48 protein-coding genes and 2 tRNA genes (1 of these 50 running past the window's edge) are annotated in these 57671 nt (G+C 38.9%); 24 read left to right on the top strand and 26 right to left on the bottom strand.

The window, feature by feature from the left end:
* A protein-coding gene (locus ACW6NC_RS14075; protein WP_457866950.1) for a TonB-dependent receptor domain-containing protein crosses the window boundary here: on the bottom strand, positions 1–794 show its 5' portion. 2038 nt of this gene lie to the left of the window's left edge; 794 of the gene's 2832 nt are visible here — the first part of the coding sequence; its start codon is at positions 792–794; its stop codon lies beyond the left edge, outside the window.
* 93 nt (positions 795–887) lie between these two features.
* On the bottom strand, positions 888–2210 hold the full coding sequence (locus tag ACW6NC_RS14070; protein ID WP_457866948.1) for a hypothetical protein: 1323 nt from the start codon (positions 2208–2210) through the stop codon (positions 888–890).
* A 323-nt stretch (positions 2211–2533) separates the two neighbouring features.
* Between ACW6NC_RS14070 and ACW6NC_RS14065 the strand changes: the two genes are divergently transcribed.
* Both ACW6NC_RS14065 and ACW6NC_RS14060 read left to right on the top strand, forming a co-directional pair.
* A complete protein-coding gene (locus ACW6NC_RS14065; RefSeq protein ID WP_457866947.1) occupies positions 2534–3217 on the top strand; it encodes a response regulator transcription factor in 684 nt (227 codons plus the stop codon).
* Positions 3217–4314: a sensor histidine kinase gene (locus tag ACW6NC_RS14060; protein WP_457866946.1), complete on the top strand. Its 1098-nt coding sequence runs from the start codon at positions 3217–3219 to the stop codon at positions 4312–4314. The genes ACW6NC_RS14065 and ACW6NC_RS14060 overlap by 1 nt, the downstream gene beginning before the upstream one ends.
* On the opposite strand, the gene ACW6NC_RS14055 is transcribed toward ACW6NC_RS14060, so the two are convergent.
* Positions 4234–5298 carry a glycosyltransferase gene (locus ACW6NC_RS14055; protein WP_457866945.1) on the bottom strand — a complete coding sequence of 355 codons (1065 nt, stop codon included), beginning with the start codon at positions 5296–5298 and terminating at the stop codon, positions 4234–4236. The two genes, ACW6NC_RS14060 and ACW6NC_RS14055, sit on opposite strands and share 81 nt — an antisense overlap.
* Positions 5299–5364: 66 nt before the next feature.
* On the opposite strand from ACW6NC_RS14055, the gene trmB reads away from it, so the two are divergent.
* From trmB to ACW6NC_RS14020, 7 genes are all read left to right on the top strand, one after another.
* Positions 5365–6039 carry a tRNA (guanosine(46)-N7)-methyltransferase TrmB gene (gene trmB, locus ACW6NC_RS14050; RefSeq protein WP_457866943.1) on the top strand — a complete coding sequence of 225 codons (675 nt, stop codon included), beginning with the start codon at positions 5365–5367 and terminating at the stop codon, positions 6037–6039.
* A 6-nt stretch (positions 6040–6045) separates the two neighbouring features.
* On the top strand, positions 6046–6669 hold the full coding sequence (locus tag ACW6NC_RS14045) for a LysE family translocator (RefSeq protein ID WP_457866942.1): 624 nt from the start codon (positions 6046–6048) through the stop codon (positions 6667–6669).
* On the top strand, positions 6666–7004 hold the full coding sequence (locus ACW6NC_RS14040) for an MGMT family protein (RefSeq protein WP_457866940.1): 339 nt from the start codon (positions 6666–6668) through the stop codon (positions 7002–7004). The genes ACW6NC_RS14045 and ACW6NC_RS14040 overlap by 4 nt, the downstream gene beginning before the upstream one ends.
* A 199-nt stretch (positions 7005–7203) precedes the next feature.
* Positions 7204–8337, top strand: a complete 1134-nt coding sequence (locus ACW6NC_RS14035) for an Mrp/NBP35 family ATP-binding protein (protein ID WP_457866939.1) — start codon at positions 7204–7206, stop codon at positions 8335–8337.
* A complete protein-coding gene (locus ACW6NC_RS14030; protein WP_457866937.1) occupies positions 8338–8580 on the top strand; it encodes a NifU family protein in 243 nt (80 codons plus the stop codon).
* Positions 8581–8612: 32 nt separating this feature from the next.
* Positions 8613–9674, top strand: coding sequence for an NAD(P)/FAD-dependent oxidoreductase (locus ACW6NC_RS14025; RefSeq protein WP_457866936.1), 1062 nt, complete (start codon positions 8613–8615; stop codon positions 9672–9674).
* A 3-nt stretch (positions 9675–9677) separates the two neighbouring features.
* Positions 9678–10013 (top strand): 2Fe-2S iron-sulfur cluster-binding protein, encoded by a 336-nt coding sequence (locus ACW6NC_RS14020; RefSeq protein ID WP_457866934.1) that lies wholly within the window; start codon positions 9678–9680, stop codon positions 10011–10013.
* A 46-nt stretch (positions 10014–10059) separates the two neighbouring features.
* Here ACW6NC_RS14020 and ACW6NC_RS14015 read toward each other — a convergent pair whose 3' ends face one another.
* The 7 genes from ACW6NC_RS14015 to rplM all read right to left on the bottom strand — a co-directional run bounded on the left by ACW6NC_RS14015 (position 10060) and on the right by rplM (position 16004).
* Positions 10060–10815, bottom strand: coding sequence for a DUF3050 domain-containing protein (locus tag ACW6NC_RS14015; RefSeq protein WP_457866932.1), 756 nt, complete (start codon positions 10813–10815; stop codon positions 10060–10062).
* A 303-nt stretch (positions 10816–11118) separates the two neighbouring features.
* Positions 11119–12294 carry an acyl-CoA dehydrogenase family protein gene (locus ACW6NC_RS14010; RefSeq protein WP_457866931.1) on the bottom strand — a complete coding sequence of 392 codons (1176 nt, stop codon included), beginning with the start codon at positions 12292–12294 and terminating at the stop codon, positions 11119–11121.
* Positions 12295–12351: 57 nt separating this feature from the next.
* Positions 12352–13092 (bottom strand): tRNA1(Val) (adenine(37)-N6)-methyltransferase, encoded by a 741-nt coding sequence (locus ACW6NC_RS14005; RefSeq protein ID WP_457866930.1) that lies wholly within the window; start codon positions 13090–13092, stop codon positions 12352–12354.
* Positions 13093–13174: 82 nt separating this feature from the next.
* Positions 13175–14002, bottom strand: a complete 828-nt coding sequence (gene tsf / locus ACW6NC_RS14000; RefSeq protein WP_457866928.1) for a translation elongation factor Ts — start codon at positions 14000–14002, stop codon at positions 13175–13177.
* Between the two features lie 87 nt (positions 14003–14089).
* Positions 14090–14992: a 30S ribosomal protein S2 gene (gene rpsB / locus ACW6NC_RS13995; RefSeq protein ID WP_457866927.1), complete on the bottom strand. Its 903-nt coding sequence runs from the start codon at positions 14990–14992 to the stop codon at positions 14090–14092.
* Between the two features lie 170 nt (positions 14993–15162).
* Positions 15163–15549 (bottom strand): 30S ribosomal protein S9, encoded by a 387-nt coding sequence (gene rpsI / locus ACW6NC_RS13990; RefSeq protein ID WP_457866925.1) that lies wholly within the window; start codon positions 15547–15549, stop codon positions 15163–15165.
* Entirely contained in the window at positions 15549–16004 is a 456-nt protein-coding gene (gene rplM / locus ACW6NC_RS13985) for a 50S ribosomal protein L13 (RefSeq protein ID WP_093409013.1), read from the bottom strand. Before rplM ends, rpsI begins: the two co-directional genes overlap by 1 nt.
* 377 nt (positions 16005–16381) lie before the next feature.
* Here rplM and ACW6NC_RS13980 point away from each other — a divergent pair, with 377 nt between their 5' ends.
* Positions 16382–16957, top strand: a complete 576-nt coding sequence (locus ACW6NC_RS13980; RefSeq protein ID WP_457866922.1) for a DUF5004 domain-containing protein — start codon at positions 16382–16384, stop codon at positions 16955–16957.
* A gap of 138 nt (positions 16958–17095) precedes the next feature.
* On the opposite strand, the gene polA is transcribed toward ACW6NC_RS13980, so the two are convergent.
* Entirely contained in the window at positions 17096–19924 is a 2829-nt protein-coding gene (gene polA, locus ACW6NC_RS13975; protein WP_457866921.1) for a DNA polymerase I, read from the bottom strand.
* A 218-nt stretch (positions 19925–20142) separates the two neighbouring features.
* Here polA and ACW6NC_RS13970 point away from each other — a divergent pair, with 218 nt between their 5' ends.
* Together ACW6NC_RS13970 and ACW6NC_RS13965 are read left to right on the top strand one after the other, a co-directional pair.
* Complete coding sequence (locus tag ACW6NC_RS13970; protein ID WP_457866919.1) at positions 20143–21366, top strand: metallophosphoesterase; 1224 nt, start codon at positions 20143–20145, stop codon at positions 21364–21366.
* Between the two features lie 58 nt (positions 21367–21424).
* Positions 21425–21721, top strand: coding sequence for a thioredoxin family protein (locus ACW6NC_RS13965; RefSeq protein ID WP_457866917.1), 297 nt, complete (start codon positions 21425–21427; stop codon positions 21719–21721).
* Here the strand turns inward: ACW6NC_RS13965 and ACW6NC_RS13960 are convergent.
* Together ACW6NC_RS13960 and ACW6NC_RS13955 are read right to left on the bottom strand one after the other, a co-directional pair.
* Positions 21718–22356, bottom strand: coding sequence for a polysaccharide deacetylase family protein (locus ACW6NC_RS13960; RefSeq protein WP_457866915.1), 639 nt, complete (start codon positions 22354–22356; stop codon positions 21718–21720). The genes ACW6NC_RS13965 and ACW6NC_RS13960 overlap by 4 nt on opposite strands.
* Positions 22357–22444: 88 nt before the next feature.
* The gene (locus tag ACW6NC_RS13955; RefSeq protein ID WP_457866913.1) at positions 22445–25744 is read right to left on the bottom strand and encodes a protein O-mannosyl-transferase family; all 3300 of its coding nucleotides are present in this window, start codon (positions 25742–25744) and stop codon (positions 22445–22447) included.
* A 225-nt stretch (positions 25745–25969) separates the two neighbouring features.
* Here ACW6NC_RS13955 and ACW6NC_RS13950 point away from each other — a divergent pair.
* The 4 genes from ACW6NC_RS13950 (at position 25970) to ACW6NC_RS13935 (ending at position 29541) form a co-directional block, all read left to right on the top strand.
* Positions 25970–26042, top strand: a tRNA-Gln gene (locus ACW6NC_RS13950).
* Between the two features lie 323 nt (positions 26043–26365).
* Positions 26366–27598, top strand: coding sequence for a PAS domain-containing sensor histidine kinase (locus ACW6NC_RS13945; RefSeq protein WP_457866911.1), 1233 nt, complete (start codon positions 26366–26368; stop codon positions 27596–27598).
* A 51-nt stretch (positions 27599–27649) separates the two neighbouring features.
* Positions 27650–28690 carry a response regulator gene (locus tag ACW6NC_RS13940; protein WP_457866910.1) on the top strand — a complete coding sequence of 347 codons (1041 nt, stop codon included), beginning with the start codon at positions 27650–27652 and terminating at the stop codon, positions 28688–28690.
* A gap of 86 nt (positions 28691–28776) precedes the next feature.
* Positions 28777–29541: a universal stress protein gene (locus ACW6NC_RS13935; protein WP_457866909.1), complete on the top strand. Its 765-nt coding sequence runs from the start codon at positions 28777–28779 to the stop codon at positions 29539–29541.
* Positions 29542–29635: 94 nt separating this feature from the next.
* On the opposite strand, the gene ACW6NC_RS13930 is transcribed toward ACW6NC_RS13935, so the two are convergent.
* From ACW6NC_RS13930 to ACW6NC_RS13900, 7 genes are all read right to left on the bottom strand, one after another.
* Positions 29636–30019, bottom strand: a complete 384-nt coding sequence (locus tag ACW6NC_RS13930; RefSeq protein ID WP_457866908.1) for a group III truncated hemoglobin — start codon at positions 30017–30019, stop codon at positions 29636–29638.
* Positions 30020–30023: 4 nt separating this feature from the next.
* The gene (locus ACW6NC_RS13925) at positions 30024–30305 is read right to left on the bottom strand and encodes a hypothetical protein (RefSeq protein ID WP_457866906.1); all 282 of its coding nucleotides are present in this window, start codon (positions 30303–30305) and stop codon (positions 30024–30026) included.
* A 131-nt stretch (positions 30306–30436) separates the two neighbouring features.
* Positions 30437–31714: an acetyl-CoA hydrolase/transferase family protein gene (locus ACW6NC_RS13920; protein WP_457866904.1), complete on the bottom strand. Its 1278-nt coding sequence runs from the start codon at positions 31712–31714 to the stop codon at positions 30437–30439.
* 11 nt (positions 31715–31725) lie between these two features.
* The gene (locus ACW6NC_RS13915; protein ID WP_457866902.1) at positions 31726–32304 is read right to left on the bottom strand and encodes a YceI family protein; all 579 of its coding nucleotides are present in this window, start codon (positions 32302–32304) and stop codon (positions 31726–31728) included.
* A gap of 123 nt (positions 32305–32427) precedes the next feature.
* Positions 32428–33651 carry a hypothetical protein gene (locus ACW6NC_RS13910; protein WP_457866901.1) on the bottom strand — a complete coding sequence of 408 codons (1224 nt, stop codon included), beginning with the start codon at positions 33649–33651 and terminating at the stop codon, positions 32428–32430.
* 73 nt (positions 33652–33724) lie between these two features.
* Entirely contained in the window at positions 33725–34297 is a 573-nt protein-coding gene (locus ACW6NC_RS13905; RefSeq protein ID WP_457866899.1) for a YceI family protein, read from the bottom strand.
* 284 nt (positions 34298–34581) lie between these two features.
* Positions 34582–35460 (bottom strand): cell division protein FtsX, encoded by an 879-nt coding sequence (locus ACW6NC_RS13900; RefSeq protein WP_457866897.1) that lies wholly within the window; start codon positions 35458–35460, stop codon positions 34582–34584.
* A gap of 172 nt (positions 35461–35632) precedes the next feature.
* Here ACW6NC_RS13900 and ACW6NC_RS13895 point away from each other — a divergent pair, with 172 nt between their 5' ends.
* A complete protein-coding gene (locus tag ACW6NC_RS13895) occupies positions 35633–36559 on the top strand; it encodes a ketopantoate reductase family protein (protein WP_457866896.1) in 927 nt (308 codons plus the stop codon).
* Here the strand turns inward: ACW6NC_RS13895 and ACW6NC_RS13890 are convergent, their stop codons facing one another.
* The 4 genes from ACW6NC_RS13890 to ACW6NC_RS13875 all read right to left on the bottom strand — a co-directional run bounded on the left by ACW6NC_RS13890 (position 36560) and on the right by ACW6NC_RS13875 (position 43673).
* The gene (locus ACW6NC_RS13890; RefSeq protein ID WP_457866894.1) at positions 36560–38971 is read right to left on the bottom strand and encodes a glycoside hydrolase family 31 protein; all 2412 of its coding nucleotides are present in this window, start codon (positions 38969–38971) and stop codon (positions 36560–36562) included.
* Between the two features lie 110 nt (positions 38972–39081).
* Entirely contained in the window at positions 39082–40992 is a 1911-nt protein-coding gene (gene glgB, locus ACW6NC_RS13885) for a 1,4-alpha-glucan branching protein GlgB (protein ID WP_457866892.1), read from the bottom strand.
* Position 40993: 1 nt separating this feature from the next.
* On the bottom strand, positions 40994–42262 hold the full coding sequence (locus tag ACW6NC_RS13880) for a glucose-1-phosphate adenylyltransferase (protein ID WP_457866890.1): 1269 nt from the start codon (positions 42260–42262) through the stop codon (positions 40994–40996).
* A 1-nt stretch (position 42263) separates the two neighbouring features.
* The gene (locus ACW6NC_RS13875; protein ID WP_457866888.1) at positions 42264–43673 is read right to left on the bottom strand and encodes a glycogen synthase; all 1410 of its coding nucleotides are present in this window, start codon (positions 43671–43673) and stop codon (positions 42264–42266) included.
* Positions 43674–43983: 310 nt separating this feature from the next.
* On the opposite strand from ACW6NC_RS13875, the gene leuS reads away from it, so the two are divergent.
* Positions 43984–46842, top strand: a complete 2859-nt coding sequence (leuS, locus tag ACW6NC_RS13870) for a leucine--tRNA ligase (protein ID WP_457866887.1) — start codon at positions 43984–43986, stop codon at positions 46840–46842.
* Between the two features lie 145 nt (positions 46843–46987).
* The gene (locus tag ACW6NC_RS13865) at positions 46988–49063 is read left to right on the top strand and encodes an alpha/beta fold hydrolase (RefSeq protein WP_457866886.1); all 2076 of its coding nucleotides are present in this window, start codon (positions 46988–46990) and stop codon (positions 49061–49063) included.
* Between the two features lie 95 nt (positions 49064–49158).
* Here ACW6NC_RS13865 and rimM read toward each other — a convergent pair whose 3' ends face one another.
* Together rimM and ACW6NC_RS13855 are read right to left on the bottom strand one after the other, a co-directional pair.
* Positions 49159–49686 (bottom strand): ribosome maturation factor RimM, encoded by a 528-nt coding sequence (gene rimM, locus ACW6NC_RS13860; RefSeq protein WP_457867016.1) that lies wholly within the window; start codon positions 49684–49686, stop codon positions 49159–49161.
* 13 nt (positions 49687–49699) lie between these two features.
* On the bottom strand, positions 49700–50272 hold the full coding sequence (locus tag ACW6NC_RS13855; RefSeq protein WP_457866885.1) for a 30S ribosomal protein S16: 573 nt from the start codon (positions 50270–50272) through the stop codon (positions 49700–49702).
* Positions 50273–50523: 251 nt separating this feature from the next.
* On the opposite strand from ACW6NC_RS13855, the gene ACW6NC_RS13850 reads away from it, so the two are divergent.
* From ACW6NC_RS13850 to ACW6NC_RS13830, 5 genes are all read left to right on the top strand, one after another.
* Positions 50524–50970, top strand: a complete 447-nt coding sequence (locus tag ACW6NC_RS13850) for a ferritin-like domain-containing protein (protein ID WP_457866883.1) — start codon at positions 50524–50526, stop codon at positions 50968–50970.
* Between the two features lie 374 nt (positions 50971–51344).
* On the top strand, positions 51345–55736 hold the full coding sequence (dnaE, locus tag ACW6NC_RS13845) for a DNA polymerase III subunit alpha (protein WP_457866882.1): 4392 nt from the start codon (positions 51345–51347) through the stop codon (positions 55734–55736).
* A gap of 120 nt (positions 55737–55856) precedes the next feature.
* The gene (gene trxA, locus ACW6NC_RS13840) at positions 55857–56189 is read left to right on the top strand and encodes a thioredoxin (RefSeq protein ID WP_262507179.1); all 333 of its coding nucleotides are present in this window, start codon (positions 55857–55859) and stop codon (positions 56187–56189) included.
* Between the two features lie 77 nt (positions 56190–56266).
* The gene (locus ACW6NC_RS13835; RefSeq protein ID WP_457866880.1) at positions 56267–57196 is read left to right on the top strand and encodes a DUF58 domain-containing protein; all 930 of its coding nucleotides are present in this window, start codon (positions 56267–56269) and stop codon (positions 57194–57196) included.
* Between the two features lie 86 nt (positions 57197–57282).
* A tRNA-Asp gene (locus tag ACW6NC_RS13830) sits at positions 57283–57356 on the top strand.
* The last annotated feature ends 315 nt before the right edge of the window (positions 57357–57671 follow it).

The raw sequence follows: 57671 nt of genomic DNA, 5'->3' as shown, positions 1-57671 counted from the left end.
TCATATTTTAAGAAATCTGAGTTGAAGTGCATAGATGGATTATAGGTAGCACCAAACGAAACACTGTATTCCTCTCGGCTAGGGAAATCCTTGGTAATAATATTTACCATTCCCCCGGTAAAATCGGCAGGATTATCTGCAGTTAATGATTTTATCACGATTACATTATCCAAAATATTCGTGGGGAATATGTCCATCTGTAAAGTATTGCGGTCTGGGTCCAGGCCTGGAACGTCCATCCCGTTTAGGATAGATTTGGTGTACCGGTCTCCCAAACCTCTTACGTAAACATATTTTCCGCCTTGCACAGAAACACCGGGTATTGTTTTTACAGCTGAAGAAACTTCTCCTGCTCCAATTTTGTCAAAAGTTTGAGAAGATAGGCCATCGGTAAGGTTAACTGCATTTCTTTGCATGTTTAATACCGAAGCCTCAGTATCCCTGGCCGTAGTTGTGGTAATTACAACCTCATCTAAAGCCCCTGCAGAAGATTTCATTTCGACATTAAGGGTGGTCACTTCTCCTTTCTCTACAACAACGTCAGTTACTTCTAAGGTTTCGTAGCCAACAAAAGAAAAGACAACGATATAAGTTCCCGGTGCGGTATTTAAACTAAAATCTCCTTCAAAATCTGAGGTGGTACCGGTATTGGTGCCTTTAAGGGTTACATTGGCGAAAGGCATCACATCGTTTGCTTCAACATCAAAAATAGATCCTGAGATCGTTCCGCTTTGTGCCTGTGCCAGACTGATAAATAAACAAAAGAATAAAACTACTGAAAATTGAGTTTTCATATAAACTTAGATTAACAATCTTAATATTAATTGCCCGCCCTGTAAAAAGGCGAGCAATTTGAAAAGCTTTATTTAAATTTTGGCTTTAAATTTTTAGAATGCACCACGGAAGCTTGAATAGGTCCAGCCAAAAACCGAAAGGTCTGCACCTACCGTTTCCTGGTCTTGTTCTACTGCTGTAGCAAAAGTGGCTGCATCGCTAGAGAAATCTGTATTTTCTGTGGTGTCTTCAAAAATTGATGAAACACTGTCTACGCCGTCTGATAAAACAATTTCCCAGGCAGAAAAGCTTAAGCTTCCATCGGTATAGTTTGCAGCAGATCCGGCATCGTCAATTTCTACATTCTGGGTGTCGTTAAAACCTCTTAGGTAGACGTTGTTGAAGGCTCCCATTGCACCATCTCTTAGATCTGCTATTGCACCAGATGGAGCGTTGGCATCTCCAAGAATGGTTAGATCCTGGATGATAAAGGCTCCTTCAAGAGTGCCTTCAGGCCCGTCAATTTCTAAAGCGTGATCAGACTCGGCACCTTGTATTGCTAAGGCGTTTGTAATAGTTCCAGAGTAAGCCATGTCAATATCAAGCCCATCATCTCCACCAGCGAACACCACAACGTTGCTCGTGTTTACGGTGCCACCAAACCATTCAATTCCATCGTCTACATTCCCCACTACTTCAACGTGATCTATTACAGTTCCTGCGCCAACACCGCCAAGGGTTAGGCCATTAATTTCGTTTCCGGAACCGATTAATGCACCTCCGTGACGAATAGATACATATTTAAATACACCTGAATCATCATTTGGATCGTTGCCACCAAATCTGCCAAAGTCATCATCGGCTGGAATTCCTTCAATTTGAGATTCTTCAGAGTCACCTTCAAAAGAACTCGGAGCATTTCCTAGAATCAGTACACCGCCCCAAAGGCCACGATCATTTTCGTCAAGGTTTGACCCTTGTTTTTCTCCAAGATTGATATTATCATTTATAGAGGTGAAGATAATCGGCTCCTGCGCAGTGCCTTCAGCCATAATTTTTCCACCTCGGGCTACTATCAAGGCAGAAGCCAGAGAACCAGTGCCTTCTTGTCCTTTTATAATTGTTCCTGGTTCAATGGTAAGTGTAGCTCCCTCACCTACCACGAATTTTCCATTAAGCTCCCAAATTATATCATTGGTTAAGGTAAAGTCATTCATCAATAAACCCGAAAGGTCTTCATCTATCGGAGTTCCTCCATCCACTTCATCTCCCTCACATGGAGCACATGGACCGCCGCAGTCTATGCCAGTTTCGTTACCATTTTGGGTTCCATCGGTGCAAGTAGCAAGTTGTTCAATTGGCATATCATCATCTTGGCTACAGCTGGTTAAGCCTAATAGAGCAATCGCTATCCCTGCAATAATCAGTTTTTTCATAAGTCAAAAATTTAGTTTTGTTTCTGTATTTAATTCAGGGCAAATAAACAAGCTAAGTTTAAGTACGGTCTTAGCTAAAGTTTAAGCTTATGTTATTCCAATTCCTTGAATGTTATGATTGGGTTTATTTCCTGGACTTTGTATGGATAAACAAGCCGAAGTTTAAAATGAATTTGCTATAAAAACTCTTGGAAAGGTCTGATAATAAAAGCCTTCGAATAAATTTCCTTATATTACCTTAAAGTTAAGACTTCAATGGAAAGAATAATTGGTAGGAATTTATACTTACTTTTACTTCGAAATATGAATCCAATTATTTACTGATGAAAAAGAGTGACATTAAAATTCTTTTGGTAGACGATGAGCCTGATATTCTTGAAATTGTAGGCTATAATCTTAAGACCGAAGGTTACCAGGTTATTACAGCAGAAAATGGGGCCGATGGAGTGAAACTAGCAAAAAAACATAAACCACAGCTTATCATTCTTGACGTAATGATGCCTGAGATGGATGGTATCGAAGCCTGTGAGCAAATAAGAAAAATTGCCGGGCTGGAAGAAACGATTATCACCTTTCTGACGGCAAGAGGGGAAGATTACTCTCAAATGGCAGGTTTTGATGCGGGTGCTGATGATTATATAACTAAACCCATTAAACCAAAAGTTTTAGTAAGTAAAGTAAAAGCACTTTTACGACGCTTTAGAGATGACGATAGTTCGACCAATATTCTTAAAATAGGAGAATTAACTATAGATCGGGATCAGTATAAAGTAGTTAAGGAAGGACAGGAGTTAATTCTGCCTCGAAAAGAATTTGAATTGCTATCTCTGCTTACCTCAAAACCAGGGAAGGTCTTTAAAAGAGAAGATATTCTTGATAAGGTTTGGGGGAATGAGGTTATAGTCGGTGGGCGAACTATTGACGTCCATATCCGAAAATTACGTGAAAAAATTGGAGATGATTCTTTTAAGACCGTAAAAGGTGTTGGTTATAAGTTCGTGATTTAATGGCTAAAAAATTCAAACGATCATATAAATTTGCAGTTAAAACCTCGTTGTATATCACCGTTTTCCTTTCGGTGGCAGTTACACTTTTTGCTATTTTTACTACCGGATTTGAATGGTTGCCAATTGTGATTTTGGCCCTGATCACCTATCTTTTCTCTTTTTTTATTATCCAATACCGGGTGGAACATTTCATTTATAAAAGAATAAAAAAAATCTACGACAATGTTTCCCTTTTGGACTCCACAACATTAAGTCCCAGTCAGGTCACTACAGATATGGCTTCCCTTACCAGGGAGGTGGAAAGATTTGCAGAGTATAATAAACTGGAAATCGAAACACTGAAAGTTCGAGAAGCTTACCGGAAAGAGTTTATGGGGAACGTATCCCATGAATTGAAAACACCTCTTTTTACTGTTCAAGGGTACATCCTTACCTTGCTAGATGGAGCGATTAAAGACAAAGCCGTGCGAAAAAAATATTTGCAGCGTGCCAATAAAGGGGTGGAACGGCTGATTTATATCGTGAAAGATCTGGATATGATCACCAAACTTGAGGCTGGCGAGCTCCACCTTAATTTTGAAGACTTCAATATTATAGATTTGGTACAGAACTCATTTGACCTGCTTGAAATGAAGGCGGCAAAAAAGAATATAACCCTGACCTTTGATATGGCATATAGTGCTCCTGTAATGGTACGGGCAGATCGTGACCGAATTCAACAGGTGGTTTCCAATCTTATCGTGAATTCAATTAAATATGGGAAGAAAGGCGGAACAACCGAAGTTAGTATAGAGAACCTGATAAAAAATAAAGTGATTGTTCGAATTACTGATAATGGAGAAGGTATTGAGCAAGAGAATATCCCCCGATTATTTGAAAGATTTTACCGGGTCGATAAAAGTGGAAGCCGAAAAGAAGGTGGATCTGGTTTGGGGCTTTCAATCGTTAAACATATCATTGAAGCACACAATGAGAAAATTTACGTTGAGAGTGTCTTTGGGGTGGGGAGTGAATTTTCATTTACCCTCGAAAAGAGCAAAGAGGTTCCTAAAGTCAGTGACAAATCCAAAGTCTTTAAAACCGCTAAAACTCTTTAGTCTTTTTAATTCTGAAATTTTAAAATCAGCCTGATGACAGTAAGGTGCTATGCCAAGTTTGTCTATGCGCTCGGCCAAATATTCCTGTTCAAATTGTCCAGGTGTAGGAATTAAAAATGCTTTTTTTTCAAGTTTGGAAAGATCCATAAGCGAAGTATACCCAGACCTGCAGACAATAGTCTCACTGGAATTAATTGCATCTTCCAACTCCTGTCCGAAAAGGTAATTTCGTATGATTAAATTAGGATTGTCACATTCTAATTTAGGTTCACTTTCTATTAATACACCCCTTACATACAGGATCTCCTCGGAAGTTTTTTTCAATTCTTTTAGGAGAATTTTTTCCAGGAAGGATCGTTGAGGTTCAGGTCCTGAAAGGATGACCATTATCTTGAACTTTTGCGTCAGTTTTTTTTTACCGAACCTGCTTAATGGGCCAATATATTTAACTTGTTCAGGATTTTTTTTCATATGGCCTAAAATGCCACTTAAGTTTTTTGGACCGGGTAGATCTGGTACCCAGCATTGATCAAATTTCCTGATATATTTCTGGTGAAGTCTACTGCTTAACCAGCTAGTGTTTCCTGAAAGAACATTGAGCTGGTGGGTGATAAAAACGCTTTTAAGATATTTATAGCGTACCCCAAGACGGTTATCCGAAATGATACCATTTAGATTATGCTTTTCTACCAGCCGCCTTGTACACTCTTTTTCAGTTTTTATTACCTTCATGATTCTGGGGCTCTCTAGAAAAAGTTTCCACTTTAATAGATTCGGTGACCTGCTGTACTCAATATTGTAAGATGGAAGTGTTTCTGTTATAAGATCAGGAAATTCTTTTTTTAATAAGGTGAGAGCGGCTCCATCCGAAGCTAAAATTGGCTCATACCTATTGGCGATTAATTCGTGGATAAGCGGTATACACCGGGTTGCATGACCTAGCCCCCAGTTAAGTACAGCAACTAAAATTCGCTTCCTCTTCATATATGTTTCTAATATGCCCCACCTGTATGCTAAATTCCTTAATTTTGTCAAAATTTCAAACAAACAGTGGGTAGTAAAAATAAGTTAAAACGATTTAGGGAAAACGAAAGTTTTGAAAATGTTATTCAACCTTCTCGAACATTACTGGAAAGGGATGAATTTAAATTGAAAGGAAAATGGAGAAAGGAGTTTTTCAGAAATAATAACCCGATTGTATTAGAACTTGGATGTGGGAAAGGTGAGTATAGTATAGGGCTTGCACAATATTATCCCAACCGGAACTTTATAGGAATTGATATTAAGGGCGCCCGTTTTTGGCGAGGAGCAAAGACTGCCCTAGAAGATAATTTGGAAAATGTAGCCTTTGTCCGAACCCAGATAGAACTTATCGATAAGATTTTTGCCAAAAATGAAGTGGATGAGATATGGATAACCTTCCCTGACCCACAAATCAAATATAAACGTACCAAGCATCGTCTAACAAATGCAGGTTTTTTAGAGAAATATAAATATATTATGAAGGAAAACGGCCTTGTGAACCTTAAGACCGATAGTGAATTCATGCATGGGTATACCTTAGGTCTCTTACATGGACAGGGTCAGGAAATTATATATGCACATCACGATATTTATAGAAATGAATACTCACCTAAAGAAGTGAGGGAAATCCAGACTTTCTATGAAAAGCAGTATCTTGAACAAGGAAAACCTATTACCTATATTCAATTTAGGATAAAATAGCTTCTTTTGGAGGAAACGAAACTCTTTCTTATCACCTATTTTGCAGCCCTTGTCGGGGTAATTCCTCCAGGTCTGGTTAATATGACTGTTGCCAAGACATGTGTTGAAGAAGGGAAACGAAATGGCTTATACGTCGCTTTTGGAGCTTCCTGCATTGTCTTTTTACAAGCGCTTATCGCGGTTCTTTTAGCAAAATACATATTTGATAATGCCTTTGTGCAAAGCATTCTTTTGCGTGCCGGCCTGGTAATTTTTATATTGCTGGGGATATACTTTTTGCTGATGGCCAAAAGACGGGGCGGAATAGAACATACTTCCCGGAAGGCTAATGCCAACAGTATCTTTAAAGGCATGCTGATTTCAGTTCTTAATTTATTTCCTATCCCTTATTTTGTAGCCATAGCTGGTGCATTAAATGTGGGAGTGGGGGTCACTTATGATTGGTCCCTGATTATGGCTTTTGTCCTGGCTGCCTCTCTTGGTAGTTTCACCACCCTTTATTTCTACGTATTGTCCTTTATGAAAATCGAGAAGTATGCTGATAGGTTCGCTGAATATTCCAATTATTTTATGGCAGGTCTAATGCTCATCTTAATAATTATAACGGTTGTTAGAATTTACAACTTATGATTGCTGAAGAGAAGAATTTTTTTGATAAAGTGTATGAGATCGTGCGGAGGATCCCTACGGGTCAAGTTACCTCCTATGGCGCCATAGCCAGGGCTATAGGTTCACCGCAAAGTGCCAGGATGGTGGGCTGGGCAATGAATGCCTCTCATAAAATGGAAGGGATACCAGCCCACCGGGTGGTAAACCGGAAAGGTCTTCTTAGCGGTAAACATCATTTTGGAGACACCAATGCTATGCGGAATTTACTCGAGGAGGAAGGCATACCTGTTAAGGATAATAAGGTTGTAGATTTTGAAAAATATTTCTGGGATCCTTCGGCCAGTAATCAAGTTTAATTTTGTTTATAAAATCCTTTTATAACTCCATTAATCAATTATAGGTAATTACTTCGTTTTCTTAGCTTTTCCGCCTATATTTGCATTTAGAATCAGTCTATATAAGACTGATTTTTAAAACTTTGATTACAGAATTTATTGTAAGGACTGGGACTTTTCTGCGGCAAATCACAGGCCTTATGCCCAAAATATTATTAAGATGAAATTAGATAGAAAAGATATCCTTAAAGCCCTAGAGACTATTTCAGTTGCCGGTGATGGTAAAAATATGGTTGAAAGTGGAGCAGTTCAGAATATCATGACCTTCGGTGATGAAGTGGTTGTAGACCTTGTTTTAAACACACCTGCGCTTCACATTAAAAAACGTGCTGAGGTGGATGTATTGAAGGCTATTCACGAACATGTTTATCAAAAAGCAAAAGTAAAAGTAAATATAAAAGTAAATACCCCCGAAAAGAAACCGGAAATTAAGGGGAAACAGATTCCGGGAATCAGTAATATTATTGCTGTGGCCTCAGGTAAAGGTGGTGTTGGAAAGTCTACAGTTACGGCAAATATGGCGGTATCACTTTCAAAAATGGGCTTTAAAGTTGGGCTGTTAGACGCTGATATTTATGGACCTTCAGCGCCTATTATGTTTGATGTTGAAGCCGAAAAACCGCTTTCGGTAAATATAGACGGAAAATCAAAGATGAAACCTGTCGAAAATTATGGGGTCAAAATCCTTTCTATTGGATTTTTTACCCAACCAAATCAGGCTGTAGTATGGAGGGGCCCAATGGCTGCTAAGGCACTTAATCAAATGATTTTTGATGCGGCTTGGGGTGAGCTAGATTTTCTTCTAATCGATCTGCCACCAGGAACCGGTGATATCCATCTTTCGATAATGCAATCCTTGCCTATTACAGGTGCTGTAGTGGTAAGTACCCCTCAAAATGTGGCTTTAGCCGATGCAAAGAAAGGAGTGGCAATGTTTCGTCAGGAAAGCATAAACGTTCCCGTTTTGGGATTAATAGAGAATATGGCTTATTTTACCCCGGAAGAGTTACCTGATAATAAATATTATATTTTCGGTATGCACGGAGCTAGAAATCTTGCTCAGGACTTAGACACTCCATTTTTAGGTGAAATTCCGTTAGTGCAAAGTTTGCGCGAATCGGGGGATATAGGGCGGCCTGCTGCTCTGCAGAATGGAACTCCTACCGAAGCTGCCTTTGAGGAGATTACCAGAAATATGGTGCAGCAAACGGTAAATCGTAACCAAAGCCTACCGCCTACCGAAGCAATTAAGATCACCACTATGGCCGGTTGTAGTGCCGTTAATAAAAAATAGATGACAAGCGAAGAATTAAAACTTAATGTGGAGAAGGCCCTGGCTGAAATTCGTCCTTTTCTAGAAAGTGATGGAGGCAATATTTCCCTGGTTTCAATCGAAGATGACCGGTTGGTAAAGGTTCAGCTGGAAGGAGCCTGTGTGGGTTGTTCTGTAAACCAGATGACTCTTAAATCTGGGGTGGAAATGACCATTAAGAAATACGCTCCACAAATAGAGCAGGTTGTTAATATTGAAAAGTAGTCGGGCGGGATTGCCTTAAATGAAAAAGAAGAATGATTAAAACCGATATACTTATCATTGGTGCTGGACCAACAGGGCTATTTGCCGTTTTTGAAGCCGGATTGCTAAAGCTTAAATGTCATTTGATCGATGCTTTAGCTCAACCAGGAGGCCAATGTTCAGAAATTTATCCTAAGAAACCTATTTATGATATTCCTGGTTTTCCGGAGGTGCTTGCCGGAGACCTAGTGGATAATCTCATGGAACAGATTAAACCATTCGAACCTGGTTTTACCTTGGGAGAACGGGCAGAGACCATAGATAAATTGGAAGATGGAAGTTTTATCGTAACCACAAATAAAGGAACAAAACATCACGCTCCCGTTGTGGTAATTGCTGGAGGACTCGGAAGCTTTGAGCCAAGAAAGCCCCCAATTGCTAATATACAGCAGTATGAAGAAAACGGGGTAGCTTATATTATTCGCGATCCAGAGATCTACCGTAACAAGAGGGTAGTTATTGCCGGTGGAGGTGACTCTGCTTTAGACTGGGCTATTTATTTAGCTGAAATTGCTTCGGAGGTTTCCCTTATTCACCGTAGAAAAGATTTTCGTGGTGCCCTGGATTCAGTAGAAAAAGTAGAGAAGCTCTCTAAAGAAGGCAAAGTTAAGCTGATTACAGAAGCGGAGGTTACCGATTTGAAGGGGGAATCAAAACTTGAGAGTGTTGTAATCTCCCATCGTGACCGGGCTTCAGAAAAAGATGTGAAGGAGACTGATTATTTTATTCCATTATTCGGACTTTCCCCAAAGCTAGGTCCCATTGCAGATTGGGGATTGGAAATCGAGAAAAATGCGATAAAGGTTGATAATACTTATGATTATCAAACCAATATTCCAGGAATCTATGCCATTGGGGATGTGAATACTTATCCAGGAAAGTTAAAGCTTATCCTATGTGGTTTTCACGAGGCCGCGATCATGTGTCAGAGTGCCTACCAACGTATCTTTCCAGACAAAAAGTATGTAATGAAATACACTACGGTTAGTGGGATTAATGGCTTTGATGGAAGTAAAAAAGAAGCAAAAAGAGAAATTGTAAAAAGTATAAACTAGAGGATGTCTGATATTAAGATCACAATTATAGACAGGGAAGGTGAAGCTCACCGGGTAGATGCTCCTACCGATATGAATATGAACCTTATGGAAATTATCCGCTCATATGAGTTGGCTCCAGAGGGTACCATTGGGATTTGTGGAGGAATGGCAATGTGTGCTTCTTGCCAATGTTATATGCTTAATTATGAGCACCTATTACCGGAAAAAAGTTATGAAGAAGAGGATATGTTGGATCAGGCGTTTTTTGTGGAAGACAACAGCCGGTTAAGTTGCCAGATCCCTATTACGGAAGAACTAGAAGGTCTGGAAGTCAAGATAGCTCCTGTAACTCCTTAATTTGAAAAAGAGAATTTAAACGGCAAGTTTTTAACCTGATGGTTCTTTAAAAGCTACCAGTTAGCTCAGTTTTAACCCCTTCCATTAAGTTTCGTTGATTCTGGGCAATTACCTCAGCTATTAATTTTGTATCATCCCATTTCCGAGGACTTTTTCTGCAGAGCATTTCCACTATCCTAAAAGCAGGGACAAAGTCGTTTTGGGTTTGCATGCCTAGGAAATGCTTTAGTAATTTAAGGTCTGTCTTTGCATCCATCTCGATTTTTGGAATTTCGTTAAGTAAATTAAAATTACTCATAACTACTGAACTGTAAGCAAAGGCTGCAGCTATCTTATGAGGTTCCCCTTCAGAAATAATTTCAAATATAGTTTTAATATATTTTTTTATACAAAGCGGAAGTTTAGAAGCGGCAATAATCAGAAAGATGTCTGTACCATGACTCACGTGCCTAAGAAAATTCGTGATATTTTCTGTCTTGGCACCAGTGGCGGCCATTGCATCAAGGTACATCTCAAATTTGCTTTGATGTTCCCCGAAGTAATTCATTGCGGTTTCCTCCTCAAGGTTCACTTTATTAATTAGAAATCGGAGTTCAGGATCACCCACAGGGAGCCATGGATTTGTGGTTTTTGTAAACTCTTCTTTTAAAGAATTAAGCAATGACATGCTGGCCCAAACCTCAAAAATCTCATGCTCCATATAAACCTTTAACTGCTCTTTAGTATTGATATGTTGATGAATGGTGGAGTTCGTTAAATTTTTTAATCCTAAATTAAAATTTTGGTTTATTTCTTGTATCATTTTTTCTATCTCCATAGGGTCTCAAAAGTAAAAGCTATAGAGGGGAAATAAAAATCTTAAGGATAGAATCTCCTTAATATCCAACAAATTAGGATATATTAAAATTATGAGGATACAGGCAAGCTATTCATTTCATATTCTGGTGTTTTATTCCAATAAATCGAAGGATTATTTACAACTGGAAGGGGTGGTTTCTAAAAAACCGAAACCACTGAAAACCGAGTGCTGTGAGAAATACAAAAAGGGCAAACGTTGTAAGCGTTGCCCTTGTTTTGATCTTTTGGATAATTCTTGATTATCTAATTAAAATGCTGGTATCCCGGTAATGTCCATTCCGGTAATTAATAGATGAATATCATGGGTCCCTTCGTAAGTGATCACACTCTCAAGGTTCATCATATGACGCATTATACTATATTCACCAGTAATCCCCATTCCTCCTAAAATCTGCCTGGCATCGCGGGCAATATTGATAGCCATTTCAACATTATTTCTCTTGGCCATTGAGATCTGAGCAGATGTAGCTTTGCCTTCATTTCTTAATACGCCAAGTCTCCATGCCATTAATTGGGCTTTTGTGATTTCTGTAATCATTTCCGCCAGTTTTTTCTGCTGAAGTTGTTTCCCGCCAATGGGCTTATCAAACTGAACTCTTTCCTTAGCATACCTTAATGCCGTATCATAACAATCCATTGCTGCCCCAATAGCTCCCCAGGCAATACCAAACCTTGCAGAGTCCAGGCAGCCAAGGGGCGCACCAAGTCCACTTTTATTCGGCATTAGATTTTCTTTTGGAATTTTGACATTATCGAAAATTAGTTCTCCAGTAGCGCTGGCGCGCAGGGACCATTTATTATGGGTCTCAGGGGTAGAAAAACCTTCCATTCCGCGTTCTACAATCAGACCGTGAATACGGCCTTCTTCGTTTTTTGCCCATACAATGGCAATATCAGCAAAGGGTGCATTGGAGATCCACATCTTGGCTCCGTTGAGTAAGTAATGATCTCCTTTATCTTTAAAATTGGTGACCATCCCACCGGGGTTGGAACCGTAATCAGGTTCAGTAAGGCCAAAACATCCCATGATCTCACCACTGGCAAGTTTTGGTAGGTACTTTTCCTTTTGCTGTTCTGTTCCATACTTAAAAATGGGATACATTACCAGGGAAGATTGTACTGAAGCTGTAGAACGCACTCCACTGTCCCCTCTTTCTATTTCCTGCATAATGAGTCCGTAAGAGATTTGATCGAGTCCTGATCCACCATATTCTTCAGGTATGTATGGACCAAAAGCACCAATTTCAGCGAGCCCAGCTATGATAGATTTAGGAAATTCAGCCTTTTGGGCAGCATCTTCAATTATTGGAGATATTTCGCGTTTCACCCATTCCCGGGCAGCGTCACGAACCATTTTATGTTCATCGGTTAAAAGCTCATCAAGATTATAATAATCAGGCGCTTGAAATAGATCTGGTCTCATCTTGTGTAGTGTTTTACACAAATGTAGCCAAGCTTTTAATAGCAAACAATTTTAAAATTATAATTTAAGATAGAACTCCTTCACCATATTTTTGTAGGCTTCCGTATACTTATGGCGGGAAATTTCAATAGTAAGTTCATTTTCTTCCGGGTTGATGTTTTTAAAACTAAAACACAACAAGCTTCTTTTAATGTCCGATTTATCTGTTCCGCGAACTCTGGTAACTTTCTTTGGAAAGAGAGCAAATTCTCTGGCTAACGCTATAAAATTAGCTTCTTCCTTGTTGGGGATAATAATGTTGAATTCTCCTTCAGGATGAAGTAGTTTTGAAATTCCTTCTACTAATCCTGGAAATGGCAAAGCATTATAAAACCTGGCATTTCGTCTAGCCATGGTGATGGAGTTCTCCTTGCTGCTATGCCTTAAAGGGGGCTCATAAAATGGGGGATTGGTTACTATTAAATCATATTTTTCCTCCTCCTGCATTTCTTCTACGAACTCGTCAAAGCCAGCATGATAACAGAAGAGCCGATCATTCCATTGACTGTTCTCAAAATTTTCTACAGCTTGTTCAAAAGCCTCCTTATCGAGTTCCAGAGCGTCTATAAGTTCAGCAGAACAACGTTGGGCGAGCATTAAAGCAATTAGACCTGTCCCTGTGCCTATATCCAAGATGCTATTGGGCTGGTGTTTTATCGGTGTCCATGCACCAAGAAGAACCCCGTCTGTTCCAATTTTCATGGCACACCGATCTTGTTCTATTTTGAATTCTTTAAACTGAAAAGCCTTGTTGGACATTGTGTAAAAATAAAAAACCGCTTCTGTTTAAGGAAGCGGTTTGCGATTTATGTAAGTTTTTAACCTGCGTGAAAACATTTAATTATTCTCCTAGAGCAACTCTTTTGAAACCTACAACTTCAAGATCAGTGTTTACAGATTTCACGTAATCCGAAACGCTTTGCTTACTGTCCTTGATATATGCCTGGTTAACCAGCGTATTGTCCTTGAAGAATCTTTTGATCTTACCTTTTGCGATATTGTCTAGCATTTCTTCAGGTTTGCCTTCCTGGCGAAGTTGGTCTTTTGCAATTTCAACTTCTTTCTCGATTGTGCTTTGGTCGACACCTTCTTCATTAAGGGCAACTGGATTCATCGCAGCAGCTTGCATAGAAACATTTTTAGCTGCTTCTTCTACACCATCAACATTTTTGGAAAGCCCTGTGATTACAGCGATTTTATTACCCGCGTGGATGTAAGAACCAACGAATGGAGCTTCAAGGGTTTTAAAGGCACCAATTTCAATTTTCTCACCAATAACTCCGGTTTGCTCAGTTAATTTATCTTCAACACTCATTCCCTGGTAATCTGCTTTAAGGAACTCTTCTTTTGAATTATAATTTAGAGCGAGTTCAGCGAAATCATTAGCCAGTTTCACGAAATCATCATTTTTGGCAACAAAATCGGTCTCACAGTTTAGAGATATAATAATTCCCTTTGTATTTTCCTCGTTTGTTTTTGCTATTGCAGCACCTTCTGAAGAGTCTCTGTCAGCTCTTTTTGCAGCAACTTTCTGACCCTTTTTACGAAGTACCTCAATGGCTTTATCGAAATCACCATCGGTTTCTACCAATGCTTTTTTACAATCCATCATTCCCGCACCGGTAGCTTTTCTCAATTTATTTACTTCTGCAGCAGTTATTTTAGCCATAATATTGTATGTTATTAAAAAGTCGTTTAGAAACTAACTCAGAAAGAAAGGACTAAACGACTTTTAGATTTTATAAAAAATATTGGTTTATTCTTCTTCGTTAGATGATTTTGCCTTATCAAGAGTTTCTTGCTTATCTTCAAGTTTTACTTCTTGTTGGGCTTCCTTCATTGCTTTTTTGTCTTCAGCATCTTTAGAAGGGACCTCTGCATCTTCTGTTTTAGCTACTTTAGCTTTAGGAGCTTTAGGAGCTTTTTCCTCTTTCTCTTCTTTTTCAGCTTTCTTAGTCTCTTTGTTAGCTTTTCTTTCAGAAAGGCCTTCTACGATAGCGTCAGCTGCGTAAGAAACCACCTTGTTGATAGATTTTGAAGCGTCATCGTTGGAAGGAATAACATATTCAACCTCACGAGGATCTGAGTTGGTATCTACCATTGCGAAAATTGGAATGTTTAATTTCTGAGCCTCTTTAATGGCGATGTGTTCGCGGGTGATATCAACTACAAATAAAGCTCCTGGTAGCCTGCTCATTTCTGAAATGGAACCAAGGTTTTTCTCTAATTTTGCCCTAAGACGGTCTACCTGTAGGCGTTCTTTTTTAGAAAGAGTGTTGAAAGTACCATCTTTTTTCATTCGATCTATAGACGCCATTTTCTTCACAGCCTTACGGATGGTAACGAAGTTGGTAAGCATTCCACCGGGCCAACGCTCGGTGATGTAAGGCATATTTGCTTTTTCAGCTTGCTCGGCTACAATTTCTTTAGCCTGCTTTTTAGTCGCTACAAAAAGGATTTTTCTGCCGCTAGCTGCTATTTTTGCAAGTGCCTCACCGGCTTCCTGCATTTTTGCAGCACTTTTATATAGATTGATTATATGAATCCCATTGCGTTCCATATAAATATATGGGGCCATATTTGGGTTCCATCTTCTTGTAAGGTGTCCAAAGTGCACACCTGCATCAAGTAATTCTTTTACTTCTACTTTGTTTGCCATTTTTGTAATAGTTTACGTTCTGTTGAGATAGCAACAAGTAAGTGGCTATTTTAATTTAAATACGGCCTTACCTGTTTAGATGCTAAACTAACTCCCGATAGCAACCGGGATAACAACAAAATTCTTTTTAATATTTAATGAACTTCTTTGGGGTCTGAACCCAATAATAATTAACGTTTAGAGAACTGGAATTTCTTACGGGCTTTCTTCTGTCCGAATTTCTTACGCTCTACCATTCTTGGATCTCTGGTCATTAAGCCTTCTGGTTTTAATACCGATCTGTTTTCAGCATCCAATTCTACCATTGCTCTTGACAAAGCAAGACGAATAGCTTCAGCCTGACCGGTAATTCCTCCTCCGTAAACATTCGCTTTGATGTCGAAGTTACCATCATTACCAGTAAGATTTAAGGCCTGATTTACTTTGTACTGGAGTGTACCTGTGGTGAAGTAATCCTTGAGATCTTTTTTGTTAATTGTAAAGTTTCCGCTTCCTTCAGAAACATATACTCTCGCAACCGCTGTTTTTCTACGGCCAATTTTGTGAATAACCTCCATTACTTAAATTCGTTTAAGTTAATAGTTTTAGGTTTTTGCGCGTTGTGATCATGTTCTGATCCAACATAAACCTTTAAATTTCTGAATAGGTCAGCTCCAAGTTTGTTCTTTGGTAACATCCCTTTTACTGCTTTTTCAACAAGGCGTTCTGGGGCTTTGTCGAATAATTCGGCTGCTGTTAAACTTCTTTGTCCCCCTGGGTAACCGGTATGGCGAATATATTCTTTCGCATCCCATTTCTTTCCGGTTAAGTTGATCTTTTCTGCATTGATAACAATTACGTTATCTCCGCAATCAACGTGTGGGGTAAAATCAGGTTTATGCTTACCTCTTAGTAGCTTGGCTACTTTTGAAGATAGGCGACCTAAAGTCTGTCCTTCAGCATCTACAAGAACCCATTCTTTTGAAACGGTAGCCTTGTTTGCCGATACTGTTTTGTAGCTTAATGTGTCCACACTAATTAAATTTACTTATTATTAAACATTCCATTCCCATTCCCCACATGATTCATGGTGGGAAAACGGGGTGCAAATGTACAATTATAAATTCATATAGCAAATAAGTGACTTATTAATTTATTTCTTTGGAAATCCCTGTCTCTCAAGCCATTTTGATAATGTTTGCTTTTTCAAGGATGATATTGATTCCAAGCTATCCTTCACCTAATCATTGGCTGCGATCATTATAATATTTGTCTTTCCATATATGGGGTGAAAACCGATAAAAGGTTTATTAACAACGATTAACGGCATTTTTAATGTTAAAAAAGTCATAAAATTATTTAAATGTTTTTAACTTTGCACCCGAAAAAGAATTAAACCCCCCAATTGCTATGAAGAATATTTTTAATTTAGAAATGAAATTTCTTGTCGCTGTTTTAGTGATATTTTTAGGAAGTTGTGAGCCAAGTAGTGAAGATGTTATGGCTGTGGATATTTCGCAAACCAATCTTACTGTTATAGACCGTGATTCTATGGTAGGTGAGTGGAGATTGACTACCATGCAGGCCGATACCCTTGTAGACCTTGATGATGATGGAATAGGTCACGAGAACATTCTTGAAGAAACCACTTGTTTTGACACCATGGGTGTTACATTTTTTGCTGACGGAACCTTTACCACTGTAAATTCCAAACTCGATTTTAATTATGGGGTAAATGGTGATGAATTCAAATGCCTCTCAGGACGAACCGACCACGGTACCTGGGATGTTGAGAACGATGAGCTTATTCTGAATTTAGAAATTAATGGAGAGGTATATTCCGACAGGAAAATCATCAACAAAGAAGCTGATAGATTTGGTTTTGATGTTTCCAAATTTGAATCCTCTCAATATGTCGATGATCCAGGAGATTCTCATGCCTCACATATACTTGTTCTAGCTGTAGAGTATACCAGGGTCAATTAATATTTAATTAGCGTTAAACTAAAAAAGGAAGCCTCTCATGCGATGGGGCTTCCTTTTTTGCAATACAAAGGTAATAAGTCTGTGTGACAATATATTAGATGCCTAGTATTGATTAAATTTTTGAGTTTTACTTGATATTTAATGTGCTTCCAGCCAATTGTCTCCGGTACCAATCTCAACTTCAAGTGGGACTTCAAGTCGGTAGGCATTTTCCATTTCCTCCTTAATCAGTTTTCTTACTTCATCCAATTCATCTTTATATGCATCAAAAACTAATTCATCGTGCACCTGCAAGAGCATTCTGGTTTTGTAATTAGCTTCATTGAGCTTTCTGTGGATATTGATCATTGCTAGCTTAATAATGTCAGCTGCGCTTCCCTGAATTGGAGCATTAACGGCATTTCTTTCTGCGGCACCGCGAATTACAGCATTCTGGGAATTAATATCTTTTAAATATCGTCGTCGTCCTAATATAGTCTGAACATAGCCGTGCTCCCGGGCAAAGGCAACTTGGTCCCCGATGTAATTGGTAAGTTTTGGATAGGTTTTATAGTAAGTGTCGATAAGTTGTTTGGCTTCACTTCGTGATAAATTGGTCTGATTACTCAAGCCGAAAGCAGAAACTCCATAAACAATTCCGAAGTTCACCGTTTTTGCATTGCTACGTTGCTCCCTGGTGACTTCTTTTAAAGGTATATTAAAGACCTGAGCAGCCGTAGAAGCATGAATATCCTCCCCGTTTTTAAAGGCCCTAATCATATTTTCTTCCTTGCTAAGCGCAGCGATAATCCTTAGTTCTATCTGGGAATAATCGGCAGCAAGTAGAGTGTAATCTTCATTCCTGGGGACAAAAGCCTTTCTTACTTCTCGTCCTCTTTCAGTTCTTATCGGTATATTCTGAAGGTTAGGGTTGTTGGAGCTCAACCTTCCTGTTGCAGCTATGGTTTGTACATAATCCGTATGTACTCTTCCGGTTGACTTTTCGATTTGATTCGGAAGAGCTCTCACATAGGTGTTAAGTAATTTCACCAGTGCTCTATAATCAAGGACATACTGTATGATCTTGTTGTCTTTGGACAGTGTAGATAGTACGTCCTCACTGGTAGAATATTGGCCGGTCTTGGTCTTTTTCGGTTTTTTAACAAGCTCCATTTTTTCAAAAAGGATCAATCCCAGCTGCTTTGGAGAACTTATTTTAAATTCCTCTCCAGCTTCCGCAAAGATCTTTTTTTCTAATTCAGCAATATCATTGAGGAGTGCTTCGGTGAGAGAATTGAGAAATTGTTGATCGAGTTTTATTCCTTCAAGTTCCATATCGGCAAGCACGCTTACCAACGGGATTTCGATTTCATCAAATAATTTTCGAATATTGGCTTCTTTTAATTCCTCCTCAAAGAATTTTTTAAGTTGAAGCGTGATATCGGCATCTTCTACACCATATTCGGTTTGTTGGTCTAAGGGGACTTCCCGCATGGATTTCTGATTTTTCCCTTTTTTGCCGATGAGTTCTGAAATAGGTTGCGGACTGTAATTCAAATATGTTTCCGCAAGGATATCCATATTGTGACGCATATCCGGATTGATAAGATAATGGGCAATCATGGTGTCGAAGAGTTGACCCTTTATCTTGATGCCATACTTTGCCAGAACTTTAATATCGTATTTTAAATTCTGTCCAGTTTTTTCGATGGTTTCATCTTCAAAAAACGGCCTTAACTCCTCAACTAGCGCCTGTGCTTCTTCTCTTTGCTCAGGAAAGGGTAAATAATAACCTTTTCCCGGTTCCCAAGAAAACCCTATTCCAACCAATTCTGCCTCGAGAGGGTTTATGCTCGTTGTTTCAGTATCGAAACATACATTTTTTTGTTTCATCAGGTTTTTAAAAAACAATGCTCTTGCCAATTCCGTTTTCAGACTTTGATAGACGTGAGGAGTGTCTTTTAACGTTTTTCTTCCTGAGGTAGATTCGATTTTATCAGCGGATTCCGCACCAAAAAGGGAGAATTGGCCTTCACCTGCAGTTTTTGCATTCTTTCTTGCGGATGGGGAATTAGTAATCTGGGTTTGGGTGTGTTGTTCTTCTCCACTAAAAAGTTTAATGAATTGATCTTTAAGTCTTCTGAATTCAAGTTCATCAAATATTTCCTGGACCTTTTCTGCATCTGGCATGGAAAGTTCATAATCCTCAGCATGGAATTTGACATCGCAATCGGTTAAAATTGCTGCGAGTCTTTTGGACATTAATCCCTGCTCTTTATGTGCCTCCACCTTTTCCCGCATTTTCCCTTTTAACTTATCGGTATTGGCCAGAAGATTTTCCATACTCCCAAATTCTTTGATAAATTTCTTAGCGGTTTTCTCACCTACTCCTGGTAGTCCGGGGATATTATCAACAGAATCGCCCATCATTCCTAGAAAATCTATAACCTGATTAGGTGTCTCTACCTCAAATTTCTTTTTTACCTCAGGTATTCCCCATATTTCGATGCCGTTTCCCATTCTTGCAGGACGATACATAAAGATATTTTCGGTAACTAGCTGAGCAAAGTCCTTATCCGGAGTTACCATGTAGACATGATAATTTTCTTTTTCGGCCTGTTGGGCTAGAGTTCCTATAATGTCATCTGCCTCGCAACCTGGCAGTACCACTACTGGAATATGCATAGCCTTAAGAATGTCCTGGATTATCGGAATTGCCTCCTTTATGGGCTCAGGAGTGGCATCGCGGTTTGCTTTGTATTCAGCAAACATTTCAGTGCGCACTTCGCTACCCTCCTTATCAAAACAAACGGCCAGATGATCTGGTTTTTCACGTCTTATTACATCAAAAAGAGAATTCATAAAACCCATGATTGCTGAGGTATCAAAACCTTTTGAATTTATCCTTGGGTTTTTAATAAAAGCATAATAACCGCGAAAAATCAGGGCATAAGCATCAACTAGAAAAAGCCGTTTTTTGTTGGACATATAATGGGAATTTATATTTCTTAGAATGTATCAAAACTACAAAGATAAAATCATACCGCTATCGGAGCCAAAGGAAAAATTAAGAACAAGGGCAGGCTTTTTGTAACGGAAAATAGTACAGTAATGTTTTTATGACTTAAACATTAATTAAATCTTCTGTTAACGAATCTTTTAAAGAGAGTGGTTAAGAGTATATTTGCAAAAAATCTGAATATTCAATGCGTTGGCTAATTTTTATTGTTTTCTATCTTATTATTGATGTGTATGCTTTCCAGGTTTTACGGGGTTTCACTCGTAGCAATTGGGTGCTTGGAATTTATATTTTTATTTCAATTGCGGTAGTAGGTAATTTTATCTATCAATGGCTGCAGCCCACGGAAGGTGCTGTGCTTTCTCTCGGGCGGGGTTATGCTTTTGGATTCCTGCTTGCAGTAATGCTAGCTAAATTATTAATGAGCCTTTTCATGTTCGGTGAAGATATTTATAGGCTCGGAGCAGGTACCTTGAATAGGTTTTCATCTGAAGAGGGATTTAACATGCCCTCGAGACGGAAATTTATAGGACAACTGGCCCTTGGGATTGCTGCAATACCATTGGCCTCAGTTTTGTATGGGATGTACCAGGGGCGATATAACTTTAGGGTATTGCGGTATACCCTCTACTTTGAAGACCTTCCGGATGCCTTTGATGGTTATAAACTCAGCCAGATAAGTGATATTCATAGCGGAAGTTTCGATAATAAAAATAAGATTAAATACGGCATAGATCTTTTAAATAAGCAGCAGAGTGATGTGGTGTTGTTTACCGGTGACCTGGTTAATAATGTTGCTGCCGAAATGGATCCCTGGAAAGAAATGTTTTCCTCCATAAAGGCAAAAGATGGTGTTTATTCTGTCCTGGGTAATCACGATTATGGCGATTATAAACAATGGTCTTCAACAGAAGAAAAAGAAGAAAACCTAAATAAATTAAAGAAAACTCATCAGGAAATGGGGTGGAATCTTCTCCTGAATGAGCATCGTTTTATCGAAAAGAATGGAGGCCGGATAGCATTGGTCGGTGTAGAAAACTGGGGAATTGGGGGTTTCAAAAAAGCAGGGGATCTAGATGCTGCTGCGGACGGACTTTCATCGAAGGATTTTAAAGTACTGCTTAGTCATGATCCTTCACATTGGCAGGAAATAGTGAAGATGGATCAGAAGAACTATCATTTAACATTAAGCGGTCATACTCATGGAATGCAGTTTGGAATTGAAATTCCAGGTTGGTTTCGTTGGAGCCCAGTGCAATATCGTTATAAAAACTGGGCGGGGATCTATGAAGAATTTGGCAGGTATATTAATGTGAATCGAGGTTTTGGTTACCTTGCCTTTCCCGGGCGTGTGGGTATATGGCCAGAAATCAGTGTTATTGAGCTTAAAAAGGGTCCTAAACCTGTATAATTACCAGAAATTGCTATATTTGATTAAGCCGATGCTGTACTAACGAAAAATTATACTGATGTCTAAGTTTGGTGAATTAGTAGATCTAAAAATTCCTGTTTTACTGGATTTTTATACTGAAGGTAATCATGCGTCGGAGGCTATGCATCCTGTTTTAAGGGATGTTGCCGGAGCGCTAGGAGATAAGGCGAAAGTAATTAAGATAGATATTGATAAGAACTCCCGGTTAGCAGAAGCATTACGGGTAAAAGCACTTCCTACTTTAATGATCTATAAGGAAGGAGAAATGAAATGGCGTCAAAGTGGAGAACAGGATGCGCCAACGCTAATTGGTTTGCTAAAAGAATATGTTTAAAGGCTTTTGAACTCATAGCCTTTTTTAGAATAATAATCCAAGAGTTTTGGTAAAGTGTATTTTAAGTTTTTCGAAGCTTTATTGCTATCGTGAAAAACAATAATACTTCCTTCTGTGGCATATTTAATCACATTCTCATAGACTGATTCTTTCCTGGTGTTTCGGTTAAAATCCCAGCTGATGACATCCCACATCACAATCTTAAAACCGAGTTTAGAGAGTTTTCTGGCTTGAGAATTCTTTAATTTTCCGAAGGGGGGCCTGAACAATTTTGGCCGTGGATTTTGTGGGTGTTTTTTTTCAAGAAGGGCTTCAGTTAATAATACATTTTGTAAATATTTTGATGTTGGGGTTTTCCAACCATTCAAATGATTAAAACTGTGATTTCCAATTTGATGACCTTTATTGAGCATTTTCTGAAAAAGCTCAGGATTCTTCCTGATGTTCTCACCGATACAGAAAAATGTAGCTTTTGCCTGAAATGCTTCCAACTGATTCAATACCCAAGGTGTAACTTCGGGAATAGGACCATCATCAAAAGTGAAAAAAATACTTTTTTCGGTATTTAACCGTGAAAGCCTTTTTGGATAACACCATCGAAGAATGGAAGGATATTTAACAAGCAACCTCCGCATATTAAAATTAGAAATGTGTACCTAAAATTTTTGAACCTCATAGCTCGGCAAGAAGAGATAAGGTGTCATCGATCTTCAGGTGGTTTAATTATTCAGTAGAATCTAACTTTACCTCTTGGGTCTGCTGGTCTAGTTGCTGCATTGCATCTTGCCTAAGGGCTTCTTCTATCGGAACCTCTTCAGGCTCAATTGTCTCTTCTTCGCCATAGAAATGTCTGAACATTCTGAGATGTTCATTGAATTCATCGGCTTTTTCCTGAATAATCTCTTCATCTTGATTTCTTACCAGTATATCAACCAGGCTTCTATAGCGCTCCATATCAGAGATAATTTCATCTGCATAACGATATTGCCTGTCCACGCCCCAGGTGCTGTACCATTTCAGGTTTTCCTGGTATTTTTTGGCAACCTTCTCCCATATTTCACGGGCTCTTTCTGGCTCACCCACTTTATAATAAGCATCTATATAAGGCTCTACTAAGCTGTAATACCCATAAAATTCAACCGGAGTATGTTCCATAGCCAGGTCTAATATTTCTTTAGCTCGGGCAGTGTCCCCTTCATTAAGAAGATTCTCCACCAGGCGAGCCAGGTTGCTCCTATAAGTAATAGAATTTTTACGGGTTTCTGGATCGTGATAAATATCATCACTGCCCATATTTCCCCAATCCCAGCTCTTCACGATTTCATACATTTTTTCGGTATTCACTCTGCCCATATCATATGGGTTTCTGGGGTCAATAGGTGTTTTTATCGGTACAAGTTTGTAGGCTATTCCCTCGAGTTGAAGATGGTCTTTCATCCAAAGGTAATCATCATCGCCATAGCTTCCACCAGTGAAATATATTGGGCGCTCCCAATTGTTATTTGCGATGATATCCAACATCATCAACCTGTTTTTATATAGGATTTGACTGTCTATTTGCAGATCGATATGATCCACAATTTGATCGGCAAATTTCTCCTGAACAATTCCATTTTTAAGGACTGTTTGTTTGTCTACAGGAATGCGGACATTTTTGGAAGGAAAGGTATTTACAAACTGTCCGCTTTGTAATTCAGCTTTCGTCCTAGGATCGTCATTTTGGATGTAATTTAAGAATGTTTTAAGTGGTAGGGTGTCCTGAGTGATTTCCCTAAAGAAGACCGCATCATTTTTTCCGGTATAATCCTCCGCTTCAAATTGAGAAGGGATCGGATCACTATCAAAAGCCTTTTGCTTCATCTGGTCTATATACCAATCAGTGGCGAACAGACTTGTATTTACCACCCTTACATCGGTTCGATAACGTTCAATTTGCTGGACATACCATAAGGCAAAGGTGTCGTTATCCCCTATGGTAAAAATAATTCCGTTTTGGTCTACTGAGTCCAGATACATTTTAGCCATACTAAGAGTTGTATCCCTTCCACTTCGGTCATGGTCATCCCAATTCTCAGAGGCCAACAGAACGGGAACCCCGAGTAACGAAACCATAATTACCACTGGCGCCACAATCTTTGGTGTAAAGAATTTTTTAGCCCAATCGAATAAGGCATAAACTCCGATACCTATCCAGATCGCAAAAACATAAAATGAACCTACCAGTGCGTAATCTCGTTCTCTTGGTTCAAAGGGTCTTTCGTTGAGGTAAATTTTAAGGGCAATTCCGGTAAAAAGGAAAAATACCAGTAACACCCAGAAATTATTTTTGTCACGTTTAAAATGAAATACCAGTCCGATGAGTCCTAATATGAATGGTAAAAAGTAATAAGTATTCCGGGCTTTATTATTCTTTACATCTGAAGGAAGGTTCTCCTGTGGTCCCAGACGCATTTCATCCAAGAATTTAATTCCACTTAGCCAGTTTCCATGTAAATCATCATACTTTCCCTGAATATCATCCTGGCGTCCTACAAAATTCCACATAAAATATCGCCAGTACATATAACCTATTTGGTATTCCAGTAGATAAGCAATATTGGAGGCAAAGGATGGCTTTTCAACGTTAATATACTCTCCAAACTGTTGTAGAAACCTATGGTAATCCGTATTATCTAGGTTCCCCTGGGCGTATTCATTTTTGAATTCCTGGATTGCCTGTAAAAGTTGTTCTTGCCCCTGGTATTCTCTCTTAACGGTAAATTCCAGTGGACCTGTAAATTCCATGTAATTGGCAGCATGTTCACTGCTCCACATTCTCGGAAGAAATGCCTTATGGCTGTCATCTAAGTTTTGCCGGGCATTTTTATAATCGTTAACAATGACATATTCACCTTTCTCCTCGTCTTTTTCATAATGTGGCTTGCCATCCTTATATGGATTTTCCGGATCTAAACCGCTATACATTTCTGAAAATTGCGGACCATAGAAGAGATGGGTCTCTCCATATTGTTCCCTGTTATAATAGGCTAGTAATTCCCGGGCATTGTCGGGGCTATTTTCGTTGATTACTGTAGGAGCATTTGCCCTAATTGGGAGCATCACCCAACTGGAAAAACCAATCAGAATAAACAATATTGATAAAAAGAGGGTATTTAACTGATAGTAATTCTTTTTTCGAGAATAGTTTATTCCGAAGTAAAATGCGATCACAATTACCAGGAATGCTACAATAGTACCAGTATTAAAGGGTAAGCCGAGGGAATTGGTGAAAAACAATTCTGAAGCCGCAAAGAAAGTAAGGGTGTAGGGTAGAAGTAGTTTAAAAATAAACATCAATACAGCTACTACCACGATATTGGCTATAATAAAATTCTTTACCGTTACCTTTTTGTAGTGTTTAAAAAAATACAGGAAACCAATAGCCGGAATGGTAAGTAACCCTAGAAAATGAACCCCAAAAGAAAGCCCGATAACTAAAGAAATAAGAATAAGCCAGCGGTTTCCACGTGGTTTAAACATATCGCGTTCCCAAAGTAATCCCAGGTAGAAAAGCAAGGCCATAATGCAAGCAGCCATGGCATATACCTCTGCTTCTACTGCACTAAACCAGAAGCTATCGGTAAAAGTGAAGGCCAGTGATCCCACAGCAGCACTTCCCAGGACAGCGATCTTTTTTGCAATATTTAATTTTTCAACTGGTCCTGCTATTTTAAGTACCAGTAGGCTTATTGACCAGAACATAAATAGCACAGCAAATGCACTTGCCGCTCCCGACATAAAATTTACCATCAGGGCCACTTTAGTCTCATCCGGTGCAAACATGGAGAAGAATGCGCCAGTCATCTGATAAAAAGGAGCTCCGGGAGGATGTCCTACTTCCAGATTAGCCGAAGTGGCTATATATTCCCCAGCATCCCAAAAACTGGCCGTTGGTTCTAAGGTTAAGGTATAAGTAGTAAGTGCGATAAAAAATACTAGCCAACCAAATATCTTATTCCACTTTTTAAAGCTAAAATCCCTCATTATTGATTTAAATTGAATCCTGAGTGGCGAATTTAGTAATAATATTGTGAACCCTTAATCAGTAGCGTTTAAAACCCCTTTTAATTTAAAAAGCTTTGAAAATGTGGCCGATAAATTTCTGCTTTATGGCCCATTCTGATTCCCAATAAAAATACTCTTCGAATTTATGGAAAAAAGTTTGTGTAAATAAAAGTTTGTTTTAAATTTGCATCCGCATTTAAGCATTGGCCTATGGTGTAACTGGCAACACGTCTGGTTTTGGTCCAGAAGAGTCTAGGTTCGAGCCCTAGTAGGCCAACAAAAAGAGGAAACCGAATTCTGAAAAGAGTTCGGTTTTTTATTGCATTGAATTGGGATATAGGATTCAGAATTGGGGAGAAAGTTTAAGGTTGTTTTTACCTAAATTTATTATTAATCTTTTACAAAGAGAAAATCATCTTAAACTGGAGCCGAGCTATAAATTCTTCACTTTTTTACTACCCCGTCCGAAAGATTGCGGCTTATTATTAGAATAGAAAACCCGAAACACCCCGGTATCTATTGCATAAAATATTTAACTACTTCAACTCGATTTTGATAAATGCTTTGTAATTTAGTTTCAGCAAATTTTAAATAACAATTGTGGCCAGAGAATTTTTTAATGAAAATCACAACGTTTTTAATACGCTCTTCGAAGCGGCTTCCGAAGGCGTTATCGTTGTCGATAGTAGTCAAATAATAGTGACCGCTAATTTGGCAGCCCTTCAGATGTTCGGATATGAACGCGGGGAGCTGGTTGGCCAACATCTTAATATTTTAATTCCCCCTAACTATAAACCCAACCACTCCAAGCATTTTAAGGATTTTCTATCCCACAGCGAAAAGCGCCAAATGGGACATGGCCGGGAATTATTCGGCATAAGAAAAGATGGTAGCCAGTTTCCTGTAGAGGCCGGTCTAAATCCCTTTCGAATCGATGAAGAAGAATTTGTGATGTCCCTGATTGTGGACATTACCATCCGGAAAGAAAATCAAAAACGCATCCGGGAATTAAATGCAGAACTGGAAGACAAGATAAAAGTTCGAACTAAAGAACTCCGTGAAACAGTAGACAATCTTGAGAAAGAGATTAGTAAAAGAAAAGAGGCCGAAAAAAGGATTAAACTCGCCCTTAAACAGGAAAAGGAACTTAACGAACTTAAAACGAAGTTCCTATCTCTTGTTTCCCATGAATTTAAAACTCCTCTAAGTGGTATACTAACTTCGGCCACACTTGCAGAAAAGTATGTTAAGGGAGACCAGCAGGAAAAACGTGATAAGCATCTTCGAACCATCAAAGATAAAGTGCATTATTTAAATAATATTCTAAATGATTTCCTTTCCCTGGAACGGTTGGAATCGGGGAATGTGAATTATAAATACAGCAGTTTTAGTTTGAATAAGGTCATTAATGATGTGATTTATAACGCCAATGTAACCCTAAAATATGGTCAGGAGATAGAATATCCCCGGGATTTGGATGAGGTTGTCCTTTATCAGGATGAAAAGATCCTGGATCTTGTTTTATCTAATTTGATCGGTAACGCCATAAAATACTCACCTGAAAATTCTACGATCCATTTTAGAATTGAGAATAACGATAATATGGTTATTTTTGAGGTTTCTGATGAAGGAATGGGAATCCCTGAAAAGGATCAAAAACATATTTTCGAACGGTATTTTAGGGCCGAAAATGCCTTGTTAAATCAAGGAACTGGGATTGGGCTCAATATTGTGAAGGTTCACGTAGAGAATATGGGTGGAAAAATTCATTTTAAAAGTGAGGAAAACAAAGGCTCAACTTTTATAGTGCAATTACCGAATTACGAACGTTAAATAGTTTTGCTAATTTTAGTACTATCCTAATGGTACTTGAAATTTATATTGATGAAGAAAATATTGCTTATTGAAGACGACGTTACGGTACGAGAGAATACCGCCGAAATCCTTGAATTATCAGATTTTTCTGTAGTAACTGCTTCAGATGGAAAGCAAGGAGTCACAAAGGCGAAAAGCGAATTACCTGACATTATTGTTTGTGATATTATGATGCCTGAGATGGATGGGTATGATGTATTAACAGCACTATCCAAGACTCCTGAAACTAGTGGTATTCCTTTTATCTTTCTTTCCGCAAAAACAGAGCATAAAGACGTACGCAGAGGAATGGATCTGGGAGCTGATGATTACCTCACAAAACCTTTTGAGGAGTCTGATTTATTGAGTGCCATCGAAAGCCGTTTGGCGAAGGTGGAGATCCTTAAAAGTGATAAAATTGCTCAGGACCCAAAAGAACAACAACATATCCCAAACCTTACCGCCTTTAGGGAGTTGATGAAAACCGGTGAACAGCAAAATTTTAAGGCAGGGGAAAGTGTTTATGAAGAAGGCAAAACTTCGGTGAATTTCTATATGGTAGAGCGCGGTGTTGTAAAAGCTCATAAATTTGATTCCCGTGGCAAGGAAATTATCACACAATTATATAAAGACGGAGATTTCTTTGGGAGTCTTAGTTTTAATACAAGCTCAGCATATAGAGAATTTGCAACCGCTATGGAGGATACCACTCTTTATACTCTTTCCAGAGATCAGTTGAAAGAAATTCTACATGAGAACAGTCGGGTAAGTATGGAGCTTCTTGAGGTGATGAACGAAAATCTCTTTGGAATTAAAGAGCAACTCATTGATATCGCTTATGCATCAGTACGCAGAAAAACCGCCAAAACCATATTGATGTTTGCCAGGGAAATTAAAAAGAATCCCTTACATAGTATCAGAATCTCACGTGCCGACCTCGCGGGCGTAGCGGGTATTGCCTCAGAGACCCTTATCAGAACACTTTCCGACTTTAAAAAAGAAGGCCTTATTGAAATTGAAGGTAGAAATGTGAAGATTATCGATGCAGCTAAACTTGAAAAAATAAGTTGACCAGCTTTTTTAGATATATCTGACTGCCGTCATATTTGGCTGTGGACTTTCTCTATAATTTTACCACAAATTAGAAAAGGAAATCCATGGCCATTAACATTTTAATCTTAACTGATTATTCTGCACATGCTTATAATGCAGCTAAATATGCCCTGAATTTGCCTGGTGTTGCTTCAAATTTTTACATATTACACGCGGGAGATTCAAATAAAGAGGGACTAAATGCTTGCATCGAAAAGCTTCGTCAGGAAGCCACAGCAGACGGCCATAAATTTCATGCAATCCTAAAAAATGATAATTTGATCGATGCTACTCGGAAGGTTGTGGCAGAAAAGGATATTGATCTTATAGTTATGGGCGCGTCGGGCAGAAGTTCCGATCAAATCAAAGGTATTGGGACAAATACATACAATGTTTTGAGAAAGGTGAAGTGTCCCGTACTTACCGTTACGGAAAACCAGGAATTTAAAGCCTGGGAAAACCTGTTCTTCCCTATTGATTATTCCGTGATGTTGCACGGCGATATGCTGGAGGTATTTAAAAAGTTACCGTTGCTTGCAGCCTCTGTATTCAATGTGTGGGAAATAAACGGAAATAAACAAGACCAGAACCAGCTTGGTGTAATTCGGCAGGAATTAAATACCAGGTTGAGTCCAAGAGCTGTAAATTTTAATACTATCGATACAAATTCCCAACTTGGCGGGCAATTCTGGAAGGATGCGAAATCCTCTGCAAATCTGGTGGTGCTTATGGCACGTAACTTGAAGATATCAGATGAATTGTTGTTGCATCCTCCCATTCAGAAAGGGGCCCAGGTCTCAAGGCCGCCAATATTAATCCTTCATGGATAAAAAAGTTTCATTCATTTTAGAATAAAACGAAATTAGCCCCAAAAAACCTGTTCTTAACCGAGCAGGTTTTTTATATTCTGGACCCATATAAAATTTAATCTCTGGACTGAAAGATTTTCAGATAAAGGTGGGTGGACATCTTCCTGGCGTTGTTTTTGGCACGATTAGCCAGTTCGCCTTCAAAAAGTTCATCAATGGTTTCAAACCATAGGTTAAGCCATACTCCAAAATGTTCGGAGTGGATCTCGTTTTTATTATCCTGGTCTACCTTTATATGGACTTTCTGTGGGTTGCCGCGGTATATTCCTTTAAAGAAAAGATTGCTTTCCCAAAAATCTGTCAATTTTTCCAGGTGTTTTTCCCAATCCTCTATTGTATCATTGAAGAAATAACCAATTTCCGGGTTCTTCCGTACCTTGGAATAAAACCGGGAAATGAGAGTGAAAACATCTTCCCGATTTTGAATGTCATCCTTCATTTGCTTAGATAATATTTATTAGAATAAAGCTTATTGAGACGGCTAAGCTAAGCAATAATGCATTAAATAAAATTTTTGGTTTAAACTGCGCCAGAATAGCAGCGTTGAAGCCCATGCAAACGCTTACTACCACAAAGAGCTGTAACATATCCCAAAATCCGTGGCCCTGCATTAAAATGAGCATGGCTGCCACTGATCCCAGACAACTGGAAGCTATTATTCCTATGGTGGAATAGCCCAACGGAGTTTCTTCAAAATCTGCAAGCAGGGAGCTGTAAAGTTTCATTATAGTGATTTTTTAGATTAGGGTTAAATTTACCCTGCTTACTCCCGGATATATATGACTCAAATCATAAAGAAAAAAGGCAAAGCCGGAAAGAAGGTTTCCAGACTGGGACGGCTCAATTACTGAGTTTTCTAATTTTTAAACCTTAAAAATGTTTCCTTTTCCAGTGCCTCCCTGTGATCGGGGTGAGCTATGGAAATTAATGCTTTAGCCCGTTGCTTTAGGTTTTTACCGTAAAGATCTACCACTCCGTATTCGGTGGCGATATAATGTACGTGCGCCCGGGTTGTAGTTACTCCTGCTCCCTCTTTTAAATAAGGAACAATCTTTGAAATTCCTTTTGCAGTAACCGACGGCATGGCAATAATTGGTTTTCCACCTTCGGAAAGTGAAGCTCCTCGAATAAAATCCATTTGTCCTCCAACCCCTGAGTATTGATATTTTCCTATGGTGTCTGCACAGACCTGTCCTGTAAGATCAATTTCAAGAGCGCTGTTTATTGCCGTTACCTTTGGATTTTGGCGAATGATGGCAGTATCATTTGTATACCCCGCTTCCTTAAAATGGACTATTGGATTATCGTCAATGAAATCATAAAGTTTTTGCGATCCCAAAGCGAAGCAGGTTACCAGTTTACCGGTTTTAATCTCCTTCATCTCACCGGTAATCACACCTGACGCTACTAATGGAAGGATCCCATCCGAAAACATCTCGGTATGTATTCCAAGGCGTTTGTGATTTCTGAGATTTCTTAAAACCACATTAGGAATCCCGCCGATACCCATCTGGAGGGTTGCTCCATCTTCAATAAGACCGGCAACATGTATTCCTATTTTAGTCTCAATTTCGGATGGTTCGTGGATATTCAAAGCAAATATCGGGTGATCAACTTCACAGGCGGCAGCGATACGACTGATATGAATATTGCCATCCCCGTGGCTTCTCGGGACCTGTGGATTGATTTGCGCAATCACCTTCTTTGCTGTTTGAATCGCAGGCAGGGTAATATCTACGGAAACACCTAATGAGCAATACCCGTGTTTATCAGGTGGAGAAACCTGAATGAAAGCAACATCAAGGGGGAGAATATTCCTTCTGAAAAGCAAGTGCATTTCACTAAGAAAAATGGGAATATAAGCCCCAATAGAAGAATTAACAGCCTCTCTTACGTTACCGGCTACAAAACAACTATTGGTGATAAAGGAATTGCTATATGGTTTTTGAGTGTACTTAGCGGTTCCTTCAGTATGAATTTGTATGATTTCAACCTCATTTAATTCCTTGTATCTTTCGCTTAAGGCATCGATTAAGGTGTTGGGGGTCATTGCAGCACCCTGGAAAAAGACACGATTACCAGATTTCACTACCGAAACGGCCTCGGCCGGAGAAACAATTTTGAGGTTGGTCATTCCTTAATCTTTTATGCTTTTATATTGAGTTTGAAATTAATGCTTATCTCCTCTTCGATTACTATAAGCCCAAAAATTTTACTTGGAGCTTCCAGGTCAAAATCTTTGATATTTAAGGCCAGTTTTCCTTCAAAACATAGCTGATCCTCACCGGTTACCTTAATCGGGAAACGATAATTCTTATCTTTTCCAGCAATTTCAAAATTTAAGGTTACATGAGCATTTTGTTGGTCCGACATTTCTATTTGCTGGATTTTAAGCAGGATTTCAGGATGTTTCTCGGTTTTTAGTAGTTCCCTGAAGTCTTTATTAATTCTTCTGTTTCCACAGTCAAAGTTCGTATTCTCTAATGGGAGTATGCTGTTTCTAAAATCCAGCACATTACCTTTTTCCGAAAAATTAACAGTGATACTCTGGTTCTCAAAACAGACTGTATTGAATTCGCATTCAAACTGACTAATATTGGTGTTCCCCGAAATGCTTAAACTGCTCTCAGGCAGGATTTCTATTTCACGGGTTTCCACACTGGGTTGAGCAATACCTGCCAAACTTGAAATCAGAAGACTAAATAATAACAGGTAGGTTTTCATTTTTTCTTTTTTAGCGATTTTTATTAAAGTCGATATCATTAAAATATAGCGAATTCCTTGCCAAAATGATATAAAAAACCCCGGGATAACCTTTTAAAGGTTAAGCCCGGGGCAACTTTCAATTTAGAAACTAATTACTGCTTCAAGGTTGAAGCCGTTGAATTGTGCTTCGTCATAGAGGGTTCCGGCAGGATAGTCATTATACTGCTGGTTCACGTATTCAATTTTTGCAAGAACGTTCTTGGTCAAAAACCATCCACCTCCTACGTTGAAACGGTTGACAGAAACATCCTCATTGCTTGCCGTATTGTAGCGAGTACCAATGTAGAAGTCTTCATCCTGACCAAAGCGGTAGATAAGCTCACCTGCATATTGATTCCAATCATCATTTTCAGTTGATGCATTTTCATAGATTCCAAAGAACTCAAGGCCGCCTACTTTGATGAATGGGTTGATCATGAAAGAAGTAAGTTCTTCTCCAGTGGCAGGGTTAATTCTACCAGCTCTGAAATCACCTTCAATTACATTGTAGTATCTTGTTCCTGCACGGTCACCACTGTAAAGGTATTGTGTAGCTCCTCTTGAACCCACAGGTCTGAATCCAGAGTGAAATACAGATCCTGTTAATCTAAATCTGAAATCTTCACTTATTTGCTTGTCATAACCAAATTTGGCAAGGTAAGAAGGATCTCTATCTGTCTTTTTGGAACTTTGGTTAATTGTACTGTTAGTAAAACCTGCCATTGCTAACCAGGGCCCGTTGAAATAGTAAACCTCTGCACCAACTTCAGTAGTAAAACTATCCATTAAATAGTTACCTACGAATGGATTGTAAAGGGCCATTGCGTTGTCGGATCTTCTAAAGTGAGCGTCACCATAGTTATTCTCCATGTGACCAATTTTCACTCTCCAATTATCCATAACGCCTGCCAGGTCTTCGCTGATCCATTCAAGACCATCGATTTGGATGTACCCACCCTTAACATAGGCTTCATTGTGGTGTAAAGAAGAAAGATACGTCCTTAAGTGCATTCTCATTCCCGGAGCTAAAAGAACATCAAGATCAAGGTTGGCGGTAGCAAGGTTGAAATTAGTTCCAAGTTCAGCAAGATCGTCCTCCTCCCCTGAAGAATTTTCCTGACGTAGTCCTTGTAATTGTATTGTGGAAGCACCTCCAACTCTAACCTGTACACCGTCAAAGTATGTCTCAGTGTCTTTTGGTGCTTCAAAATCATTGATTCCACGCTGATCTACTTCCCTGAAGTTTGGTAGATCTCTATCCCAAATCGTTTTGTTTTGTTCTTCTACCTCTACCTCCTGTGACTGAGCTTGAAAGCCTACTGCCATCAAGAGTGCGATACCTGAATATTTAATTAAATTTTTCATTTTTTTAATTGTTTAAAATGTTTAATTGGATTGATTATTTAGTAAAATTTGTGGTGAATTTGATAGTTACTTCTTCCCCTGTGGTAATAGTTCCGAACATAGCAGTAGGGGGATCTACTTTGAAATCGGTCATATTAAGAGTCTTTTCTCCAGAAATCTTAATTGTATTTCCATTCACGCTCATGGTGAAATCGAGTGGGATTTGCTTTGTCGCTCCCGCGATCTTCAAAGTTCCCATTCCTTTGACGTTATAAGTATTGTTTCCGGTTTCCTGGAAATCTTTTACTTGTTCCAGGTTAAACTCTATGTTTTTGTACTTATCTGTATTTAAAGCTTTATAGGTATTTTTATCCATGCCACCTTTACCGCTTTTTAAACCTTCAGCTGGAATAGTAACCTGTAAGCCTTTAAGCCCGGTAATTTTCCCCTCTTCAGATTCTAAAACAGCGCTACCGGATTTTTTTTCTGCATCTAATTCCCAATCATGAATATTTGATGTCCCTTCCACTTTAATTACAGAAGAGGATTGCAAATTAAAATTCTGGCTTTGGGCTGTACCTAATACGAATAAAAATAGTACTAGGGCGATTGATATTGAACTTCTCATGATATTAGGTTTTTAAGTTTGGTACAAAGTTGAGGCATAAATCCTGCAGAATTTATGACGGCAGTCAGATTTTGGAATATTTGAGTGCCGATTAAGAAGATATCGGATTGTTTTTCATCTAAAAAAATATACTCTCGGAAGGTAACTCAGTACTTATGAGCCATAAAAACCTAAAAAACAATGACTTACATTTTGTTACGTTGTTTTTATAAGTGTAACAAAAGTGTCATTAAATTTGATCTTAAAATTGTATGTAGTTAATTTGAACTTGGGATTCTTTACTACTAATAATAAAGTTCATCCGTCTTTAAGTTCAGGAAACGGGAAGTGGCAAAGAATGTGCTAAGCCAGGTTATAAGTATACCGGTTAAGAAAACTCCGATAAATAATGCCGCAAGCATTTTTATATCTCCCGTTAGGTTTAATTCAGGAAAACTATTATCAAGGTAATAAAGGAATGCGGCCATTCCAATTAATGCCAAAATAGCGCCAATAATCCCTAACTTTACACTTTGCCAGATGAAAGGTCGTCTAATAAAGCCTTTTGTGGCACCAACCATTTGCATAGTCTTAATGATAAACCTCTTGGAATAGACCGAAAGTCTAATGGAGCTGTTTATAAGCAATACAGCTATAAAAGTAAATATCCCGCTGGCGACAAGCACCCAGAAACTGATTTTTTTAACATTGTCATTCAGTAAAGAGATAAGGGGTTTATCATAAGTCACTTCATCGACGAAGTTTTTACCGGTAAGTTCTGCAGCTATTTCATCAACCTGTTCAGCCGAAACATAATCTGCATTCATATAAACGTCGATAGAATTCTGTAAAGGATTATAGCCCAGAAATTCCATAAAATCCTCGCCAATTTCTTTACTGTGAGCCTCTGCGGCATCCTCTTTTGAAATAAAGTTGGTGGATTTGGTGTATTCTGCCATAGCAAGGCTTTTTTTGAGTTCTTCCATTTCCACCTCTTTAGCTGAATCCTTAAAATAAACAGTAAGGGCTATCTGCTCCTTAAAGTGATCGGCTACTTTTTTAGTGTTAAGCACCAGCAATCCAAGCATTCCTAATAAAAAAAGTACCAATGCGATACTTATAACAACTGAAAAATAAGAAGAAATCAACCTGCGTTTCTGGTACTTTTCAAAAGATGTGCTCATAGGGCGACCTGGATATTTTTTGTAAAAATATAAAAGTTAAGCGTTCAATTACTTTAAAACGTTTAAAGTTGAAAAAAATTAGCAGAGAATAAAAGTTTTCTGCCAGGTTTGCACGAAACTTTAGGTAGGTTCCGCTGGTAGTTTTACTTTTATCCTTAAAGACTAGAATAATATGAATATTTTAATTTTCGGAATTGGTGGTGTTGGTGGTTATTTTGGTGGAAAAATAGCCAAAGCGGGTTTCAACCTCACTATGTTTGCCCGTGGGAAACACCTAGAAGCGATCAGAGAAAATGGACTCGCCGTTGAAAGTATTAAGGGAAGTTTCAAAGTTAGGCCCACTCTCATTACCGATGATTTAGCTCAGGTACCAACACCTGATGTAATAATTTTAGGGGTGAAATCCTGGCAAATTCCGCAAGTTGCAAAGCAACTTAAACCGATTGTTTCAGATAAAACTCTTATTCTGCCCTTACAAAACGGAGCCAATAATGTTGAAAAATTAATGGAGATCTTTCCAAAGAAGAATGTTCTAGCTGGCCTTTGTCATATAGTGAGTTTTGTAGAAGAACCTGGGAAAATTAAACATGTCTCTTTCGAACCATGGATAACCTTTGGAGAAATAGACAATATAGTTACAGACAGAATTAAGCGATTAAAAGCGGTATTTGATAAGGCTGAAATCAACAGTACCATTGCTGAAAATATTAATCTGGAAATCTGGAAAAAGTTTTTATTTATTGCCACTGTAAGTGGGCTAGGTGGTTTAACAAGGGTGCCTATAGAAAAAATAAGGGGAAGTGATTATCTCTATGATTTACTTCAAAAAACCGCACGAGAGATAAAGTCGGTAGCTAATGCCAAGGGAATACCATTAAGAAAGGATCATGTGGAAAAGGCTTTTGAAATTATCCAGAGTCAACCACCGGGAACTACAGCCTCCACACAGCGTGATATTATGGCGGGGCGTCCCTCAGAACTTGAAAATTTTAACGGATATGTTGTTAAAGAAGCAGAGAAATTAAATATTTCCACCCCCGTAAATAAAATGATTTACGAATGTTTGTTACCAATGGAAAGGGAGGCAAGGGGAAATTAACTATGCCCCGTTTTCTCCGGTTAAGTCCAATTCTGTGAAGTTTTCATCTATGATCATGGTAAGACAACCGTTCATCTGCAAATGTTCCAAGGATTTAATTTCATTATCAAGCTGAATGGACTTTATTTCAAATGGTAAACCATGGATTTTTAATTTGAAAATTTTACAATCGCTTTCAAATGAACCTTCTTTATGCTGCTGGATAATCATTTGATTTTTCCTACCAGTAAGCTTAAAGCTTCTAAGACAAAAACGCCCTTTAGTATAGTCGTATCCATCATGGGCATCATCAAAGAATTGAGAATCTTCCTTACCTTTTTTGTAATACACCTCCAGGGTAATCTCTTCAATCTTTTTTTCCTCTACGTGTTGTTGCACAGGGTATTTAGGGATAATAACACCTTCTTTAATAAATATGGGCATACTATCTATTTCAGCATCTACCCACAATTCTTTCCCTCCTCTTATCAATTCATCCGTCCAGTAATTATACCATTTTCCACGGGGAATATACATACGCCTTCCTCTAGCATTAGGCTCCAGGACCGGGCAAGCCAGAATGCTGTCACCAAAGATAAATTCATCTATTCTATAATGAGTGTTGACATCTTCTTGGTCAAACATAACCAAGGATTTAATTAAAGGAACCCCTTTTTCGGTGTAACCCCGGAATGCAGTATATAGGTATGGTAATAACTGGTAGCGTAGTTCAATGAATTTTCGCACGATATCGGTGATATCTTCGTCAAAGGTCCAGGGTTCCTGATCGCCATGATCTCCGGAAGAATGAACTCTGAAGAAAGGATGAAAAGTCGCTAATTGAATCCATCTGGCATAGAGTTCACCGTGGGGTTGTTCTGCAAAACCACCTATATCGCTTCCGGCAAATGAAAAGCCCGACATAGCCAAACGTTGCACCTGAACATTGGCAATCCAAAGATGTTCCCAATTGGCAACATTGTCGCCGGTCCAGGTTGAGGTATAGCGTTGCGTTCCCGAATATGCCGCCCTGGTAATAACAAATGGTCGTTTTGGATGGGAGAATTTTTTTACTCCCTTATATGTGGCCCTTGCCATTTGCATTCCGTAAATATTGTGAGCTTTTCTATGGCTGCATGCATTACCATCGTAATCGTGTCTTACATCATGAGGAAAAGTTTTATTTGGAACTTCCATCACCGCAGGTTCATTCATATCATTCCAGATACCTTTAATCCCTATGATTTCAATTAGTTCCTGAAACAGTCCTGACCACCATTCTCTAACCTTAGGGTTCGTAAAGTCGGGGAAATAACATTCACCGGGCCAAACTTTTCCTTTTATATAGGGGCCATCTGCCCTTTTACAGAAATAATCATTTTCTAATCCTTCTTTATAAACCCAATAATTTTTATCGATTTTAATTCCCGGATCAATGATCGCTACCGTTTTAAAGCCCTCTTCTTCAAGATCCTTGACCATCCGTTTTGGATCGGGGAAGTAATCCTTGTTCCAGGTAAAACACCTGAAACCTTCCATATAATCAATATCAAGGTAAATAGCGTCACAAGGAATTTGCAATTCCCTGAATTTCGAGGTGACTTCTTTGACCTTTTCCTCAGGATAATAACTCCATTTGCATTGGTGGAAACCAAGAGCCCAAAGAGGTGGTAAATCTGGTTTTCCAGTAAGATCAGTGTAATATTCCACTACGTCAGTCATTTTCGGACCATAGATGAAGTAATAGTTCATCTCTCCGCCTTGAGCCCAAAAGCTGGTTACAAACCGTCGTTCCTGGGCAAAATCAAAATAAGACCTAAATGTATTATCGAAGAAAATTCCATAAGCCTTTTTCTTATGAAGCCCGGTGTAAAAAGGGATTGTTTTATAGATAGGATCTGTATCTTTTCCGTAAGCATACGAGTCGGTTACCCAGTTTTCAAATCGTTTCCCTTTAAGGTTTAAATGACCCGGTTTATCTCCAAGGCCAAAATAGCTTTCACCATCATGAGAGACTTTACTCATTTTTACGATATCACCACCAAATTCATAACTTTCCTCCCAGTGAAAACCGAGTTCATCCTGATTGATTAAGGTGCCATCGGCCTGATCATAAATTTTTACTTTTAAATTCTCTTTGGAGATTTCACAGATAATTTTGGTAGTGGTGATGCGGTAACAATCTTCCTTTTCCTCTATTTCTAATTTATTGTAACCAAAACTTGCATGCTTGGTAATTGCATAGGAAAAATCCTTTGCAAACCTACCGGTGGTAGAATATCTAAAACGGAGCAAACCATCCCTAAGGACTGTGATTTGCAAGGCCACATCATTTTCGGTAGCAAAATAAAGCCGATCAACATCTTTTTTAAATGAAATAACCCTGGATGGGAATACATTTCCCTTTTGTTCTAATTCGGTATTTGTGATCATAATTTATTAAATTACTGGGCAGTAAAAGAACTGAATAGTTTTTAAATATCGATTGCCGTTCACAAAATATTTATTAGCGTTTATTAACTATATTCTAGCTATGTATTTTATTACATACAATATTTAAATGCAAGAAGAGCCAAAGGGGGTATGTCTATCGCTGCAGAATATTTCCGGGATTGCCAGCCTTTTGCCGTAGTGGTTTTAACATTGTTCCTGTAATTCCCAGTTCCGAAGAATTCCTTGTCATCACTATTAAAAACTTCCTTAATTTCACCGGCCATGGGCAATCCAATACGGTAATTTTCCCTCGGGGTTGGGGTTAGATTACAGATAATTATCAAATTGTCCTTTGACTGATTTCCTTTTCTGATATATGATATAATTGAATTCTCAGCATCACTGTAATCAATCCATTCAAAACCTTCAGGCACAAACTGCTTTTCATACAAAGCGGGTTCCGAAGTATAGAATTCATTTAAAGCTTTTGTCAATTCCTGGATACCCTGATGTGATTCATATCCCAGTAAATGCCAGTCCAAGCTCTTTTGAAAATCCCATTCGTCACTTTGCCCAAATTCACACCCCTGAAATAACAACTTGGTTCCTGGATGGGTAAACATATAGGCATAAAGCAGCCGCAAATTAGCAAAGCGCTGCCAATGATCTCCAGGCATTCTGCCTAAGATAGAGTGTTTGCCATACACCACTTCATCATGAGATAGGGGGAGCATAAAATTTTCAGTAAAGGCATAGGTGAGGGAAAAAGTAATATTATTTTGATGATGCTTACGATAAATTGGCTCTTTAGAGAAATACTCAAGGGTATCGTGCATCCAGCCCATCATCCACTTCATTCCAAAACCAAGTCCGCCTAAAAATACCGGTTTTGAAACCCCCTTGTAAGCAGTAGATTCTTCAGCAATAGTCTGTATATCTGGAAAAGAAGCATATACTTCTTTATTGAGTTCTTCCAAAAAGAAGATGGCTTCCAGGTTTTTATTTCCACCATACTCGTTAGGTTCCCATTGTCCCTCTTCCCGGGAATAATCAAGGTAAAGGATTGAAGCAACGGCATCTACCCGTATCCCGTCTATATGGAACTGATCTAACCAAAATAAAGCATTGCTTATTAAGAATGCTCTAACTTCGTTTCGGTTATAATTGAAAATTAAACTCTTCCAGTCCGGGTGATAGCCTCTTTTGGAATCCGGATGTTCATATAGGTGGGTTCCGTTAAAATAGCCAAGACCATGACTATCTTCCGGAAAGTGGGAGGGGACCCAGTCTAAGATCACGCCGATGTTATTTTTGTGAAAGGTATCTATTAGAAATTTGAATTCGTCTGGATAACCAAAACGTGAGCTTGGTGCAAAATATCCTGTAATTTGATATCCCCAACTTGGATCGTATGGATATTCCATAATAGGCATTAGCTCAACGTGGGTAAAGCCCATTTTTTTTACATAGGATACCAGGTCACTCGCGAGTTCGCGGTAAGAGAGGGATCGGTTTTCTTCTGTTTTTTTCTTCCAGGAAGATAAATGCACTTCATATACTGAAAAGGGCGCATCAAGGGAGTTATTTTTTTTACGATTTTTCATCCAGGATTGATCTTCCCAGTGGTAGTTGTCTTCCCAAACAATCGAAGCTGTATTTGGTGGGTGCTCGCAGCGCCTGGCATATGGATCGGCTTTTTCAGTGATGATATCGTTATGATGACTGTGAATTTTATACTTGTATAAATTCCCCTTTTCAACATGGGGAATAAAACCTTCCCAAATTCCGCTGCCATCCCAGCGCACATTTAATTGGTGCTGACCATCTTTCCAGAAATTGAAGTCTCCAATGACTGAAACCTGTTTTGCTCCAGGGGCCCAAACCGAAAAATAGGTTCCTTCCACATTATTGAGTCTTATGGGATGAGAACCAAATTTCTCGTACAACCTAAAATGTTTACCACTCTTAAACAGATCAATATCAAACTCCGAAAATAAACTGTGCGTTATCACTTCTGCCATATTATCCTATAGTTGTTCCCGGGGGAAGTATTGCCTCTTTTTTAAGCACGACAATTCCCTCTTTTATCACATAAGCATCTGTTTCTTCATCAGCTAAGTGCGGGCCTCCGTTAATAGTTGTGTTATCTCCAATTCGACAATTTTTATCAATAATGGCATTTTTAATCTTGCAGTTTTCTCCGATCCCTGCGAGAATTTCAATGTTATTCCCTTCAATTTCTTCTAAAGATTCATAGAAATCCGTACCCATCATATAAGAGTGCATGATAACCGAACCCTTACCAATTCTGGACCTAATACCTATTACTGAAGACTCAATTTTATCCGCATGGATTATGCAGCCTTCGGCAATCACTGCTTTTTTAAGCCTTGTGCCTGATATTTTAGAAGTTGGAAGAATTCTCGCCCGTGTATAAACCCTATTTTCCATATCATACAGGTTGAATTTAGGAATGTCTTCTGTGAGGCCAATATTGGCTTCGAAAAAGGATTCAATATTTCCTATATCAGTCCAGTATCCTTCAAACTGGTAACTGCAAACTTTTTTATTTCCTATAGCTTGAGGAATTATTTCTTTACCAAAGTCTACAGTGGATTGATCGTCCATAAGTTTAACCAGCAATTCGCGGTTAAAGACATAAATCCCCATGGAACCTAAATACAAACGACCTTCTGATTCCATTTCGGGTCCTGTAGGTGAGGTCCAGTCGGGGAGTAGTTCAGATTTCGGTTTTTCAATAAACGAGGTGATATTATTGTCTTTGTCTGTTTTCATAATACCAAAACTCGGAGCTTCTTTCGCGTTGACAGGAACGGTACCAATAGTGATATCTGCGCCAGTATCGATATGCTGTTGTATCATAAGGTTATAATCCATATGATACAACTGATCTCCGGAAAGAATTAAAAAATATTCAAATTTATGTTTCCGGAAATGGTGCATTCCCTGCCTCACGGCATCTGCCGTCCCCTGGTACCAGGTTTTATTGTGGGGAGTTTGCTCGGCAGCTAAAACGTCCACGAATGCTGAACTAAAAAAGCTGAAATGATAGGTGTTTTTAAGATGCTTATTTAGTGAAGCAGAATTAAATTGCGTTAACACATACATCCTTTTAAGGCCCGAATTAATACAGTTGGAAATAGGAATATCCACCAGACGATATTTCCCTGCAATTGGAACTGCGGGTTTAGATCTACTTTCTGTTAAAGGGTGGAGCCTTGTTCCCTGACCTCCCCCAAGAATAACCGATAATACATTGTCGTTTAACATTTCAATCGCTTTTTATTGAGTTATACAAATCGATATACTTTTGAGCAGAAACATTCCAGGAATGGTCAATGCTCATGATATCTTTTCTGGTTTCTTTAAATTGGGGGGTGTTTTTGTAATATGTTATAGCCCTGGTTAAAGTTTGTAAAATATCACTTTCAGAAGCATCCGGATGTGTAAAACCAAAACCGCCCTGTGAAATATCTATCACCGTGTCTTTTAATCCCCCAACACTACGTACTAAGGGGATTGTGCCGTAGCGTAGAGAATATAACTGATTAAGGCCGCAGGGTTCTACCCGGGAGGGCATTAAAAGAAAATCAGCTCCGGCGTAAATCAGGTGAGAGAGTTTTTCATCATAACCAATAAAGGTGTTGTAGGCACCCTTATTTTTCTTCTTAAGACTCTTTAATTTACTCTCCAGTTCTGGGTTTCCGGAACCTAATATGAGGAAATTGAAGTCTTTATTAACTAGGGTCTTATTTAAAACCGCCGGTAGAAGATCAGCCCCTTTTTCGTAGACAAGTCGGCCAATGAAAGCGAACAGAGGTTTTGAAACAGAAAAACCAAATTCATTACAAAGCCATTTCTTATTGGCTGTTTTTCCGGATTGAAGATTTTTTGGGGAATAATTTTTAATTATGAAATTATCGGTTTTCGGATTCCACACTTCGGTATCTATCCCGTTTAAAATTCCTATGCATTTTTCCTTTTCATGACTGAGTAGGCTTTCCAGCCCGTTAGCCTCCATTTGTAACTCCTTCATATAACTAGGGGAAACCGTGGTGACACGCCAGGCGCATTTTATTCCAGCCGCTAAGGGATTTATCATACCGTCCCAGTCGAGCAAACCATTTTTGGAAATATCAAAAGCGGGGAGATAATGTACTTTATCGTGGGAAAACCAACCCTGGTATTGTGCATTATGAATGGTTAAGATCACGGGAATCTGGTTAAGCGACTTATATTTAAAACACTCCTGTGCCATAAATGGGATTAGACCCGTATGATGATCGTGGCAATGAATGAATCGAGGTTTTTCTTTTAAGGAGAGTAACCAATCCATAACCGCAATCTGAAAAGCAGTAAAGCGAGCAGTATCATCTTCTGAATAGACATAATTCGTGAAAAGAAGCTGAGGAATATCCACGAACAAAACCTCAATATCTAAAATTTTATTTTTTAATTTACGAATTTTATAAGGGTAGGAAACTTCCCCTAGTACCATTTCCGAATGATAAATACATTCGAATTCATGGGTGCTGGTGAATTTACTGTTATAAAAGGGCATAATCACTTTAGCAAGATAACCTGCCTGATGCTGATATTTTGGTAAGGAACCTACAACATCTCCCAGACCTCCAACCTTGGCGACAGGGTAACATTCAGCGCTTACATGAATTACGTTCATATCGAGTTTTTGAATAAAATATAGCCTTTAATAGGTTATTCTTAAATAATGTAATGGCTTTAATTGGGCGAAATGCTTCTAAAATCAATTCTTTTTCATTATTTCTTATAAATTTAATAAAATTAAAAGGGGATAGGTGTTATCATTTTTATATAATTATAAATTTGCCATCTTTTATTTAATTAAGAATTCTTGAAAAACCTCCTAATCCACACCCTGAAATCTCTTAAAAGTGGTTTAAAATTGTAAATTTGCAGCCGTAATTGGTGAGCAGCTCTGCGCTCAATTTGCAGTATTGAAAATTAACCCCATGAGTTACAACTTTAACGACATTGAAGCCAAATGGCAAAAATACTGGGCCGAAAACCAAACCTTTCGTGCCAGTAATTTTTCTGATAAACCTAAGTATTACGTGCTGGATATGTTTCCCTATCCATCGGGAGCCGGCTTGCATGTCGGTCATCCGCTAGGCTATATTGCTAGCGATATTTATGCGCGATACAAACGCCATATTGGATTTAATGTGCTACATCCACAGGGATATGATAGTTTTGGACTGCCAGCTGAACAGTATGCTATTCAGACGGGGCAACACCCTGCACTTACTACAGCGAAGAATATAAAAAGATATCGTGAGCAGTTAGATAAAATCGGTTTTTCTTTTGACTGGAGCAGGGAAGTGCGCACGAGTGATCCCGATTATTATAAATGGACACAGTGGATTTTTATTCAGCTTTTTGAAAGCTGGTATGATTTGGAAGCTGATAAATCACGTCCTGTTTCTGAATTGGAGGAAATTTTTTCCTCAAAAGGGAATTTAGGGATAAATGCAGCTTGCGATGATGATGTCCATGAATTTTCCGCGGAAGATTGGAAAGGTTTTTCTTCGGAAGAAAAACAAAAAATATTACTAAAATACCGGTTAACTTATTTAGCTGAAACCGAAGTGAACTGGTGTCCTCAGTTGGGAACAGTGTTAGCCAATGACGAGATTATTAATGGTGTTTCTGAACGTGGCGGTTATCCTGTGTTACGAAAAAAGATGACACAATGGAGTATGCGAATTTCTGCTTTCTCTGAGCGACTGTTAAAAGGTTTGGAGGAACTGGAATGGACAGAAAGCCTAAAGGAAAGTCAGCGTAACTGGATTGGAAAGTCTGTAGGGGCTATGGTGCATTTCGATTTATACAAGGAATCTTTAAAGCAAGTTCAGGAAGAGAGTGGTAGTTCCGGTCCAAACCCGAGAATATCGGTCTTCACAACAAGGCCAGATACTATTTTTGGAGTAAGTTTTATGACTTTGGCCCCTGAACATGATTTAGTTCAAAAGATTACCACTTCTAAGCAAAAAGCAGAAGTTGAAGCCTATATCGCAGCCAGTGCAAAACGCAGTGAGCGCGAGCGTATGGCCGATGTAAAAAGTATTACGGGAGTATTTACAGGAGCCTATGCCGAGCATCCTTTTACTAAAGAACCAGTACCAATCTGGATTGGTGATTATGTCCTTGCTGGGTATGGAACTGGGGCTGTAATGGCGGTCCCATGCGGTGATCAGCGAGATTATGAATTCGCAAAACATTTTGAAATCCCTATTCCTAATATTTTTGATAATGTGGATATTTCTGAAGCGGCATTCTCGGGAAAGGAGGGCACTGTGATCGCTAATTCCGATTTCCTAAGTGGACTTGGATATAAAGAGGCGATGCATAAAGTAATTTTAGAACTGGAAAAAACCGGCCATGGTTTTGGGAAAATCAACTATCGTTTGCGCGATGCGGTTTTTAGTCGACAACGTTACTGGGGCGAACCATTCCCGGTTTATTACGTTAATGGAATGCCTCAAATGATAGATTCTCAACATTTGCCATTGAGACTTCCGGAAGTTGAAAAATATTTACCTACCGAATCCGGTGAGCCCCCCTTAGGCAATGCTACCACCTGGGCCTGGGATACGAAATCTAATCAAGTAGTAAGCAATCAGGAAATAGATCAGGAAACTATTTTCCCTTTGGAATTAAACACAATGCCCGGATGGGCTGGAAGTTCATGGTATCTATTCCGTTACATGGATACTGGGAACACAGAGGAATTTGTCTCGGAACCTGCACAAAAATATTGGGAAAATGTTGATTTATATATAGGCGGAAGTGAACATGCAACGGGTCACTTATTATATTCTCGTTTCTGGACTAAATTTTTATACGACCGAGGCTACCTTTCTGTGGAAGAGCCCTTTAAAAAGCTTATTAATCAGGGAATGATCCTGGGACAAAGTGCTTTTGTTTACAGATTAGAAGGAGAGAATGTTTTCGTGTCTAAAAATTTGATCGGAAAAAATAAAGTTCAACCAATCCACGCGGATGTTTCTTTGGTTAACCATTCTGATGAATTGGATATCCAGGGCTTTAAAAAATGGCGTCCAGAATTTAAGGATGCGAAGTTCTTAACTGAAAAAGATGGCGTGTATGTCGTAGGGAGGGAAGTTGAAAAAATGTCCAAATCCAAATACAATGTGGTTAATCCGGATGATATTTGTGAAGACTATGGGGCTGATACTTTAAGAATGTACGAGATGTTTCTTGGACCATTAGAACAAGCGAAACCCTGGAACACCGCTGGGATAACCGGGGTGCATAATTTTCTTAAAAAACTTTGGAGGTTGTATCATAAGGGAGACAAATTTGAGGTTTCCGAAGAAAAAGCTTCACAAAGTTCTTTAAAGACTTTGCACAAAACAATAAAAAAAGTCACCGAAGATATTGAAGAATTCAGTTTTAATACCTCGGTATCTACATTTATGATTTGCGTCAATGAACTTTCGACTGAAAAATGTAAGAGTCGGGAGGTGCTTGAACCGCTAGTTGTGTTAATAGCGCCATATGCTCCCCATATCGCCGAGGAACTATGGAGTAAGTTAGGACATTCTGATTCTGTTATAATGGCTGAATATCCAGTATTTAAAGAGGAATACCTGGTGGAAAGCACAAAAAATTATCCTATTTCTTTTAACGGAAAAATGCGTTTTACCCTAGAGCTTCCTTTGAACATGGCAAAACAGGAAATTGAAGAAACAGTCTTAGCGGACGAACGCACCAAAAAACAACTGGATGGTAAAGCCCCTAGAAAAGTAATTGTGGTTCCCGGTAAAATAGTGAATGTGGTTGCCTAGGATCAAATTGAGGATTTTATAAATCCGTTTCCAAAATTCTTAGGGCGTTATATGATTCTCTAGCTAGGAGAATAAGCTTGTTAATTTGTTTCTTAATAGCTTCAGTGGTATTTTTTTATCTTGGTGGAAAATTAAGACCAGCAAAATGAAAAAAGTACTTTTCTTCGGATTCTTTGTATTGAATGTTTTTCTTCTTTCTGCTCAAGAATTTTCTTGGGAACAAGTGGCGAAGTTTCCTTTTCCCTCAGGGCTAACAGCTTCTTCTGAAAAGAAGGCTATTGCCTGGGCCGTAAACGAACAGGGCAAACGAAACATTTACTATGCGCATGCCCCTGCTTTTATCCCAAAGAAAATTACTGAATATAAAGAAGATGACGGCCAGGAAATTAGCAGCTTGCAATTTAGCGAAGATGGGAAATTTTTAGTTTATGTGCGTGGTGGAGAACACGGTGGCTGGAATGCCGATAATCCTGTTAATCCAACCCACAACATAAAAATGCCAAAAGTCGAAATTTTCAAAATCTATTTGGAAACAAAGAAAGTTGCTTTGGTGGGTCAGGGGGATAATCCTGTCATTAGTTCAAAAAACAAATTGGTTTTTACTAAAGATGGCGAAGTCTGGATAACTGACCTGGAAAGTTCAAAGGAGGCCAAAAGACTTTTTGAAGCAAAAGGCAGTGCATCTCAATTAGAATTCAACCCGGAGGGAGAAAAACTGCTTTTTGTATCTAATCGCGGAGGGTATTCGTTAATCGGAGTATATGAGGAGAGTAAGGAGCATTTAAAATGGATTTCACCTTCATTTCATAGGGATCGTAATCCACGTTGGTCTCCTGATGGTAATAAAATTGTTTTTGTGCGGACTCCTGGGGGTAAGGGGAGTGCTAAACCATTACTGGAACAACGCCATAATCCCTGGGAAATCAGGATAGCTGATTTGGCCTTGGGTGAGAGTCGTAAAATTTGGAAGGCTTCTGAGACCTTAACGGGCTCTTTGCCTACTGTTGATGGCGGGGTAAACCTGCACTGGGCAGCTAACAATCAAATTATATTCACCTCTTATGATTCAGGATGGCCACATCTATACGCTATTGATGCCAGAAGCGGCCAGATCAGGATGCTGACTAAGGGGGACTTTCATCCCGAGCATATTACTTTGAGTCCGGAAAAAAGTTCACTTGCTTTTTCAGCAAATTATGGTCCTGAAAAGGAGGATTTGGATCGCCGGCATATTGGCAGAGTTGATATCAAGTCTGGAGAAACCCAATGGTTAACTTCAGGAAAAGGAATTGAGGCCTATCCTGTTTTTTATGATGAAAAAAAGCTTGCCTTTCTCAGTGCTACTGCTAAGCGCCCTCATTTAGTTGCTATCTTGGAAGGAGGGGAAATCAAAGTGCTGAATAAAGAGATTATTCCTGAGGATTTTCCCGAGCAAGATTTAATCACTCCTAAACAGGTTAGTTTTGAGGCTGCCGACGGTACAAGAGTTTATGGCCAACTCTTTCAAAAGGATGAAAGTTCTAAGAACCCAGGCATTGTTTTTATTCATGGTGGTCCCCAACGGCAAATGTTGCTAGGCTGGAGTTATATGGATTATTATTCCAATACTTATGCTCTTAATCAATATTTGGCTGAAAGAGGATTTGCGGTGCTGTCAGTTAACTACAGACTTGGTATAGGCTATGGGCATAGTTTTCATAAACCTGATAAGGCCTATTATAAAGGAGCTTCGGAATACCAGGATATAAAAGCAGCTGGAGAATATTTAGCAGGCTTACCTTCGGTTGATGCAGATAGAATTGGAGTGTATGGTGGTTCTTATGGCGGTTATTTAACCGCGCTGGCATTGGGGAAAGACCCGGATTTGTTTAAAGTGGGCGTCGATATTCATGGGGTACATAATTTTGAAAATCGCTACGCGCTTCCGGAAGGTTATGAAATAGCACCCGATTATGAGAAAGCGAAAAAAATTGCCTGGGAATCTTCCCCCCTTGCGTATCTTGACGACTGGAAATCTCCAGTTTTATTTATTCACGGCGATGACGACAGGAATGTGGATATTAACCATACTGTTGATTTCATCCGAAGGTTTGAAGAGAAAAATTTAAAGTATGACTTTCTTATGATTCCGGATGATACCCACCACTGGATGAGATATTCTAATATGGTTAAGGTTGGGAAAGCGACTGCTTCATTTTTGGAGAAACATCTAAAAGAGTGATCAGTTTGAAGTTTTTTTTTCTTAATTTCAAATCTCGGTTTGCCACCGGGGCTTAATCCTTTTATTGTAGAAATAGTTTTCTCTCCTCTCTATCGTTAACTGAGATATAACTCCACCAGGCCTTCCGGAGTATTTAAGTAGATGGTTTTGTTTTCCTTGTCTATTTTCTCAATAAACTCATCATTCATAGGGATAAGAAGATCTTTGTCACCCTTTTTTATTTCAAATAGAGCTTGAGCTGTAGAATCATTAATTCCGGAGATTTTACCTATGTTTCCATGCTTGGAATCGATAACATCAAAACCGATGATCTCATGGAAGTAAAATTGATCTTCTCCGAGTTCCGGGAGCATGGATAGTGGTAGGTAGGCGTGTGCACCAATAAGATCTTCCGCGTCCTGCTCCGTTTCAATGTCTTCAAATTTTACTCTCAGCAAAGTGCTTTTCTGCAAAGAACTTCTTTCAATAAAAAATGGAACCAGATTCTCATTGTATTCGATGAGAACTGATTCCATTTCTGTGTAAGCTTCAGGTTCATCGGTGTCCAGTTTAATGAGCACCTCCCCTTTAAAACTAAATTTAGCAACGATTTTTCCTAAATAGAAACACTCATCTTTAGTCATCGCAGCTTGAGAATTAGTCTTTTTTCTCTTCTGTTTTAGCCTCTTCGGCAGTTTGTGCATCGGCAGCTTCTTCAGCTTGGGCTTCTGCAGTATCTGCAGCAGCTTCAGCTTCTTTTTCAGCTTCCTCGGCAGCTAGAGCTTCTTTAGCTTCAGCTTCGCGTTTTGCATTGGCTTCTTTCTCAGCTTCAAGAGCTTTAGTCTTTTCAGCCTGCTGCTCCTTTGTGAGATTTTCTTTCTTGGCGTTGATTTTGGCTTCTTTTTCTTCTAACCAGGCCTGGAATTTTTTCTCGGCCTCCTCTTCAGTTAAAGCACCTTTTTTTACTCCACCTGCAAGATGTCTTTTTAGCATAACACCTTTATAGGAAAGAATAGCACGAGCCGTATCTGTTGGTTGTGCCCCGTTTTCTAACCATTTTACCGCTCCGTCAATATCAAGCTCGATAGTAGCAGGATTGGTGTTTGGATTGTAGATTCCTAATTTATCAAGGAATTTACCATCTCTCTTTGAGCGCGCATCCGCGGCTACGATCCAGAAAAAAGGTTTCCCTTTTTTACCATGTCGTTGTAATCTTAATTTTACTGGCATAAAAATTAATTTGTGGGGTTCCCGACCCCGATTATTAATAAGGCTGCAAAGATACTACAATTTTCTAATTTACAAGTCTTTGTCGTTATAATTGTTCTTTGAGTTGGAATCATAAATTATCTGAAGTTTTCCCTTCAATTTACCCCGCTGTTGTTAAAAGCAGTTAATTAGTGCTAAAGCCTGTTAAACAGCTTGTTGAATATTGTTTGCAGCTCTATATTTAGAGAGAATAAGTTAATAGAAGAGTCCACATGAAATACCCGGAAAAAATTGCAGAAAAACTCAACCGGCTTCTTGAAAAGAATATCGATGCGGAAAAAGGCTATCGCTTTGCCTCTGAAAACGTGAAGGACCCTCAATTAAAAGCTTTTTTTGCTGAAAGGGCGGAGGAGCGTTACGATTTTATCCATCAACTAAAAACTGAGATTCGAAATTTTGGAGAAACTCCCAAAGAAAAATCCAGTATGGTTGGAGACGCTCATCGTACATGGATGAATTTAAAAACAGCCTTATCTGTTAATAAATCTGAGGCTAGTCTAGAAGAAGCTGTCAGGGGAGAGAAAGTTGCAGTAGAAGAGTACAATGAAGTTCTGGATGATCCGGAGCTACCTGATAATACAACAAATATTCTGCAGAAACAGAAAAATGATATTATGGCAGCCCTCAATAAAGTAAAAAGCCTGAGCATTCAGACTTGATACTTGAAGTAGTCAGTGTAAAACAATTTAATTTCTTCATCCAAAATTGATCACATTTAAACCGACATAGAATACATGTTTGAAAATCATATAAGTGGTAAAGTGATGGTATAATGTACGAGCAGATGTTTGATTGAAGTAGTAGTAGTTTTTAGTGTTCGTACTGACCTCACAGATTGCGCAAAGCGCTTTCTGTGAGGTTTTTTTGTGCTAAGACCTGGGTTTTTATGAGGCTTAAATAGACCGTTAATAAATCTTAAAAAAAATCTTTTTAGTCGCCGTTAAAATTCCATATTTTTAGCCTTCTGATTATATCCTGAAATTCTTATTTTGAAAGCTGGTAATCAGCTGGATACCATAAATTCTGACTGCTCATGTACCTGATTTTTGACACCGAAACTACTGGATTACCTAAACGCTGGGATGCACCTCTAACTGATACCGATAATTGGCCGAGATGTATTCAGATTGCATGGCAGTTACATGATGAAATGGGGGAGCTGGTAGAAAGTCAGGATTACCTGGTGAAACCCGAAGGTTTCAATATTCCTTTTGATGCAGAAAAAATTCATGGAATCTCTACAGAGTTAGCCGAGCAGGAAGGGATTAGTTTGATGGAAGTCCTTGAGAAATTTCAGGCGGCTTTGAATAGAACCAAATTTGTTGTTGGTCAGAATGTAGGTTTTGACCTTAATATTATGGGTGCCGAATTCTACAGAAAAGGCTTAGATAATACCTTGCAGGAGTTGCCTGTGCTGGACACCTGTACGGAGATTACGGCTAATTTATGTAAGATACCCGGGGGACGGGGTGGAAGGTTTAAACTACCCACCCTAACCGAACTTCATGAATACCTTTTTGATGAAGCTTTTGGTGAAGCTCATAACGCTACTGCCGATGTTGAGGCTACTACGCGTTGTTTTCTTGAACTTATTCGAAGACGAGCCTTTAGTGCTAGTCAATTGGGAACGCCAACCGATTATTTTGAGCGCTATGAGGAGCACAACACTGAACCTTTCAAGCTTATTGGGTTAAAACATATTAACTTAAAAAAAGCTTCAGAGAGAATAAGGAAGGAACTTCAGAGACAACAACCTTCCGATGAAATTACTACAGAGGAGATAGAGGAGAATCTACAAAAACTCGATGAGATTCCATTCGCTCATTTACATAACCATTCGCAGTTTTCTATTCTTCAATCGACCATCAGTATTAAAGATCTTGTAGAGGTTGCTGCAAAAGAAAATATGCCTGCTGTAGCTCTCACCGATCACGGAAATATGATGGGTGCCTTTCATTTCGTTAAAGAGGTAGGGGAGTATAATAAATCGGTAAAAGCAAAAAATGAAGAAGCCTTGGCTAATAATGAGCCGGCTAAAGAAAAGGAGTTAAAAGCTATTATAGGCTGTGAATTCTTTGTTTGTGAAAATCATACCGATAAGTCCCGTAAAGACAACGGGTATCAAATAGTAATGCTCGCCAAAAATAAAAAGGGTTATCACAACCTGGCTAAGATGTCTTCAAAGGCCTATACCGATGGGTTTTATTATGTTCCGCGAATAGATAAGGAAATCATCAAGCAGTATAAAGAGGATATTATTGTACTTACTGGAAACCTCTATGGGGAAATACCTGGAAAAGTTTTAAATGTAGGCGAAAATCAGGCGGAGGAAGCCTTGCTATGGTGGAAAGAGCAATTTGGGGATGATCTTTATATAGAATTAATGCGTCACGGGCAGGAGGAGGAGAATCGTGTTAATGAGGTGCTGGTACAATTTTCAAAAAAGCATAAAGTAAATTTGGTAGCTTCCAATAACACCTATTATTGCGCAAAGGAAGATGCTAATGCCCATGATATTTTACTTTGTGTGAAAGACGGTGAAAAACAGGCTACACCAATTGGACGAGGCAGAGGGTACCGTTATGGCTTGCCTAATCAGGAATATTATTTCAAGAGTTCAGAAGAGATGAAGAATCTCTTCAAGGATTTACCCGAAGCGATTTCGAGTATCAAAGAGATAGTGGAAAAGGTTGAACCTTTTGAGCTTGCCAGAGATGTCCTACTGCCTGCATTTACAATTCCTGATGAGTTCCTTCACGAAGAAGATAACCTCGATGGCGGCAAACGTGGAGAGAATGCCTATTTGAAGCATATTACTTATCAGGGTGCTAAAGATCGTTATGGTGAAATAACACCGGAAATTAAAGAAAGACTGGATTTTGAACTCTCGGTAATTGAAAACACGGGATACCCCGGATATTTTCTTATCGTAGAAGACTTCATACGCGAAGCCCGAAATATGGATGTATCAGTAGGTCCGGGAAGGGGTTCGGCTGCGGGAAGTGCCGTGGCATATTGCCTTGGGATAACCAATATAGATCCAGTTAAGTACGATCTGCTTTTTGAGCGTTTTCTTAATCCTGACCGGGTTAGTATGCCCGATATTGACATTGATTTCGATGATGAGGGTCGAAGTCGGGTTATGGATTATGTTATTCAGAAATATGGGGCAAACCAGGTGGCCCAAATTATTACCTATGGGACCATGGCCGCGAAATCCTCAATAAGGGACACGGCCAGGGTGTTGGATCTGCCGCTAATGGATGCTGATAGAATTTCGAAGCTTATTCCCACTATGGCTAAGCTGAGCAAGATCTTCGGAATGGATGAAAAGGAGCTGAAGAAAAAATTTAGAAGTGAGGAGCTCGACAAGGTAAATGAACTTTTAAATATTTCTGAAGGTGATGATCTTGAAGCACAAACTGTTAACCAGGCAAGAATTCTGGAAGGATCCGTCCGTAATACCGGGATTCATGCCTGTGGGGTAATTATAACCCCTAGTGATATCACCAATTATGTGCCGGTTTCGGTAGCGAAAGATTCTGATCTGTATGTAACCCAGTTTGATAACTCAGTAGTTGAGAATGCAGGTTTATTAAAAATGGATTTTCTGGGTCTTAAAACACTTACTTTAATTAAAGATACAGTAAAGATCGTTAAAGGGCGTCACGGAATAGATCTTGATCCTGACAGCTTTCCTTTGGATGATGAAGAAACCTTTAAACTCTTCCAACGTGGTGAAACTGTAGGTATTTTTCAATATGAATCCCCAGGGATGCAGAAACATATGAAAGATCTTAAGCCCACGGTTTTTGACGACCTTATTGCGATGAATGCCTTATACCGTCCTGGTCCAATGGAATATATTCCCAGCTTTATTGCCCGAAAACACGGCAATGAAGAGATTTCTTATGATTTGCCTGATATGGAGGAGTACTTGCAGGAAACATATGGAATTACGGTATACCAGGAGCAGGTGATGTTGCTTTCGCAAAAACTTGCTGGTTTTAGTAAGGGTGAGGCCGATGTACTTCGTAAGGCAATGGGGAAGAAGATCTTTGCACTTCTGGAACAACTCAAGCCAAAATTTCTCGATGGGGGTGAAGAAAAAGGCCATCCACGGGATGTCCTGGAAAAAATTTGGAAAGACTGGGAAGCCTTTGCAGCTTATGCATTTAATAAATCCCATTCTACATGTTATGCCTGGATTGCATACCAAACGGCTTATTTAAAAGCCCACTATCCTGCGGAATATATGGCAGCGGTGCTCTCCAACAATATGAATGACATTAAGCAGGTAACCTTCTTTATGGAAGAATGCAAGCGAATGAAACTCAATGTTCTTGGTCCTGATGTAAATGAATCTTATTACAAGTTCTCAGTAAATAAAGAAAATGCAGTTCGTTTTGGGATGGGAGCAATAAAAGGCGTTGGTGCCGGAGCAGTAGCTACTATCGTAGAAAATAGGAAAACTGATGCAGGTTCGTATAAATCTATTTTTGATATGGCAAAACGCATAGATTTACGGGCAGCCAATAAAAAAGCTTTTGAAAATCTCGCCCTGGCAGGAGGCTTTGATGGTTTTGGGGAGACTCATCGAGCCCAGTATTTTCACGATGAAGGGGATGGAATAAGCTTCCTTGAAAAAGTAGTGAAATACGCCGCCAAGTTTCAGGAAAATCAGAATTCCTCTCAGGTAAGTTTGTTTGGGGAAGCCAGTGAAGTTCAAATTCCGGAACCTGAAGTACCTCCCTGTGAAGAATGGGGGACTATGGAAAAACTGCGTCGGGAAAAAGAAGTTGTGGGAATTTATATTTCCGGTCATCCTTTGGATGATTTTAGACTGGAGATGAAGTATTTCTGCAATGCTGTGCTGGCCGACCTGGAAGACCTTGACCGATGTATAAATCGCACGCTTACCCTTGGTGGGGTCATTAGTGATGTGCAGCACCGTACTACTAAACAAGGGCAAGGGTGGGCGATTTTTACAGTAGAAGATTACCATTCCTCTTATGAGTTCAAATTATTTAAAGAGGAGTATCTTAAGTTCAGGCATTTCTTGGTGCCGAATTCCTTTGTGCATATTAAGATTACTATTAAGGAGGGTTGGCATAATAAGGAAACCGGAAAAAAATTCGATCCTAAAATTCAATTTATGGATTTTATGCTTTTGCACGAGGTAATGGAAACCTTTGCAAAAAAACTTACCATTCAATTGAATATCGATGATCTTAAAGAAGATAATATTCAATGGATGAAAGAGACCTTCAGGAATCATCGGGGAAATCACATCCTGAATTTTGTGGTTTATGAGATGAAAGAACAGGTCAAGCTACATATGCCAAGTAGAAAACAGAAGATTCAGATCTCCCAGGAATTGCTTACAGCGCTTGAAGAAAACCAAGTTTTATATAAGTTGAATTAGCTGATATTATACAAATAAAGACACTTAATATACTCATAATGAAATACAATATTGTGTTTGTAAGGAAACCGAAAATATTTGACTAATTTTACAATTGATTTAAACGAAACACAAAACGTTATAAAAACAAATATTATGGCAATTGAAATAACCGATGCTACTTTTGAAGAAAAAGTATTAAAAAGTGATAAACCAGTTTTAGTAGATTTTTGGGCTGCTTGGTGCGGGCCATGTAGAATGGTTGGGCCTATCATAGAGGAAATAAGCGAAGAATATGATGGGAAAGCTGTGGTAGCAAAACTTGATGTAGATGCAAATCAGGAATTTGCCGCTAAGTATGGGGTACGTAACATCCCAACTGTTCTTATTTTCCAAAATGGAGAAGTTGTTGGCCGTCAGGTTGGAGTTGCTCCAAAGAATACATATGCTGAAGCTTTGGATCAACTAATGTAGTAGATTGAAAGTATATATAACTTTAAAAATCCCGGGCACTCCGGGATTTTTTTATGCCTAATCCTTATCTTAGGGCAATGGACTTAAATAAAGAAATACATAATATTTCAGGGGCTTCCAACCTGGATTTACTGGCCAGACAAGTCGTAGAAGGTTATATTTCAGGTATGCATAAAAGTCCTTTTCATGGGTTTTCGGCAGAGTTTGCAGAACATAAAATTTACAATGCTGGGGAAAGTACCAAACATATTGACTGGAAACTCTACGCTAAGACCGATAAGCTTTACACGCGGCGTTACGAAGAAGAAACCAATCTCAGGTGCCACTTTATCATAGATAATTCGGCATCGATGCATTATCCTAAAGTAGCGAAATTTAGTATGGCTTCCTTAAATAAGATCGGATTTTCCGCCTTAGCTGCGGCAAGTGTCATGCAGATACTAAAACGACAGCGTGATGCAATGGGGTTAAGTATTTATAGTGATGAATTTGAATTTTACGCTCCGGAAATGGGGAGCGAAAGGCATTACTTTATGTTATTAAATGCTTTAGAGAAAATGCTGGAGCAACCAGGTAGAAAAAAGGGTACCGATACTTACACCTATTTACACCAGATTGCTGAAAAACTAAAAAGACGTTCCCTGGTTATGCTTTTTACAGACATGTTTCAGGCGGATACCGAGGAAGAGGAGCTTTTTGAAGCCTTAAGACATCTAAAATATAACAGACACGAGGTGGTGCTCTTTCATGTCCTCGATGAAAAAAAGGAACTAAACTTTGATTTTGATAATAGTCCCCGGCGTTTTACGGATGTTGAAACTGGTGCCGAGGTGGATTTTTATTCAGAAAATATTCAGGAGAACTATCAAAAAGCGGTAGAAGAATATGTAAATGAATTAAAGATGGAATGCGCGAAATATAAGATTAGTTATATGCAGGTGGACATTAATAGGAATTTCAATAATATCCTGACTACTTATATGCTTGAAAGACAAAAGTTTGTCTGAAGGGTCGAAAATAAGGTTGAAAAAAGTAAAAAAAAGGTTTGTGTAATCTAAAATCGGTAGTATATTTGCCCTCGCAATAACGCAACGGTCTGGTAGTTCAGTTGGTTAGAATACCTGCCTGTCACGCAGGGGGTCGCGAGTTCGAGTCTCGTCCAGACCGCAAAGTTGCAAAGAAGCTTCTCTAAACGGGGAGCTTTTTTTGGCTAAAGAGTAGTTGTGTTGTTTGTCCCGATTATTCGGGATTGTGTAGTTAGCCATGGAAATTCCTGGTATTCCAGGATTTTATGGCCGACTGATGAGAAGCTTTTTTCCGTGTATGCGGGAAGAGGCTTTTTTGTTTTTAAGACTAATCTGAACTCTTTCCGGATCAAGAACATTTTCTGGGATCAAGCCTAATAGTGGATCAAGCCCAATTGTTGTGTTTAAGCAAAAATTGTAGTTAATCTATACAGAAAGAATTCTACATTTTTCACTC

It is taken from the genome of Salegentibacter profundi, assembly GCF_054121475.1.
This window is presented reverse-complemented; position numbering and strand designations above follow the sequence as displayed.

Excerpts from the sequence above, each read along its gene's own strand:
- ACW6NC_RS14070 (WP_457866948.1), bottom strand. The coding sequence starts at position 2,210 with ATGAAAAAACTGATTATTGCAGGGATAGCGATTGCTCTATTAGGCTTA.
- ACW6NC_RS14065 (WP_457866947.1), top strand. The coding sequence starts at position 2,534 with ATGAAAAAGAGTGACATTAAAATTCTTTTGGTAGACGATGAGCCTGAT.
- ACW6NC_RS14060 (WP_457866946.1), top strand. The coding sequence starts at position 3,217 with ATGGCTAAAAAATTCAAACGATCATATAAATTTGCAGTTAAAACCTCG.
- ACW6NC_RS14055 (WP_457866945.1), bottom strand. The coding sequence starts at position 5,298 with ATGAAGAGGAAGCGAATTTTAGTTGCTGTACTTAACTGGGGGCTAGGT.
- ACW6NC_RS14040 (WP_457866940.1), top strand. The coding sequence starts at position 6,666 with ATGATTGCTGAAGAGAAGAATTTTTTTGATAAAGTGTATGAGATCGTG.
- ACW6NC_RS14035 (WP_457866939.1), top strand. The coding sequence starts at position 7,204 with ATGAAATTAGATAGAAAAGATATCCTTAAAGCCCTAGAGACTATTTCA.
- ACW6NC_RS14030 (WP_457866937.1), top strand. The coding sequence starts at position 8,338 with ATGACAAGCGAAGAATTAAAACTTAATGTGGAGAAGGCCCTGGCTGAA.
- ACW6NC_RS14025 (WP_457866936.1), top strand. The coding sequence starts at position 8,613 with ATGATTAAAACCGATATACTTATCATTGGTGCTGGACCAACAGGGCTA.
- ACW6NC_RS14020 (WP_457866934.1), top strand. The coding sequence starts at position 9,678 with ATGTCTGATATTAAGATCACAATTATAGACAGGGAAGGTGAAGCTCAC.
- ACW6NC_RS14015 (WP_457866932.1), bottom strand. The coding sequence starts at position 10,815 with ATGATACAAGAAATAAACCAAAATTTTAATTTAGGATTAAAAAATTTA.
- ACW6NC_RS14010 (WP_457866931.1), bottom strand. The coding sequence starts at position 12,294 with ATGAGACCAGATCTATTTCAAGCGCCTGATTATTATAATCTTGATGAG.
- ACW6NC_RS14005 (WP_457866930.1), bottom strand. The coding sequence starts at position 13,092 with ATGTCCAACAAGGCTTTTCAGTTTAAAGAATTCAAAATAGAACAAGAT.
- tsf (WP_457866928.1), bottom strand. The coding sequence starts at position 14,002 with ATGGCTAAAATAACTGCTGCAGAAGTAAATAAATTGAGAAAAGCTACC.
- rpsB (WP_457866927.1), bottom strand. The coding sequence starts at position 14,992 with ATGGCAAACAAAGTAGAAGTAAAAGAATTACTTGATGCAGGTGTGCAC.
- rpsI (WP_457866925.1), bottom strand. The coding sequence starts at position 15,549 with ATGGAGGTTATTCACAAAATTGGCCGTAGAAAAACAGCGGTTGCGAGA.
- ACW6NC_RS13980 (WP_457866922.1), top strand. The coding sequence starts at position 16,382 with ATGAAGAATATTTTTAATTTAGAAATGAAATTTCTTGTCGCTGTTTTA.
- polA (WP_457866921.1), bottom strand. The coding sequence starts at position 19,924 with ATGTCCAACAAAAAACGGCTTTTTCTAGTTGATGCTTATGCCCTGATT.
- ACW6NC_RS13970 (WP_457866919.1), top strand. The coding sequence starts at position 20,143 with ATGCGTTGGCTAATTTTTATTGTTTTCTATCTTATTATTGATGTGTAT.
- ACW6NC_RS13965 (WP_457866917.1), top strand. The coding sequence starts at position 21,425 with ATGTCTAAGTTTGGTGAATTAGTAGATCTAAAAATTCCTGTTTTACTG.
- ACW6NC_RS13960 (WP_457866915.1), bottom strand. The coding sequence starts at position 22,356 with ATGCGGAGGTTGCTTGTTAAATATCCTTCCATTCTTCGATGGTGTTAT.
- ACW6NC_RS13955 (WP_457866913.1), bottom strand. The coding sequence starts at position 25,744 with ATGAGGGATTTTAGCTTTAAAAAGTGGAATAAGATATTTGGTTGGCTA.
- ACW6NC_RS13940 (WP_457866910.1), top strand. The coding sequence starts at position 27,650 with ATGAAGAAAATATTGCTTATTGAAGACGACGTTACGGTACGAGAGAAT.
- ACW6NC_RS13935 (WP_457866909.1), top strand. The coding sequence starts at position 28,777 with ATGGCCATTAACATTTTAATCTTAACTGATTATTCTGCACATGCTTAT.
- ACW6NC_RS13930 (WP_457866908.1), bottom strand. The coding sequence starts at position 30,019 with ATGAAGGATGACATTCAAAATCGGGAAGATGTTTTCACTCTCATTTCC.
- ACW6NC_RS13925 (WP_457866906.1), bottom strand. The coding sequence starts at position 30,305 with ATGAAACTTTACAGCTCCCTGCTTGCAGATTTTGAAGAAACTCCGTTG.
- ACW6NC_RS13920 (WP_457866904.1), bottom strand. The coding sequence starts at position 31,714 with ATGACCAACCTCAAAATTGTTTCTCCGGCCGAGGCCGTTTCGGTAGTG.
- ACW6NC_RS13915 (WP_457866902.1), bottom strand. The coding sequence starts at position 32,304 with ATGAAAACCTACCTGTTATTATTTAGTCTTCTGATTTCAAGTTTGGCA.
- ACW6NC_RS13910 (WP_457866901.1), bottom strand. The coding sequence starts at position 33,651 with ATGGCAGTAGGCTTTCAAGCTCAGTCACAGGAGGTAGAGGTAGAAGAA.
- ACW6NC_RS13905 (WP_457866899.1), bottom strand. The coding sequence starts at position 34,297 with ATGAGAAGTTCAATATCAATCGCCCTAGTACTATTTTTATTCGTATTA.
- ACW6NC_RS13900 (WP_457866897.1), bottom strand. The coding sequence starts at position 35,460 with ATGAGCACATCTTTTGAAAAGTACCAGAAACGCAGGTTGATTTCTTCT.
- ACW6NC_RS13895 (WP_457866896.1), top strand. The coding sequence starts at position 35,633 with ATGAATATTTTAATTTTCGGAATTGGTGGTGTTGGTGGTTATTTTGGT.
- ACW6NC_RS13890 (WP_457866894.1), bottom strand. The coding sequence starts at position 38,971 with ATGATCACAAATACCGAATTAGAACAAAAGGGAAATGTATTCCCATCC.
- glgB (WP_457866892.1), bottom strand. The coding sequence starts at position 40,992 with ATGGCAGAAGTGATAACGCACAGTTTATTTTCGGAGTTTGATATTGAT.
- ACW6NC_RS13880 (WP_457866890.1), bottom strand. The coding sequence starts at position 42,262 with ATGTTAAACGACAATGTATTATCGGTTATTCTTGGGGGAGGTCAGGGA.
- ACW6NC_RS13875 (WP_457866888.1), bottom strand. The coding sequence starts at position 43,673 with ATGAACGTAATTCATGTAAGCGCTGAATGTTACCCTGTCGCCAAGGTT.
- leuS (WP_457866887.1), top strand. The coding sequence starts at position 43,984 with ATGAGTTACAACTTTAACGACATTGAAGCCAAATGGCAAAAATACTGG.
- ACW6NC_RS13865 (WP_457866886.1), top strand. The coding sequence starts at position 46,988 with ATGAAAAAAGTACTTTTCTTCGGATTCTTTGTATTGAATGTTTTTCTT.
- rimM (WP_457867016.1), bottom strand. The coding sequence starts at position 49,686 with ATGACTAAAGATGAGTGTTTCTATTTAGGAAAAATCGTTGCTAAATTT.
- ACW6NC_RS13855 (WP_457866885.1), bottom strand. The coding sequence starts at position 50,272 with ATGCCAGTAAAATTAAGATTACAACGACATGGTAAAAAAGGGAAACCT.
- ACW6NC_RS13850 (WP_457866883.1), top strand. The coding sequence starts at position 50,524 with ATGAAATACCCGGAAAAAATTGCAGAAAAACTCAACCGGCTTCTTGAA.
- dnaE (WP_457866882.1), top strand. The coding sequence starts at position 51,345 with ATGTACCTGATTTTTGACACCGAAACTACTGGATTACCTAAACGCTGG.
- ACW6NC_RS13835 (WP_457866880.1), top strand. The coding sequence starts at position 56,267 with ATGGACTTAAATAAAGAAATACATAATATTTCAGGGGCTTCCAACCTG.